Below are 45,484 nucleotides of genomic sequence, written 5' to 3' on the forward strand. Positions count from 1 at the left end.
AACCCTGCATGTGGGCCTGTTTAGTGTAACGACGAGATTAGACAGGGACGTCTACGAGATTTTGCGGCGGCATTGTGAAAATCGAGGCCGTAAAATGGGTTGGCAGGGGTTAGGTCACCGATTCAGGAGAATGAGAAATATCCCGCCGCACAATGAACAGTGACCTGTGCTTCGTTTATCCTTCAATCACGATATTGGCAGCGGCGACGCCAAGCCGATAACCCCGGCCGCGCACGGTGACGATCAGTGCCTTGCTCTCGGCATCGGTGAGTCCGGCAGCTTTGAACGCGTCGCGCAACTCGCGGATCAGATCCTTGGCCTCGCGCGCTGTCGTACCCTCGATCTGGAATTGGGAGGCGACCTGATCGCGCGACATCGCCTTTTCCAGCAGGCGCTCGAACACGGGAAATATCTGGCGCGACAGAATGACGGAGCGACCATCCCATTGAAACTCGGCCGTTGCCCTTCGCACGCGAAGCACGGGCGCCAGCGGGACCGGCACCAGTGCGGCATCATCAATTGCAGCGCCGAGGGCATTCGAGGCAGGCTTCATCACCTCGAGGGTTTTGATCAGATAAACGCCCGCATCGTAGTGTCGTCGCGCAGCCTCCGCTGGCAAATTCGGTGCGAGGATCGTGATGTACGAGCCCTGCGCCGCCTGGCGCAACGATGCGCCAATGCCGTTGACGGTCAAGGCTGCAGTCTCCAGCGCAAGAAACACTGCGCGCCCCGATGGCGTATCGCCGAGCCGCCAGATCTTCTCCGCCGCCAGCTTTGGGGAAACGCCAAATCCCGCAGCGGCGCCAATCAGGGATGCCAGCGCGTCGGCGCCGATGCGAAACACGCGCATATCGTCCTTCGTGAGATCAATGTCCTGTCGGCGGTCGAGCGGGCATTCAGCCCGAAATCCATCGCCCTCTTTCCGGATCGGCCGAAAGGGCAAACCGCATTCGCAGGCATCGCAGACCTCCCAATCGGTGAGTGGCGCCTGCTCGACGAGGACACGTTTCGCCAGCAGCCGGTCAAAGACCGGGCCAAAGAAGGGTGCAGCGAGCTCACCCGGAAAGATTGCGTCGTCGCCAGCCTCACTCAGCCGCGTCAATAACTGCAAAATCGTCTCGGTCATTCGTCAGCCCGTTCCGTTCGATCAAGGTCATCACCCGCGCCTCGTGCTGGGTCCGGCGGAACTGCACCACGCCCGGAGGCCTGATCTTGACCGTCACCTGCGGCTGACGCTTGCCCTCGCCCTTGAACAGGATCCGGAACACGAGCTCGCCCAACCGCCATGCACCGCTGAACGACGCCGGCGTGCTGCCGAAATGCCGGAGCGCGTCACCGCCGAGATCCCGCGAGCGCAGCGTGCGCACCACGCGTGGATATCCGTTCTTGCCGGGCGCCATCAGATCGGCCGCCGCCTCGATGATCAGCACTTTCTCGATCAGCGGATCATAGGCAGCGTCGAAAGCGAAACCCGGACCGACCTGTTCGACCGGCCGCAGGGTATAGAGATCCTGCGCGTCGTCGCCGCCGAAGAAGCCGGGCCGTTCCAGAATGATCGATGCGAAAAGTTCCGCGATCTCGGCCTGATGCGCCTTCCGGATCCGGGCCAGCCGCAGCATGCCGGTGTTCTCGGAATAACGAAGCACCGCATGGGAAATCTGCCGTACGCTGATGACCCGCTCCTGCTGGCCCTCGACGACCGGCATTGTCGAGACCATGGAGCCGTGACTGACCACGAAGTTGATCTCGTCACCGTCTTCGTAGTCCCCCACCCGGCAGTAATCGCCCAGAAACGCGTCACGGTACAGCGCGGCGACGGCCGCCCGGAACGCCTCGACCTTTTCCGCCTTCAGATCGATCGCGACGCCGCGTTCCCGCCCGGCATACTCATGCAGGCGATCGGCGGTGAGCATCGCCATGTGGTCGGCGGCCGCGTCGAAAAGGTCGGGATGCTCAAGAAACACCCGGACGGCGATATGCTTTGGCTCGTGCCCCTTGTTGGGCGCGTCCTCGTCGCCGGTCTTCATGTCCGGGAACAAATCGATGCCCTGACGCTTCGCTTGCGTCTGGATGATTTCAAGGCCACGTGCGTCACCCAGCTCCGCGATGCGGTGCAGATCGCCGCGCAGTCCTTCGGGATAGCTTTCCTCTGCACCGGTCAACAGCGTCTGCAGATCCTCGCGCGCGGCACCTTCCTCCTGGTCCAGCAGGTCGACGGAAAAGCTTTTGTACTTGCCTTCGTGTCGCGCCAGTAACGGCTTCATCAGAGCGAGATCGATGGTCTTGATGAACCGGGGGTTCACGAACTTCTTCAAATTGCCAGCCATGACGAATCCCCTTTCTTTCTTGGCCGGTGTTCTTGCTATGTTCTGGCGCGCGATTCTTCAACCTTTGCGGGATCGGCCGGGACAGTTTTCGATGCGGGTGAGTAGAGGTCATAGGAGACCACTGACCCAAGGCCCATGTCATGAAACGCCCCAACGCGCTCCCGCCCGACCAGATGACCGCCGCCGAACGCCGCGCCGAACTGTGCGGCCTGCTGGCGCTCGGGCTGGTTCGATTGCTTGTGCCGGGTGGGCACGAACTATCTGACGATACTGGAGAAAGTTGCCTACACTATCCCGACGACCAACGCCGTCATGCAACTCCAACTCACCGGAGAAACGCATGAACAAGCCCGACCCCATCCCCGCGCGCCTGGCCTCACTGAAATCCATGTCCGTCACCCAGTTGAAGTCGGAGTGGCAGACGATCTTCGACACAGCGGCACCGAACAACAGCCGAGCGTTCCTCGAGACCCGGTTGGCCTACCGCATTCAGGAGCTGACGTATGGCGGCCCCGATCATCAAACCCGGCGCATGCTGGACCTTCTGGCCGACGAGGTCGGCGGCACCCTGACGCGCAAGAGCCAGATCGCCGATCCTCGAAATCCCGTGGTCGGCACGAGGCTGATCCGCGAATGGAACGGGGTCGAGCACACGATCACGGTCTTGCGGGACGGGTTCGAGTGGCAGGGGCGACCCTACAAATCCTTGTCTGCGATTGCGCGGGCGATCACCGGGACGCGCTGGAATGGCTACCGCTTCTTCGGGTTACGCGAACGAAAGCGGGGGAATGATTGATGGATCAACGCGCAACTCCAATTCGCCGCCAGCGCTGCGCTATCTACACGCGCAAATCCTCCGAGGAAGGGCTGGAGCAGGAATTCAACAGCCTGCACGCCCAGCGAGACGCCTGCGAGGCCTACATCGCCAGCCAGCGCTCCGAGGGCTGGGTGCTGGTCCGCGATCAGTATGACGACGGCGGCATCTCGGGCGGGACGCTCGAACGGCCCGGCCTCAAGCAGCTTCTGGCCGACATCGAGGACGGCCTGATCGATGTGGTGGTCGTCTACAAGATCGACCGCCTGTCGCGGTCACTGATGGACTTCTCGAAGCTGGTCGAGGTGTTCGACCGGAACGGCGTGACCTTCGTGTCGGTGACGCAGTCCTTCAACACGACGACGTCCATGGGGCGGCTGACGCTGAACATCCTGCTCAGCTTCGCCCAGTTCGAGCGTGAGGTCACAGCCGAGCGCATCCGCGACAAGGTCTGCGCCTCCCGCATGAAGGGCATGTGGATGGGCGGCTATGTCCCGCTCGGGTACGATGTGAAGGACCGCAAACTCGTGGTGAACGAAGAAGAGGCCGCCGCCGTGCGGGGCATCTTCGAACGGTTCGTCGAGGTCGGCTCAGCGACCGTGCTAGCCCGCGAACTGCGCCGCAAAGGGTTCCGCAACAAGCAGGGAACCTTGGTCGACAAGGGATATCTCTACAGGGTGCTGATGAACCGCGTCTATCGCGGCGACGCGGTCCATAAGGGCACGGCCTATCCCGGCGAGCATCAGGCCATCATCAATGAGCGGCTGTGGGATCAGGTCCATGCCATCTTTCGGGAAAGCCCGCGAAAGCGGGCCAACAACAGTCGCGCGCAAGCGCCTGCGTTGCTCAAGGGGCTGATCTTCACGGCCACGGGCGCCGCCATGACTCCGAGCAGCACGAAGAAGGGGGTGCGGCGATACCGGTACTATGTCTCGATGGACGTCATCAAGAATCGGGAACCCAGCGATGAGGGCATCCCGCGACGGCTTCCTGCAGACCTCGTGGAAGCGGCAGTGGTGACCGAGTTGCGGCGGGTGATGCGCGCGCCCTCGATCACGGCACAGGTCATTGCCCATTTGGCGCGCGAGGGTCACGCCTTCGCCGAGGCCGACGTGATTTCCGCGCTGCAGACGTTCGATGACGTCTGGGGCCAGCTGTTCCCTGCAGAGCAGACCCGGATCGTGCAGTTGCTGGTGCGCCGGGTCACCGTGACGTCCGAGGGGCTGGTGATCGATGTCCGGACCGACGGCGTCTCGGGCGTCATGCGCGACATGATGGCCCCACGAAAGAAGGTGGCGGCGGAATGATAAAACACGACGAGTCCATCCAGATCTTCGTGCCGCTCAAGGTTCGCAAGCAGAACGGGCGGCCGAAGATCATGCCGCCCGCCACCTATCTGCCCAGCGAAGACCGGACGCAGGATCCGCATATCCTGCGCGCCATCGGCCGGGCGTGGGGCTGGCGGCGACGCATGGAGGCTGGCGAGTTCAACACGGTCACCGATCTGGCGAAAGCCGTGGGGCTGGCCGAACGCCATGTCAGCCGACAACTGCGGCTCGCCTATCTCGCGCCGGGGGTCGTCAAGCGCTTGGTTTACAAGCGCGAGGTGCCCGCCGTGACCCTGTTGAAACTGACCGATGTCGCGGCCTTGCCGTGGCACGAACAGCCGGAGCGGGTGTTCGAATAGTATTTCGAGCATTCTTAGCCACGCGATCACCGTTATTGACCACTCGAACTCGGCAAGCTACCGTGCCCCCTGATACGCACGTCGGACTCGTTCGTGGCTGGAGAACAAGAAGAGAGAAATCAGTAAATCAAAATGACTAAACAGCTCAAACTCAACTTTGAAACAGTACAAGGGCTGTGCGAATTTATCCTGCTCTCTGTCGCCAATGACCCACTTTCCTGGAAGACGGTTGCTGCAGACTTTCTGCAAGAAAGCGGATTTGAAAACTGTGATGAGTTCAGGTGGCTATTCTCTCGCTGTATTTTTCAAATGATCGCCGAGAATTGGTTAGCCAAGGAAAATAATGATCCCTTTTATAAGATGGGCCTAACATTCAAGGGCGCCACTGTTCTTCGGCATAAAGACGAAATTCGCGCATTCTATGATCGGCACTTTGCATCAATCATTAAAAAGACTGAACAGGCCAAAGCAGAAGCGCAGGCGAAGCGCGAAAAGCAACTGAAGGCCACTGAAAAGGCGAGGCACAAAGCTGAACGGAAGGCGGAGAAGCAGAACAAGAAAAAGCGAACCGAAAGGAAGGTCAAGGCTCCCAATCCTTCCAATAGAGCCACAAAGATTGACTTATTTGGTAGTGGCCAGAAGATCCGCGAATCGATACCATCGAAGGATAACGACCAGCTGCTCAAGCTGTGGAAGTCAAATACACTTGGCGCAGCTGGCTCTTCCGGCGCGAAGCGTGATCAACACCTTCTAATCGTCCTCGCCATTGAGAGGGAATGGAAGCGTCGGATACAGGAATTTCCAGAAATAGAGGCCTTTAAATGGCCTTCCACTGATGTCGGATCTGGATCTGGCGGCGGGAATTTTGAACGCCAGGAAATCAGTTATCTAAAGATCCTCGGGTACACGGTGGGCAAAACTGACGGCCTGCCCGAGTCGTCTAGATGGATGATATTGGATCGATGTTTCTCAGGGCAACTGCCGCCATACCAGAGCGTCGCCGAGCTAAGGAAATGGGGCGAACCAAAGAGCTCACTAAGATTGAAAAAAATGGCCTATCACATCGCCTCACTGGCGAAGAACTTTAAGAAAATGCCATCGCGTGGGTATGACGACGCAATCGCGGACTGGGAGGATGACCTGAAGTACCTATACGATCAGTACTATGTCCGATACTTCCGCTTCGCTTGGCCATCCCATTGATCACGTTAATCTACATATGGTTGGTCGAGGATGGACATCTCCGCAGTACGTCACCGAGGAGTTGGTCCTTCATCTTGGGCACAGCACGACAAGCATCTACGACCTGTGCCTCGTCGCGTCTCTGATGTCGGAGTAGCAGTCGATGCGGGTGTTCGACTGAGCCTCAGTGAAAGCTCGCCTGAAACGTCGTCGCGGTCAGCGAAACATGCGCGTCCAGCGGCGGATGCAGTTCGAACGCCTTCGGCTCGCGGGAGAAATTCCACAGCCGGAACAGACGCCATTCCGACCGCCGCTCCTCGGCCACGGCCAGCTCGTTGCGGCTGATGTGGAAGGGCGTGCGCTCCCATCCATTCGTCGTTTTGACCTCGATCAGCCGGGGCAGACCGCCCGCAGGCCTGTCTCGATCCCAAGGCGCAGCCGTCCGGCGATCTGCTCCGGCGTCCAGCCCTCGGCCAATCGGTCCGTGACATAGGCGGCGAGCTTCGCATCCGTCTCCAGAACCGCCGCGCGCTGCCGCCGCAGCATGTACGCCCCGTCGGCGACGTGCGGTCGGTACGCGCCGCTGTCGAGCGCGTTGCGCCCGATCTCGCGCGAGAGGGTCGAAGCCGCCCGACCGAGCGCCCGGCCGATGGCCCGAAGGGACCGGCCGTCGGCCATCAGAGCCGCAAGCCGATCTCTCTCCTCGGCCGTGAGGTGGTTGTATCCTGACATGGCAACACCGTTCTCCGTTTCCAGACAGACGGATACATCATCCGCCCGTGGTGTTGCGCTTCACGATGGAACTCACCGACCGCAGCGCCGACCGCTCACGCGCCAGGACGCGCTCCTCGCCCGCGCGGCCGAGGGCCCGGTTGCGCTCGTCCCGGCCCGCCACGTCGAACTTGCGGGCGATGTGCAGCATCTGGTCCAGCTCTTGCGGCGGCGGCTGGTTCGACAGCGTCGGTGGCGGGCCGATCCAGATCTGCGCCGCCTCGCGTAGGCCAGCGGCGGGTCGAAGCCCCGGTTGGCGCCCGAGCCAGGCCGGGTTCAGCGCCAGCCAGCGAGCAACCGCATCGACCAGCGCCATCTGGAAATTGAAGGCCGGCTTGTAGCCGGGAATCCAGTCCTCGCCGAGCCCTTTCAGAACCGCGCTGATGTTCTGGTGCTTGAACTCGACGGACCCCTCGGACCGGTCGTTCAGAAGCGGCAGGAGCGCGCGGCGGTGTTCGGCCTTGCTGTAGCGGCGCGCGGAGATGTCATCGGCGAGCATCGCGAAGTAATCCGCGACGATCAGGTCGTTCTCTTCATCCGTCCAAGGCCCGTTCGACATTGCGCCAGGCTATGGGCACGAAGTCTGTTTGTCATCAGAGACTTCCGGCAGCGTCCTGGCTCGCTTCGAACGTTGCCGCCTGACTTCGGGATCGGCCGCCACGGAGCCGTCCTTCTGACCGCCCTGGGCCTTCGTGTCGGTCTCCGCCACCGGATTATTTCGCGAACGGGGCGAACCTATGAACACGGCAACCCATTGAAAATGCGAGGATGTTTTACGCCGTCCTGTGGCCGTCGAGGGGCGCTCGAAGAGAGACGCAGGCCATTCGGAGACCCATTCCGCGTCAAGCGTACAGTCTCCGAAGGGCGGATGGCCCTGCCAACGCCCTTTGAACCAAAAAGAAAAAAGGCCCGCGTGAGGGCCTCGTTTCGGGTTCGCGATGTGCAAGTGGCGGAGCGGACGCGACCTCCGTCGAACCTTATCCGGCCCGTAAGATATTGATGTTATTTTATTATCTATTTCGGCGCCGAATATTGCCGTCTCTTCCTCATCAAGCTCGGCAATGATGCAGTTTGCGGTGGAGCCCCCTCCATCAACATGGACATCGACACCATCAGCTTGGCACAGGTAGTGGCCGTTAAAGGAGAATTTGCATCGACCTCATCTCTATCGCCCAACATGTCTCCTCCAGCCAATCGATTTGACTTGCTGCGCCCTTGGAGATAAGAATCTTTTATCCGTTGGGGTGCCGTAAAGGCTGAGAGGCGAAAGCCGACCCATCGAACCTGATCCGGGTCATGCCGGCGTAGGGAACGGAGCAAAGCTGTGGCAATCGCAGCTTTTCATATACCGTATCCCCACGCTTTTGGCCCTTGTTTTGAATGGGGGCTTGTGTGGCTTTTCAGGCGTTGACGATTGCAGGATCCGACAGTGGCGGGGGCGCCGGGATTCAGGCCGACCTCAAGACCTTCAGTGCTTTGGGCGTCTATGGCGCCAGCGTCCTGACCGCGATCACTGCGCAGAACACCCGAGCTGTCACTGCGGTGGCGGCGGTGGCTCCGGCGATGATCCGGGCCCAGATGGACGCGGTCTTTGACGATCTGGTGATCGGAGCAATCAAGGTCGGAATGCTGGGCGAGCCGGATGCGATTGACGCCGTCGCCGATGGTCTGGCCGGGTACGCGGCACCGGTCGTTCTTGATCCTGTGATGGTGGCGAAATCTGGCGACCCCCTCTTGTCCGATGATGCGGTCTCAGTACTGCGCGCACGTATGCTGCCGCTCGCCGACCTGCTGACCCCGAACCTGCCCGAGGCGGCGCGATTGCTCGACACGCCCGAGGCTGTGAACGAACCCTCCATGCTGGAACAGGGCCGTGCGCTCCTGGCACTGGGCCCGCGGGCGGTGCTAATGAAAGGGGGCCATGGCGACGGGGCGCATTGTGTCGATCTGCTGGTCACGCCCGAGGCCGTGTTACGGCTGTCGGCGCAACGGCACGCCACGCGCAACACTCATGGCACCGGCTGCACCCTGTCGGCGGCTATCGCGGCCGGGCTGGCGCGCGGTGCGCCCCTGCCTGAGGCGGTGCGCGACGCCCATGCCTATCTGCAAGGCGCCATAGCCGCGGCAGACCGATTGAACATTGGTGGTGGACATGGCCCGGTCCACCATTTCCATGCGGTCTGGCCCGATGAGTGATGTTACCATTATCGGCGCGGGGGTCGCTGGCCTTTGGGCGGCGCGGTCCTGTCTGGCACGCGGCCTGACCCCCCGGCTGATCGACCGGGCCGGGCCGCCGGGGCCGCACGGCTGTTCGTGGTGGGCTGGCGGGATGCTGGCCCCCGATTGCGAAGGTGCCACGGCCGAGCTGCCGGTGGTTGTCCACGGGCGTGAAGCGGCCGATCTCTGGGCAGACGTGACCCGCGTGACCAGAAATGGCACACTTGTCCTCGCGCCAGAGCGGGACAGGCGCGAGCTGGACCGATTTGCCGCGCGGACCGACGGCAAAACCGCCTGCGATGCGGCTGCGATTGCGGCGCTTGAACCCGATCTTTCGGGACAGCACCGGCGCGGGCTGTTCTTTGCCGCAGAGGCGCATCTGGATCCCCGACTGGCACTGTCTGATCTGGCGCGAACACTTTTGGATGCCGGTGTCGTTGTCGAAATCGGCGAGGCCGAGCCTGCAACCCTGAGCGGCCCGGTGATCGATTGCCGTGGCTTGGCAGCAGCGGATGATTTGCCGGGGCTACGCGGCGTGCGGGGCGAAATGATCGTGTTGCACTCGGACGAAATTGCCTTGTCGCGGCCCATTCGCCTGCTGCATCCACGCCATCCGCTATATGTGGTGCCGCGCGCGGATGGATTGTTCATGCTGGGTGCAACGCAGATCGAAAGTTCTGCGCGAGGCAGGGTGACGGCGCGCTCGGCGCTGGAGCTATTGTCAGCCGCCTATGCGTTGGACCCGCGCTTTGCCGAGGCCGAAATCGTCGAAATGGGTGCTGATCTGCGCCCTGCCTTTGCCGACCATGTGCCGCGCGTGCTCCGCAGGGGGCGTATTTTGCACCTGAACGGGTTGTTCCGGCACGGCTTTCTGATGGCACCGGCGCTGGCGGAACAAGCCGCCGAATACCTTTTAACTGGCAAGACCGGGGATCTGTTTGATGAAGATTGAAGTGAATGGCGAACAGCGCGATGTCGCCGCGACGAATGTGGGCGAGGCGCTTGCTGAACTGGGTTTGGGAGAGGCGCGGGTCGCAACGGCACTGAACGGCACCTTCGTATCTGCGGCAGCGCGCGACGGCACCGCCCTGTCGCCCGCTGATCGGCTTGAGGTTTTGACAGCGATGCAGGGGGGCTGAGCCATGCGCGATTTCTATGGCGAAACCCTGAAAACGCCAATGATGCTGGGCACGGCGCGCTTTCCTTCGCCAGCGGTGATGGAGGCTGCATTCCGCGAAAGCGGCGCATCGGTCGCAACGGTATCGCTGCGGCGCGAACGCGGTGCGGGTCAAGCGTTCTGGGACATGGTGCGCGGCCTTGGTGTGCATCTGCTTCCGAACACTGCCGGCTGCCATTCTGCGCGCGAGGCGATCACCACCGCCCAGATGGCGCGCGAATATTTCCAGACCGACTGGATCAAGCTCGAGGTGATCGGCAATGCCGACACGCTGCAACCCGATCCTTTCGGCCTTCTGGAGGCCGCCGAGGTCTTGTGCGCCGATGGGTTCAAGGTGTTCCCCTATACCACCGAAGACCAGGTGTTGGCCGCAAGGCTGGTTGATGCGGGCTGCCGGGTGCTGATGCCCTGGGGCGCGCCCATTGGATCGGGGATGGGGCTGAACAACATTCACGGGTTGCGCACCCTGCGCGCGGCCTTTCCCGATGTGGCCATGGTGATCGACGCGGGTCTTGGCCTGCCCAGCCATGCGGCGCAGGCGATGGAGCTGGGGTATGACGCGATCCTGCTGAACACCGCCGTGGCCGAGGCGGATGATCCGGCCGCCATGGCGCGCGCCTTTGCCATGGCCGTGCAGGCGGGCGCGCTGGCGGCCACATCCGGGCCGATGGGCATGCGCGACATGGCCGTACCTTCAACCCCCCTCATTGGAAAGGCATGGCTATGACACTGCCCCGCTTTTACCCCGTTTTCGACAGCGCCGATTGGGTGGTGCGGGCCGTTCCCCTTGGGGTGCGGCTTGTGCAGTTGCGCATCAAGGGGCAGCCCGATGAGATCCTGCGCGCCGAAATTTCCACAGCACTGGCCTGTTGCCGTCACTATGGCGCGGCGCTGGTAATCAACGATCACTGGCAACTGGCGATTGAGCTGGACGCCGACTGGCTGCACTTGGGACAAGAGGATCTGGACACCGCCGATATCGCTGCAATTCGCCACGCAGGCCTGAAGCTTGGGGTTTCGACCCATGACCATGCGGAACTGGACCGCGCTGTGACACTGGCCCCTGAGTATATCGCCTTGGGCCCGGTCTATCCGACCATTCTGAAGCAGATGAAATGGACCGAACAGGGCCTTGATCGGCTGACCGAATGGAAATCCCTAGTTGGAGATATCCCGCTGTGCGCCATCGGTGGCATGTCGGTGGAACGCGCGCCGGGTGCCTTTGCCGCAGGGGCCGATACGGTGGCGGCGGTGACGGATATCACCCTGAACGCCGACCCTGATGCCCGGATACAGGCCTGGCTGAAGGCAACAGCATGAACCGCTATGCCAGACAGATTGCCCTGCCGGAGGTGGGCGCAAAAGGCCAAGCGCGCTTGCGCACAGCCCATGTTCTGGTGGCCGGAGCGGGTGGCCTTGGCGTGCCGGTGTTGCAATATCTCGCAGGCGCCGGGGTTGGCACGATCACCCTGATTGACGGCGACGAGGTGACTGAGAGCAACCTGCACCGTCAGCCGCTATATCGGATGCAGGACATCGGCCGTCCCAAGGCACAGGCTGCCGCCGCAGCGCTGGCCGCGCTCAACCCCGATGTCGCCATGCGCCCGCTGGTCGAATGGCTGACCCCCGCCAATGCGCCCGCTCTGGTCGACCAGGTCGATGTGGTTCTGGATTGCGCCGACACATTTGCCGCCAGCTTTACGCTATCGGACGCCGCTTTTGTTGCTGACAAACCCTTGATTTCCGCCTCGGCCCTTGGTCTTTCGGGCTATGTGGGGGGCTTTTGTGCCACGGCGCCATCGTTGCGCGCCATTTTCCCCGATCTGCCGCGCAGTGCCGCAACATGTGCAACCGCCGGGGTGCTGGGGCCCGTGGTGGCCATGATCGGAGCCATGCAGGCTCAAATGGCATTGGCGATTTTGCTGGATATGGTGCCTTCGCCCCTGGGCCAGATGATGATATTGGACGCCGCAAGCTGGCGCATGTCAGGCTTTCGCTTTGACAGCGCGCCGGAGCCTGACACCCCCGCAGCCTTCATCGCCACCAGCCAGATCACGCCCGAGGATCTGGTAATCGACCTGCGCAGCGAGGTTCCCGCCCCCTTCCGCGCAACCGCCCTCCATATCCCGCCCGAAGGTTTGCCCGATCTGGCCTTGCCTCCCCACGGCACACGGATCGTCCTGGCCTGCCGCACCGGCCTGCGCGCCCATCACGCCTGTACCGCTCTGCGCAGCCGTTGGGCAGGTGATATCGCGCTGCTGGCGCTGCCCGATCCTTGATCCCAAACCCTGAACCGGAGACACCAATGAAACACCTTCTTGCCACGGCCGCCCTTTCCCTGATGGTCACCCCCGCTTTTGCCCAAGACAAAATGACCGTGATGCTGGATTGGTTCATCAACCCCGATCACGGACCGATTATCCTGGCTGAAGAACTGGGGTACTTCGCAGAAGCGGGGCTTGAGGTGGAGCTGGTCACCCCCGCCGATCCCAACGATCCCCCGCGCATGGTTGCGGCGGGGCGGGTTGATCTTGCGGTGTCCTATCAACCCGAACTGCATCTGAACCGGCGCGAAGGGCTGGACCTGGTGCGCGTCGGCACGCTGATCGAAACGCCGCTGACCTGTCTTGTGGTGCGCGCCGACGGACCGGTGCAATCGGTTGCCGATCTGGCAGGACGCAAAGTGGGCTTTGCCGTGGCCGGTGTGCAGGAAATGCTGTTGTCGGCCATGTTGGCCCATAACGGCGTGTCCGGCGATGATGTCGAACAGATCAACATCGGCTGGTCGATCTCGCCTGCTTTGATGTCGGGTCAAGTGGATGGCGTCATAGGCGCGTTTCGCAATTTCGAACTGAACCAGATGGACATTGAAGGCGTTGAAGGGCGCTGTTTCTACCCCGAGGCCGAAGGCGTGCCATCTTATGATGAGTTGATCTATGTCGCCCGGGCCGAGGATTTGAACCGCGATATGATTGCCCGGTTCCTGCTCGCTACCGAACGCGCCACGGCCGACATCCTGAACGATCCCGAAGGTGCCGGTGAGATATTCTTCGCTACCAGCGCCGAGTTGCGCAACGAACTGAACACACGAGCCTGGGGCGATACCTGGCCGCGCTTTGCCACCCGCCCCGCTGCCGTGGACCATGGCCGTTACACGCGGTTCGAAGCTTTTCTGGTCGCCCAGGGTGCTGTCGATGCAGCTATTGCCGCCGCTGATCTGGTGGTCGACGTGACAGCCGAGCCCGCGCAATGACAGCACCGGACTATGGCCGCGCTTTCACGCTTTGGCGTGCGGGCGCGGGGCAGGATTGGGACCGCTATACGCATCACGCCTTTGTCGAAGGCTTGCGCGACGGATCGCTGCCGCAAGACAGCTATCTGCATTATCTGCGGCAGGATTATGTTTTCCTGATTCATTTTGCGCGCGCATGGGCGCTGGCGGCTGCCAAAGCCGATACGCTGGATGAAATGGCAGCGGCCAGCGCCACGGTGCACGCGTTGGTACATGTGGAAATGCCGCTGCACGTGGAAACCTGCGCCGCCCACGGCATTGACCGCGCCACGCTGGAGACAACGCCCGAAGCGGCGGCGAACCTTGCTTATACACGCTATGTGCTCGAGGCGGGATATTCCGGCGACTTTCTGGACCTGATGGCGGCGCTGGCCCCTTGCGTGCTGGGTTACGGCGAAATTGGCGCGCGGTTGAAAGACGTTACCGGACCCTACGGCGATTGGTGCGCCACCTATGGCGGGCCGGAGTATCAGGCCCTGTGCCGGGATGTTGGCGCGCTGATCGACGGAGCGATTTTGCGACGCCTTGGGCCGGGCTGGGCCGATCTGCCGCGCGCGGTGACTTTACAGGCGCGGTTTGCCACTGCCACAAGGCTTGAGATCGGGTTCTGGGACATGGCCCGCGACCCGTCAGCGATGTGAGCGCACCATCCATCCATATGGCCGGATCGCTTAAGGCGGGGGATACCCTCTTGATCGACAGCCTCGATCTGACCTTGCCCGCCGGTCGGTGGAGCGCGCTTTTGGGGCCGTCCGGCGTGGGCAAGACATCCTTGCTGCGGTTGATCGCGGGGTTGCCTTGCGCGGCACACCTGAAAGGGCGGCTCAAGGCCGGGGACGGTGCGCCCATCGCTCCGCGCGTGGCGATGATGGCGCAGGATGACCAGCTTCTGCCATGGGCCTGTGCGCTGGACAATGTTACCATCTGTGCGCGCCTGCGTGGCGAACCTGCACAGACGGAGCGCGCGGCAGCTTTGCTGGCGCGGGTAGGCCTTGGTGGTCTGGAGAGGCGCAAACCCGCAAACCTTTCGGCCGGTCAACGCCAGCGCGTCGCCCTTGCGCGCACTCTTTACGAAGATCGCGCGGTTGTCCTGCTGGACGAGCCATTCTCGGCGCTGGACGCGATGACGCGCCACACAGTGCAGGATTTGGCGGCTGGGCTTTTGGCTGGGCGCACCGTGGTGCTTATCACCCATGATCCGGCCGAGGCGATCCGGCTGGCCGATGTTGCATGGATCCTCACGCGGGCGGGCATCGCGCCCTGCATTCTGCCGCCCACCATGCCCCCCCGTGCGCCCGAGGCCGCAGCCACCATCTCTGCGCAGGCCGCGTTGTTGAAGCGGATGCGCCTGCTTGCCGCACAGGGGGCAGGATGATGCTGCATGCAATGTCTGGCCTGTGGCGCGGCTGCCTTGTTTTGTTGGTGGCGCTGGCAATCTGGCAGGCGGTCGTGAGCCTGACGGGCGTGCCGCGCTTTATCCTGCCGGGGCCTACACTGGTGGCGCAGGCCCTGTGGGACAACGCAGCATTGATCTGGGAGAACGCCCTGTGGTCAGCCGGCAACCTGAGCCTTGGTCTCGCCGTCGGCATATTTCTGGGGGTCGAGACCGCACTGCTGCTGGCCCTGTCGCGGCGCGCGCGGTGGCTGCTGCGCCCCATGCTGGTGGTGGCCCAAGCGGTGCCTGTATTTGCTCTGGCGCCCGTGATCACGCTGTGGCTTGGCTATGGCATGCCGTCCAAGATCGTGACGATCGCGCTTGTCACCTATTTTCCGATTGCCTCGGCGCTGTTTGACCGGCTGATGGCGCTGCCTCCAGGCCTGGCCGATCTGTCGCGCCTGTCGGGCGCCGGTCGCTGGCGCGAGACACTGCTGCTGCGCCTTCCCTATGCGGTACCAGGGCTGCTTTCGGGGCTGCGGTTGGCGGTGGTCTATGGCCCGCTGGCGGTGCTCATCGGGGAATGGGTTGGGTCGTCTCAGGGGCTTGGCCATCTGATGTTGATGGCGAACGGTCGGGGCCAGACCGCCCTTATGTTTGCAGCTCTGATCGTGCTCGCTTGCCTTTCACTGTGCCTCTGGGTCACGGTCGAAGTACTTTCCCGGTGGTCGTCAAAGCGGCTTTCGTATGCCTGACGCGTGCCTATGAAACGGTAGCAATCCCATCAAGAAAAGCTGCGATCCTGTCTGCACCCGCTTCCAGCCATCAATTCGCGCATAGGCCGTCACAGCGATGCCCGCGAGCGCTGGTTCAATGATCCGGCGGCCACCCACGCCGCTTTGGTGGCATCCAGCAGGGCAGATGTTTGACGGCTGGTCTTAATCCCGTCGACGTCACAGGAAACTCTCCGGCACCAGATCGCGCTTGCGCATTATCTCGCGTAGCCGTTCGAAACCGCGTTCGCGCAACTGGCGCACGCGTTCCTTCGAGATACCATAGACCGACCCCAGAGCATCCAGCGTCGCAGGTGGGTCGTTTAGCTGAGTGGCCACGACTATGTTGCGCTCTCGATCAGGCAAATCGGTAAGCGCCTCGACAAGCGTGCGACGCAATACCTCCGTGTCCAGACGGTGCAGGGATGCCGGATCGTCAAGACTTTCCGGATCGACCAGCAGCGCCAGGCGATCTTCTCCCTGGTCATCGAGGACCGGGACATTCAGGGAGTAATCCCTGCCAGTGATCTGAGCGCGCAGATCAGCCAAACGGTCGATAGTGACACCGTTTTCAACGGCAATTCTTGCGTCTGCCTCGGCCCGGTCGATCTGCGGATCAGCCTTCATCGCGACGTCAAGGCGTGCGATCTGCGCGGCCGCCGAACGCGACTGAGCGGAATTCGGACGCCGGACAATCGACAAGGTGGTGCGCTTGTATTCCTGAATTTCGGCGCGGATCCACCAGACAGCATAGGTCGCAAAGCGAAACCCCCGGTCTGGATCAAAGCGGTCGGCCGCCTTCAGAAGTCCGATATTGGCCTGCTGCACCAGATCGGGGTCTGCCTCCTGGGAGGCTGGCGAAAACCTTTTGGCCTTTGCCGCGGCCATGGGGGCGAAGGCGCGCATCAACGTGTCGCGCGCGTGCGCGTCGCCATGGTCTTGCCAAGCGCGCACCAGATCGCGCTCTTCCTTTGCCGACAGCATGTTCGCGCTGCGCGCGTGGCGGCTATGGGTTCCCCAATTCGGAGCATGTTTGTTCATCACGACGACTCATTTAAATTCGAATCGAAACTAGTCTCTCACCACCACTCTTGTCAAAGTGGTTTCGCTTCGCTACCAAATAGACATGATCAACCAATATCAAACGCCAAACCGCATCGCCGAACTGCTCGTCCATGTCGGCCGCGCGGCGCGTAGCGAGGCCCGCAACGAAAATCCGCGATCCAGCCTGACAGCAGCGCAATGGACCTGCCTGCGGTTCTTCGCACGGGCCAATGGCAGTACCCGCACGCCCTCGGGCTTCGCAAGTTTTCAGGCGACTACGCGCGGCACCGCATCACAGATCGTTAAGACCCTCGAACGCCGCGGCCTGATCACCGGTCAACGCTCCGACCGGGATCGGCGCAGCGTTCGCTTTGACCTTACGGCAATGGGCCTCGAGACGCTGGTGCATGACCCGCTCAGCGATCTGATCGGTGTGATCGGCCAGCTTCAGGAGGACGAGCGCGACCGCTTCCTGCAAACGCTGTCGCGCATGACGTCTGCGCTTGCAGGGCTGAGGGATGTGCCAGCCTTCGGCACATGCCAGGACTGCAGCCATTTTACGCCCGCGAATGACAGCGGCTATTGCGCCTGCATGGCGGCCGAGCTGGCCGCGGAGGAGATCGACCAGCTATGCGCAAGCTACCAGGGTCCCGCGCGCGGGATACAGACCGAGGGAGAACGCGATGACCGCGCCTGACACACGTGCCGCGCCCCGCATGATCGCGATCAGCAGCGGCAAGGGCGGAGTGGGAAAATCCACTGTCACAGCCAACATTGCCGTGGCCATGGCCCAGGCTGGGCTCGCTGTGGGCATCGTCGATGCCGATATCTACGGCCCCTCCATCCCCGGAATGCTGGGGATCGCAGGTGACAAGCCCGCCATGACGCCCGAAGGCAAGGTGATCCCGGCCGAGGCGCACGGCGTCAAGGTCATCTCCATGGCGATGCTGAGCGACGACGACAAGCCCGCGATCCTGCGCGGGCCGATGGTGACGAAATACCTGCAGATGTTCGTCCGGCAGGTGGACTGGGGCGCGCTGGACGTGCTGCTTCTCGACCTGCCGCCGGGCACAGGCGACATTCAGTTGACGCTGGCTCAGGCCTTCCCGCTGGCAGGCGCCGTGGTCGTGAGCACGCCGCAAGACGTCAGCCTCAAGATCGCGAGGCGCGGCCTGCGCATGATGGAGCAGGTCAACGTGCCGATCCTTGGCATCGTCGAGAACATGAGCGGCTTCACCTGCCCGTCATGCGGAACCCTCACGCATATCTTTCATGAGGGCGGCGGCGAGGCGATCGCGCAGGAACTGGCGGTGCCCTTTCTCGGCAAGGTGCCGCTTGACCCTGCCGTGGTCGATTGCGGTGATGACGGCATCCCGCTCGTCACGGCCGCACCGGGCAGCCCAGCCGCCATGGCCTACGCCCAGATCGCGGCGACGCTGGCGCGCGCGGGAGGCGACATGGGCGGTATCGCCACCCCCTTCGCCTGGACGCTGGCCGACGGCACCGGAAAGCCCGCACCGGCTCTGGCACCGCCTACGCCGGACGGGCCGACCGACCGTCTGCGGGCGCTTGATGACGATGCGGCGGGGCTCGCGTTGTGCTGGGCCGACGGGTATGAGCAGCATCTTTCGCCGCGCGATCTGCGCCTTGCCTGCGCTTGCGCGCAATGTCGCGAAGAGATGACAGGTGCACAGCTCTTGATCCCTGACAGAGTGCCTCTCGACATCCGGATCACGCGGATCTGGAGTGTCGGAAACTATGCCCTCGGCATGGCTTTCAGCGATGGCCATGACACCGGCATTTATACGTTCAAATCTCTGCGCACGATGCGTAGCACGGAGTTGGAAGATGTCTGAACAAACCCACCGCCGCATCCGCGCGCAGGCCTCGGCGCGCGATGCCGATGTCATGTCTTTCGTTCTGGACAGCCCAGTGCAGGAAGGACGTTCCGGACGATTGGAAAAGACGCATGACGCCCCGTTGGCGCGCGTGCTTTTTGCCGTCGCGGGTGTAAGACGGGTCGAGGTGGCCGAGGCCACGATCCTGGTGCAAAAGGACGCGCAAACCGATTGGGCGCTGCTGAAGCCAACCATCGCCGCGGCGATCCGGCAGGTGCTTGACGCCACGGACGCGCCGCTTGGCTCCAACACCGCCCCTGATGCCGCCCTTCTGCGTGCGGTCGAGGAGTTGCTGGAACGACAGGTCAATCCGTCCATCGCGTCCCATGGCGGTCATATCTCAGTCGAACGCGTTGCGGGCGGCTCGGTCTATCTGCGCATGTCCGGCGGCTGTCAGGGCTGTGCCGCGTCCTCCGCCACCTTGCGACAGGGTGTGGAACAAATGCTGCGCGCAGCACTTCCGCAGATCCGCGAGATCGTGGACGTGACCGATCATGCAGCGGGCAGCAATCCGTTCTACGCACGGGACGACGGGGGGTCCTACGCGCAGAACGACGGTCCGTCGCCCGTTCTGAACCGTCCGCTGCCACCAGGTGTGATCGGTTGGGACGATGGAGAGATTCTCGTCGATCCCGCCTACCTGGCGCCACGGCTTGGGCTGACGCCGCAGACGCTGCGCGAGGGGCTGCAAACCGGCGACGTCGTCGGTGTGACAGAAACTGGCGAGGGTGCCGACGCGGGCAAGACCCGGATCATTCTGCGCAGCACGGCGCGGGCCTGGGCCGCCGAAGTGATGACCGATGGATCGGCGCGGGAAATTCCGCCCCCCCGCGAGATCGGGGCGGCCGCTGACCGCGCGCAAAACCTTGCAGACCGCGTGCGCGCGCATCTTGCGGCGCTTTCCACCGATGACGCGCCTGTCACTTATGGCGCGCTTGCGCGGGCACTTGGGCTTTGGACGCCCGGTTCGGTGGGCCGTGTCACTCGCGCGCTGGAGGCAACAATGCGCGAAGACGCCGCTGCCGGTCGCCCCTTCATCGCGGCCCGCGCTGTCAGTCGTGGCCGCGAGGATCTTCCGGGCAAAGGGTTCTTCGATCTGGCCGGCGCCCTGTCTCGCGGGCCTCAGGACGGCGAAAGCGAGAGCGACTACCACCTCCGTGAAATCAGCCGTCTCGACCATCCGCATTCAGAGCACACAGATGTCGTGCAACGCGACAAGACCCAACGCGCATGAAATAGCCGCGTAAGTTTCGAACAAACAAGCCTTTCGGAAAGCCGGATTGGTTAAGCCTCCTTCGACGCTGTTTCCAAACGTGAAGCGGCAGCTTGTATAGCGGGATAGCGTTTCCGCCATCTGTTCTGGGTTCGCCACAGGCTCTAACGGGGGTTTGGCACCCCATGTGAGCAGTAGTCCCATCTCAACGGCACGCGGCTGCCTGCTCCCGCATGACCCCATAATCGCCCATCATCTCGATGACGGCTAATCCGTCTGGCATTAGCGCCAATTCCTCAGCCGTGCGCACTTGGAACTCCTGACTGTATTCTACGGTCGGTGGGCATGCCGCTGCACTGCCATTTTCAAAACCCACCCCCACGCAACCGGTCAACCAGATCGTCGCGATTACGAGGACGACGAGCCGCCGCTTCCAGCATCCGGCGTTGTACGTCATTGGCTTTCTCCGTGGTTGCGAGACGTTCCGCGAGCCGCCCGACGCGCTCTCCGGCGCGGCGGATCGACAGCAGGAACAGCAGGATGGCAAGGGCAACAGCGCCGTACCGCAGGGCCGCTCGCCCAAATGGACTGGCCGATATGCCGCCCAGCAAGGCGGTAATCATCGCTGCGCCCTGCGCCAGTCATCGAGCCGCGCATAGATCGTAACGGCGATGCCCCCAAGCGCCACGGCGATGAACACCCAGCGGAGCGTATCGAGGTATGGCACCAGCGGCAGAACCGCGGGTTGGGTCACGGCTAGTACGTTCTGCGCCACCTCGACCCCGGCTGCGCCCAGCGTCGCTACTCCGGCCGCACCGCCGCCTTTCATGGTGCGACTTTGCGCCAGCACCTCGCGCGCGAGCTGCATGTCCTCGGCGAAGGCAATGGCCCGAACCGGAAAACGATGCCCCCACTGCCGTGCCGGGCCGAGATCGACATGGATGAAGCCCGAGCGCCGGTAGAAACCAAACCCGAGGAAGCCGACCGAGCGTGCCGCTGCCTCGAACGCGACCGGGTCGTGGTTCGACATAGCGATGTCGAAAGCTTCGCCATCCATGTGCTTGGAACGCGTCGCGCCGCCGACGGCGCAGTTGTGTTCCGGGCTGCGATAGGCAGAACGAACGATCAGAGGTTTGCCGAGCCAGTCGCGGAGCGCCTGGAGCTTGTCGAGCGCCGGGGCATTGATCAGCAGCTTACCGGTCCCGCGGCAGGCGATTTCGGCGGGCGAAAAGTTGGGCCAGCGCCGAGCGCTTTCCGGCACATCGCGCCAATGGTCGTAAAAGTTCGTGGTCATGTTGTCCTCCAGAAACGGAAGAACCCGCCATCAGGGCGGGTTCGGGTGAGCGGGTGGCTTGTTGAGGCGTGTGGCTACGCCCCGCCGCCGAAGATCTTCAGCTTGATCGCGATCCCGGCCAGTAGAGCCAGCATCACGCCGGTTGTGATCATGCGGACGGCGGTTTGCATGGCGGTGCGGCGCACCAGCCGAATGCCATCCAATAGAGAGACCGAAGATCCCGGATATCGAGCGCGGCTTCTTCGCCATCGAGACCCACGTCGGCCAGCGCCCGTTTCGCGCCTTTCTCGGCCGCACGTGCCAGGATCGCCTCGAACTCGGCATCCGGCATGCGCACGAAGCCCTCGTATTGGGGTGGTGTCATCGGATCATCCTCCCACCGCTCAGCCGACCTTGCAGCCCCAGAAGGACGTGTGATCGGCGGCGAAGTAGCCGTCGGCGACCCGGAAATACCCTTGCAGTTCCACGGTATCGCCCGCCGTCAGCGGCACCATGGCCTGCAGCCAGATGGCCGTGGCAAGCGAGACATGGGTGGCGGAGATTTCGCCGAAGGAGCCACGGATTTCTTTAGTCCCGTTCAGCACGAGCCGCCCACGCATGCGGGCAGTGGCGCTGGCGTTGATCTTGTAGAGCAGCGTTGCGCCGAAGAGGTATGTCCCATCGACGGGCGCGGTGAAGAGGCTGGTCCCGGCATCGAAATCCCCCTGATCGTTATAGTCGGTGGTGTTGAGGTCGATCTTGGTCCAGGTGCCGACGCCGACATAATTGTCGTAGTCGGTGTACGCCTTGAATCGCGGCAGCTGTGGCTGGTCGACGATGCCGTTGGCGTTGTCGACGGTCATGCCGTCGAAGAAGGTGCTGCCATCGGTGGAGACCGCGAGACGAAACCGGTCCGACCCGAACAGGCCGACCAGCGCCTTTGTCACGAAGTTGGTCTGCAGCGTCAGACCGAGATCGTCGCCCGCAGCCTCCTTGTTCATCGTGTAGAACAGATCGCCGTTCCCGCCTTCGGCGACGGTTTTCGCGGTCCAAAGTGCCGCGTTCAGCTTGGCCGAAAACGGGTTGGCAGCGTCGGCAGCCGTGCCAAGCCCGAGCAGCGCCATGTTCTGCGATACGTCGGGGATCGTGCTGATCCAGGCGGAGCCGTCGTAAACCAGCAGCAACCCTTCGTTCTCAACCCATGCACGCCAGCCCGCCCGGGGCGGCAGACGCAGCCAGGTCCCATCCGTGAACAGCGCCACGTTCAGGTCCCACCCCGTCCAGTCACCGGTCCCGCCGTTCGCCACGATGTAGCGGTCGCCATCGGCCGGGCTACCGGGCGGCGCGGTCAGATCACGGTCGAGAACGGAAAGCTGGATCAGCCCATCAAGGATGCGCAGCGCCTCGTTATGGGTGACGTGCTTCTGGGCCTGCGCCGCCAGGATGTAGGGCAGCAGCAGGTTGGTAGTCGTATCAGACATGGGATGGCCTTCAGAATGTGAGCGTGACGGTTTTGGCCGCTCCCCGCCCGATCAAGGCGGAGATCTGGAAGATGCGGATGTCGAGCGTGTCGCCGGGACCGAGCGGCCCGCCCCAATCGGTGGTTTGCTGGGCGGCCGTGTAGATCGCGCTGGTCGTGGTCGCGTTCAGCACCCGCTTGACCGTTGCACCATCGAGGATCTCGACCTCATAGGCTTCGACCTCCTCGATGAGCGGCACCTCAACCGCACCCCAACTGTCAGCCGCGAGGGCTCGGGACCGACGTGCCCAGCGGATCGTCAGATCGCCCGGTATGCGCGGCTTGCGCCATGGCTGCTCGACATGGGCCACTGAGAACGGCCGCAGACCCACGCCCACCGGCGTGAAGTTGGCAGCGACATAGGTCTCACCGCTGACTGCGCGGCTTGCGGGACCGATGCGCCAGTTCCACGGAAGCCCGAGGTCAGCCTCGGCGATGGGTAGTGATGCCAGGGCCTCGTCGAGAACTACGACCCGTGCGCCTGTAGAAGCCGGATTGGCCATAGCCGCTTCCGTGCCGCGCTGTCCTCGCAAGAGCCGCGTCAGTTGATAGCGGCCCGGCGCGATCAGGTCTGCTGTGCCCGCCTGGACGATTTCCCAGAAACCTGACGCGGTCTCGATGGCGAGCGCATTTGCCCCGCCGAACAGCGTCAGGTCCGTGACACTTTCCAGCGTACCAGAGAGCAGATCGACCACCAGCGCATTGCCGAGATCGAACCGCGATGTGGGACCAGCATAGAAATCCGAGACCAGCGTTCCGATCCGGGCACGGCCACCAAATGTCGTCAGCAGTTCAAACCCGTCCGTCGATGGGCTGCGGAACACTGCCATCTCGCCCGGCCAGGGAACGGCGTGCGCTGCGATGAGCGGCCGATGCGCGGGCTGATCCTCGGTCAGTTGCGGCAGGTCCAGCAGCACCACCTCGGGCGCGCCGAACACCACGGCTTTTGACAGGGACGACGGTCGTGGCGATCCGGGTGGCAGATCGTGTGCCTCGCGGTCCTGACGGACGGCTTCGATCCCGCGTGCCTCCGCATCTGCGATGGAAACAAGCCGCAGCGGGATGTGCCGACCGTCATGTGCCAGCGTGACAACGTCCGCCGGATCCAGCGCCAGCCGCGAGGGTGGCAGGCGAAACGCTGCTGTTTCCCGCCCGGTCCAGGCTTCCATCAGCGCGCGACGGCAGCGGCGTTCAGCTTCTTCTGGCGGGACTGCCATGGGAAAGCTCTCCGAGGCGATCCGCGTTGTGTCGACAGTGATGCGGCGCGCCTCAACGAGGGCGGCATCATAATCCTCGTCGGCCCGCGCTACCTGCCATTTGAGCGCCTGCGGCAGTTCCGTCTCCTGCGCGCGGGTCAGTTCGAGAACGTCGCCCTCGCTGGCCGCGACAAGATCGTCGTGCATCACGTTTGCCACGGCGGCCCGGCCCCGCATCACGAAACGGATCATGCCCTCGGTCTCCACCGCGTCAAAGCCGAAATGCCGCGACAGCGTTGTGATGGACGCTCGCGGGGATTCCAGTGCGCCAATCGCATAACCTTCGAGCGCACCCCAGAGACCGGTGACGTCGATCCGAGCCTCGGGCATTCCCGCACGCACGCAAAGATGGCGCACCAACGCGGCCAGCGACACCGCTCCAAGCCGCCCGGTCAGCCAGTGTCCCAGCCGCCAGTTTGCCCCGTCGGTCCAGACATCGGTGAGCGCCGGGAAGAACGGATAGGGCCGCGCGTCCCAGGTCCAGGCGGCGCATTCGGGGACATGCACCATTCGGCCGCCGTAGACCGATGACACTGGGTTGTTCGCCGGGGTGCCCCACCAGAGATACGTCGCCTCGAGATAGGCGCGCTGGATCGCGTCGTCGCGCCAGCCCCGCGAGAAATGCGGCGTGAAGCTCTCGGAAGACTTCGGATCGAAGAAGACGTTAGGCTGGTTGGTGCCCCGGTCAATCGCCGGGCAGCCGAGCTCGGTGAACCAGATCGGTTTCGACTGCGGGGTCCATGCCGTCAGCGTTCCGCTCTCCACCCCACCGGGGCGGTTGTAATGCGCATTCGACCACCAGGCGCGCAGATCCTTGTAGCGGAAGACCCATGGCTTTGCCGCAGCCCCATCCGAAATCGGTGTGCGCACCTGCGCTGAGCGGTCTGCGGCGCTGGCATAGAACCAGTCGAAGCCTTCGCCGCCCGCGATGTTCCCCTGCAGATAGCTGCGGTCGTAGATCGCGGGCCAGCCCTCGGCCGCATCGGCGTGCTCGAAGCCGTCCCGCCAGTCCGAAAGCGGCATGTAATTGTCGATCCCGACGAAATCGATCTCCGGATCGGCCCAGAGCGGATCGAGGTGGAAGAACACGTCGCCCGAGCCGTCGCCCGGCTGGTGTCCGAAATACTCCGACCAGTCGGCCGCATAGCCGATCCTGGTGCCGGGCCCGAGGATCGAGCGGACATCCGCGAGCAGATCCCGATACGCCTGCACAGCCGGATAGGTGCTGGCCCCTGAGCGGATCGTCGTCAGCCCCGGCATCTCGGTGCCGATGAGGAACGCATCGACCCCGCCCGCCGCTGCGCAGAGATGGGCGTAGTGCAGCACCATGCGGCGCAGCCCCCAATCGCCGGGCGTGCCTGTCCACGAAACCGACTGAACCGAGACGCTGAAGTTGGCGGGCGTGGCCGCTCCGAACAGCGCCGCGACCTGCGTGGTGGCCGTTGCCGTCTTGTCCACGGTCCCGGCATAACCCGTAGCCGGAGAACAGGTGATCCGTCCTCGCCAGGGGAACGCGGGCTGCCCCGTTTCGGCGGCATTGTCAGAATACGGATTCGGCAGGCTGTTGCCGGGCGGCACATCCATCAGGATGAACGGATAGAACGTGACGCGCAGCCCCCGTGCTTTCATCTCCTGGATTGCCTGCAACACCGCGAAATCGGCGGGCGTGCCGCCATAGACAGGGCGATCCTGATCGTCGCGGCTGACCAGAAAGGCATTGGTGCGGCTGACACCATTCACGGACCAGGTCGACGGCGTGGTGGTCTTGGCGGTGACCTCGACGCCCGGTCGCACCTGGCAATTGCCTGCCCGCAGATCATCGCCGAACCAGGCCACCACTAGCGACACGCTCTCGACTTTCGGTGCCATGGCCTGCAGCCGGTCCAGCGCCACCACTATGTCGGCGGTATCGGTCAGCGCGTTAAGGTTCTCGGGCTCGGACGACCCGCCGCTGCCCTTTCGGATGCCCTGCGTGGCATAGGCGAACTCGCCTGAGGCCGGGATCATGGTGACGGCCCTCACGTGCCCCTCCGCCGTGTCCGGATCAGCCAGCGGGCGGAATACCTCGAAACTCAGCTGCGGAATGCGGTTTCCGTAGTTCCCCAGTGGCAGGTCCTCGAAGACCACATAGGCCGTGCCGCGATAGGCGGGCGTGTTGGCCGCGCCCATCTTCGCTGAAATGAACGGATCGGCCGCCTGGCTCTCGTCGCCCGGATACCAGCGCCATGTGATCCCGCCGGTATCCAGCAGCTTGCCGTCGGCCCAGATGCGGCCAATGCCAGTGATCGGCCCCTCGCAGAGAGCCACGGCGAAGCTCGCATAGTAGAAATACTCGGTGGTCTTGACCTTGCCGCCACCCCCGCCGCCCTTGCCGCCACCCTGCGTAGTGGTCTTGGTTTCCTCGCGGAAATCGGTCGCCCAGACGATGTTGCCACCCATCCGCATGCGGCCATAGAGGCGTGGGATCACCGCACCTTCAGTGGCCGAGGTGATGCGCAGATTGTCCAGCCGCGCGCCTTCGATCCGCTGGGTGGGTGCCAGTGACGAGATGATCCAGCTGTCCACGACCGAGCCGATGGTGGAACCGATGAAGCCACCGATGGTCGCGGCGCTGACGCCGAGGATCGCGCCGCCAATGCTGCCGCCAATGGCAGCACCTGCGGCACCGAGAACGAGGGTGGCCATGTGGGGATCTCAGCGTTGTGGGAACAGGAAGGCGAAGGCGATGCGCCGCCGCCAAGGCGGGGTGATCTGTTCCTCGATCACGCCGAGGCGCTCATAGGCGTGGAGGAATTGGTCCGGTCCAGTGAGGATCCCGACATGCTTCGCGATGGCGCGGGGCTGCATGCGAAAGAGGACCAGCGCGCCCGAAACAACATCAGAAGTGGCGATCTCCGGCATCATGCGCCGAGCCCCATCCGCAAGAACCTCGCGCGGGCCGGTCTCGCCCCAGTCGCGGCTGTAGGGCGGGATCGGGAACGGTTCAGGGCCGACGACCTCACGCCAGACGCCCCGGGCGAGCCCAAGGCAATCGCATCCGACGCCCTTGAGACTGGCTTGGTCGTGATACGGCGTGCCGAGCCAGGACCGCGCGATGGTTACGACGTATTGAGGATCTACGGCCTTCAAAGCACCGCCCCCTCATGTCCACCATCCTTGGTGGCGTAGCGGAGAACTGCGTCCTGGCCGGGGATGTCCGGGAAGCCGCGAAAGTTGACGGTGTTGGCAAACTTCGCCCCACAGGTCTCCATGCGCTTGTCGCAGCCCGCGCGGACAATGAAAACGTCGCCTCCGGCAATAGACCGCACGGACGCTTCGAGCAGTGTCAGCACCGCGATGCCGTCTGTCACGTCATGCGCGATGATCTCGGCGCGCCGCCCGGCATTGGTCCCGCTGGTCCATTCGACGGTACCGAAGGTGAACCAGCCGGAGGAGAAGCCGCCGATGCCCGAGGCGGTGAACGCCCGATCCCGCAGAAGGTCGAGCACGGTGCCCGAACCTTTGAATGCCGGGCTCTCCAGATCGACGCCGCAGCGCGTATCCCCGAGCCCGGCGTCGCAGGTCGCCTGAAAAGTTCGCCCGACCGTTTGGCCCAGCACATGCGCGAGGCTGCGGACCTCGGCAACAAAGGCCAGCCTTCCGCGCCGGATTTGGCCGATGGCACCCCGGCGCATCAGCACGCGCTGGCCGGTGTCCGCCCAGTTCACCCGCCAGACCTCGACCTCGGCATTATCCCAGCGGCCGTCGAGAATGTCGGTTTCGGTGATCCGGTCGGAGGTCAGCACACCTTCGGCGTCCTGCGCATCGACCGACAGGTCAGACCCCGATCGCACCTCGGAGGCCGTCAGCCCGCTTTCCGGCTCGAAATCGGTGCCGTCGAAGCTGAGCGTCCGGTCGTGGTCGGTGAAGCCGAAGGTCACGCTATCCGCGCGGGCAATCCGCCAGCACCAGGACAGCGTCGTCGTGCCCTCGTCCAGATGCGTTTGCAGATCGGGGTTGATGCTTTTCATCGGCGGAGTTCCAGAAGTGGAATGGATGTGATCGAACCCAGCCGCTCGAGATCAAGCGTCACGTCGAGCGCATCGGTGTCGAAGCGGACGGGTACGTCGAACTCGAAACCTGCGGCGACGGAGACGCCCACCCCTGGTGCGGTATTGAAGGTGACGAGGCCCATCGTGGTATCGGCCGACCAGCCTGACGGCTGCTCGACTCCGCTAAGCGCAATGCGCACGGTGCCCGCCACTGGCTTGACGATTGTGCGGGTCCAGGATTGCGCTCCGGAGGCGTAGCGCTTCACCAGTTGGAAGGCGGTCGTCGTGCCGTCGCCGGCACCAATCGCCTGATCGCTCGGCGATGGCGTCCCCGAGGGCAGGCAGGACTTGTAGTCGCCCCAGTCCTTGAAACGGAAGCCATACAGCCGCCCGTTTCGTGCTTCAAAGAAGGCAACGACCGCCGCAAGGTCGTCCGCGCGGCGGATACCGTAGGCGACGTCGTAACGGCGTCGGGAATTGGCCCAGCTGGCGTTGCGCTCCTCATCGCCGGAGGCCAGCTCGACGATCTGTGTGCGACGTTCCGGCCCGCCGCGAGCGCCCCGGCTGATATTGTCGGGAAACCGGACTTCATGAAACGCCATCACATGCCCCTCCGACCCAACGACACGGCGCGGGCGATGTCAGCCGCGACCTGCGTGCGCGACTGCCGGAAGCTTTCAGCGTCGCGGGCCATGATGGTGACATTGATTCCACCGCCGCCGTAGCTCTGTGCTTCACGGCGCGACAGCACCCGTTCGCCCCGCTGCAGGATCGCTGGGACTTCATCGTGGCGCAGACCGGCAACGCCGCCGGAATGCATCCGGGGCGCTGCCGCGAACGCCATGGCTGGAACCATTCGGCCTGGCGAAGAGGCGCCGACCATGCCGCCCGCATGCAGGATGTTCGCGAAGATACCACCCGCGCCGCCAAGCGCGCCGGAAAGCGCATTGGCGATCGGTCCCAGGATGAACCGCCGCGCCGCCAGCTTCGCAAGGTCGGCCAGCAGCGAGGTGACCAGATCGCGAAAATCCAGCTTGCCGGTCTTCACGAAGTCTCCAACCGCGTTCTCTGCCGACTGAAACGCGCCAACCAGCGCCTGGCCGATATCGCCGCCGATATCCCGGGCCTTGCTGGCATAGTCGCTGAGCGCTGCGGTGACCGCCTGCCAGCCGGTGACGGCGGCCTCGCTATTGGGTTCGGCGGCAGTGGCAGCAGCCCCGGCCGCAGCACCGGCACCCGTAGCCGCACGTCCAGCATCGCCAAGGGCTGTCTCCAAACGCTCAGCCGCGCCAGTCGCCTCGGTCAGCGCGTCTGCGCCAACCTCATTGCTGCCCTGCACGGCGTCACGCAGGGCCTGCCAGCTGGCGAGCGGCGCACGCGCGCCCTCGGCCAGGTCGCGTGCAGCCCCGCGATAGGTGTTGGCTGTTGCAAGTGCGGTGTTGGCCGCCTCGGTGAGCCCGAGGTCGGGGGCTGTGAGCGGGTTGTTCTCGAAAGCCCGGTCAAAAGCAGTCTGCGCAGCCGTGGTCGCAGCCGTCGCGGCACCCTCGAATCGGTTCTCGATCTGAGCCAGCTCAAGATCGGGGATGATCGAGATGCGCCGCTCCGACCCGAGCGCTTCCAGCCCCTGGTTGATACCGCCAATGAAGCCGTTGATGCGCGAGACGACGCCGTTCAGCATTGCCTCGACACCATCGATCAGGCTGTTGGCCGCCTGAAACGCCAGGTCGCCAATGGCGGCTGGCAGCATGCCCCAGATTGCCTTGATCGCCTCATAGGCCCCCTCAAAAGTGTTCGCCGCCGTGTTGCCAAAGGCCACGACGCTCTCGATAGCGCTCTGCATGCCGGAGGCGGCATCGGCCTTCAGATCGAAGAACATCGCCGTGGCCGCAGCGCCCGCCGCCGCAGCCCCCATCTTGATGCGATCCCAGACCTCGACGGCGAGGTCCTTCAGGAGCGACATTGCCTCGCCAAATCCACCCGCGCCCGACACGAGGCGGGTGAACTGGTAGACGAGATCACCTGCACCGACGATCAATGCCCCGATGCCGGTGCGGATCAGCGCGCCGCGCAACAGGACCAGCGCAGTGGCGAGACCGCGCACCGACAAGGCCGCCACGGCCATCCCAGCGACCCAACGCCCCGCAAGAAAACCCACAAACGTGGCGGCATAAGTGGTCAATCGGCCGATGTTGTCGAATAGGCCCCGGATCGCGATGCCGAGTGGCCCGGTGCGGCTGGCCACGGCCGCCATCGCGTTCGCGACCGCTTCCAGCGCGGGTGCTGCTGCGACAGCCAGTTGGTTCGACAGGCCACGCCAGATCAGCCCGAGCCGGGAGATCGCATCATTGGTGCGTTCGATCTGGTCGGCGTCTTGCTCGGAGACAACGACACCGAAGGCGAGGACGTCCTCGGTCGCTTGGCGCAGCGTCGCGGTGTCGATGCGCGACATAGCGATGGAGCCTTCCTCGCCAAAGAGCTGACCGGCGACAGCGGCACGCTCGGCGACCGGCACGAACTCCTCAATGGCGGCGTTGATCGCCCCCACCCGCTGATCCAGCGGCAGGGCGATCAGCTCGGTGGCCGAGAGCCCGAGCCGATCCAGCGCGTCGGCAGCAGGTCCCGTCCCGGCGGCCGCCTGGCTGAGCCGTCGAGTCAGATCCTTGGTCGCCTGCTCAATCCCGGAGATGGAGACACCCGCCAACTCACCCGCCCGCTCCAACGTCTGGATCGAGGCGACCGTGGTCCCGAGAGACTGAGCCAGTTTGGCCTGCGCGTCGACGGTCTGCAGCCCGGATCGGACCATCGCCACGCCAGCAGCAGCAGCAGCGGCCACGGCGGCAGCGGCGGCCACTGTGACACGGCGGGAAAACGCCGCGAGCCGTGTATTGGCCGCTTCCATCTCCCGGCTAAGGCGGCCGAAGCCGCGCGCCCCGGCTTCGCCCACGCCTTCCAGCTCGGCACGCACCTGTCGGCCGCCGACTGCGGCAAGTCGGACAGAAACGCGCTTTTCAGCCATGGGAATGATCCATCTGTTCGTTGAGTTTGGCGACCATCACCGCTTCGATGACGGGCAGCAGTTCAGCCATGGCCAGAGGCGGGATGCCGAGGGCTTCACCGAGTGCCAGTGCCGCCGACATGTCCCATCCGATCACCGCGCCCGGCAGCACGCGGAGCTGGCCGCCGAGACGACCGACCAGGTCCCAGACCTGCCAGCCTTCAAAGGTGGTGGGTCGGTTCAGCCGCGCGGGGCAGTCTTGGCAGGCTTGCGTGCATGCGTCGCAGTATCGCTCGCCCCCGCCGAAGGACCATTCGGCAAGGGCGCGGAGACGTTTTTTTCCTGGTCCAGCAGCAGGCCTTTGGAGACGAAGGTCAGCTGGAAGGCTTCGAAGATCGGCCAGACATCGAGCAACGCGTCGATGGCGTCCGGGCTGGGGACAATCACGTTGCCATCGGCATCACCGATGCCCTCCCAGGACAGGACTGCCCGCCGCGCCAGCGCCTTGGCGAAGGCAACGGCGCGTTCCTCGTCGGAAGCGTCTACCGGGACCGCCTCGACAGCCGCATCGCTGCGCGTTGCAACCATCAGCGCCGTGGTCAGCGGGCGCAGCTGCAGCCGGACGCCCGGCGCGAGATCATACCAGCGGGGTGCATTCGTCAGATCGAGCGTCAGCATCAGTAAATCTCCACATCATTCACAAGGGTTGCGGTGCACATCCGGCCGACCGTGCTGTCGCGTGCGGCCTGCCAGTCGAAGGTCGCCTGCACGCCCTGCGGACCGGAAATTTCGATCCGGGGGCGCGGTAGGTAGACGGCGTGCACGGTGAAGGTGAAGCTTTCGCCAGACGGCAGCACATAGGCGAACTCCAACTCGCAGGGATCGCCGTTGATCGCCTGCGTTACCAGCGTCTGGTCGGCGAAACGGACCTCGATAGAGCCGGTCAGCGCAGCGATTGACGGGTCGGCCCCATCAATGCGGCCGTCTGAGCGGATGGTCTCGATCCGGTCGAGGTTGTTGGCATATGTGATGTCGGCTGAAACCACGTTGCCGAGGGCGGTGCCGTTTCGCGTGATCGCCCCATTGAAATGGCCGAAGCGCTGCAATTCGAGAGCGGCTGGCGTGCCTGCGCTGGTGGTCGTAGCGGTGGTCTCGCCCTGCGCCACAAGCCGGGCCGTTGCCGTCAGCAGGCCAGATCGCTGCATTTGCCAGTTGATCTGGTCGAGCACGCATCCGGAATACATCGCAAAACGCGGGACCTCAGGCATGCCGGTCTCGATGGACATGCTGGGCAGCGTCCAGCTTCCTGACTGGAACTCGTGCGTCCAGGGACCGGTGCCGGTCGTGGTCGGGTCGCCAAAGGCCGCCTTCAGCCAGAACCCGAAGGCCTCGGCGTCGAGCGGGACCACGACGTCGCCGTCCGCCGTCACCGCATCCTTGATCGGGGCGAGCGGGTCTCGGCCGTAGCCCAGCAGTTCCGAGTTCAGCAGCGGCTGCTCCGCGCCGAGCGACGTGCTGGCGAAGGGCATTTTCGTGAAGCCACCCACCGGTGGCGTTCCATAATTCGTCTCGAACGCAAGCGCCATCTGCGCCCGCGCCCCTTGGGCTCGTGCCATCGTGTTCTCCTCAGGTTGTGGGGATCAGGCCAGCGGATCGGCCGTTGAATAGTGCAGCACCACCGGAATGACGGCCGCCTTCAGGCTGGCCGCCCCCTCTACGGGCAAATCAACTGGCCGTGGCGCTTCGGCTTCGATCCAGTCACAGAGCCCGCTCAGCGTGCGGTCAGCGGCAATTGCTGCCCCAATAATAGCGGTCAGCGTATCGAAGGAGGCGTCACGGTCGGTGCCTCGAACGACAGCTTCGATCTCAGCGCGGTGCTGGTAATGATAGCGCAGCGGCGAGAGCGTGACTTCGGGCTCCCCCGGCTCGCCATCGCGCAGGATAAGCAGGCCAACGGCAGGCACGCGTTCGGGCAGCACCTCACCACGCAGGGCCGTGGCGGGCAGCGCCGAAAGCCGCGCGTGCAGCGCGGTGAGGATGGTTTCGCGAGGGGTGGGCATTGTCGGTGGCCTCGAATCCTCGCCCGCGTTATCAAGACGCAGGCGTTATTACTGATCGTGCAGGGGGACTTGTGCTGGATCAGTCATCTTCATGGTTTCTCATGGTAGGTGATCACACACAGGAGAACCTACATGCAGTTTCAATTTAACACCGATGCCAATATCCAAGGCGATGACCGCCTGGCCGAAGTTGCTGAAACGGTTGTCACATCGGCGCTAGGGCATCTGACTGATCGTCTATCGCGCATCGAGGTGCACTTGGTCGATGTGAACGGCGCCAAGGGCGGGGCTGACGACATTCACTGCACCATCGAAGCACGTCCCGAGGGAATGCAGCCGCAGACCGTCACCCACAGTGATGCGAATGTAGACGCAGCCCTGCGCGGCGCATCGAAAAAAATCCGCGCGTTGCTGGACAGCGAATTCGGCAAGCTCGGACGCCGATAGGGCTCACCGATGACGTGGGCAATCGTAAAGCGCTGAGAACTCTCAGCATCGTTGTCACCAATCATCGCCGACCCTCGACCCAGTTCGCCACGATCAGCCCCGGTACGGCATCGAGCGCCCGCTCTGCATCCCGGTCGAGGTTCAGCCGCTTCGGCAGCTTGACCTGCGGCACAAGCAGGAAGATCGGCGCGGTGACCTTGCCGCGCCCAGTTTTCGAGCGCGACACCACGGCCTGACCTTTCGTGTTCAGCCGACCCTCCGCGACCAGAAGGCTCGGACCCGTCCGGCGGTAGACAAACCGCAGGCGCAACCCGCGTCGCCGTTCCCATTCACCGGGGGTGATCCGGCCGCCGCGTGTCGATTTGCCTGCGGCGGCCAGCGGGATCGCCAGCCAGAACCCGTCCTTCGAGCGGATCAGCGGGCCGGTGTCGTGCGCGCCCACGATCACCGGGGCCTTGGACCAGACCAGCGCCGCCGCATCCAGGCTTTCGCCCGACCTCGGGAAGTTCTGGTTGCGGATCGAGTTCGCAAGCCGCCGTCCAAGCCCCGCGCCAGTGATCTGCGTGCGCCAGGCAGACTTGAGCCCGGTCCCGGCCTCGCGCATGGCGGCTGTCACCGCGCGCTCGCCCGCCGCGACCTCTGCCGCCATCATGGCGACGATGCCGGGATCGATGTCTAGCTTGAGCTTCACGCGGGCCTCAGGTCCACGGTCCAAACCAGCCGTTCGCGATCCCGCACCGGCTCCCCCTGAATGAGGAAGGCCTCGCCATCGATCTCGATGCGATCACCGGGACGCGGGGCCGGAACCTCAGCCACGCGCAGGTCGATCCGTGTCGTTTCCGACCAAAGCCGGGCATCGCCGAAGTCGGAAATGGCATCGGCCTGCCGGGAGACGACGCGCACCAGCATCGGTGCGCCCCCATCGGAGGTGTAGATCGCCTCTCGCCCGATATTCGGATCGGCAAACAGCGCATCCACGACGGCGGCGAAAGCGGACATCAGAATGTGCCGTTCAGGCGCACCCGGCCGATCACGTCACCCGCGCCGCCAGCGACGGCCTCGATGGCCACGCCGATCAGCGTATTCGCCGTCGCGGTTTTGGTGGCTTCCTTGTTGGTGTTGTCCCAATAGACCTTGTCGCCTGCCGACCAAGCCTGACTCGCGACTTTCTTCAGGTCGAAGATGCCGACGAGCGCGGTCTCGACCGTCTCGGCATTGGCGGCATCCCCGGCGGCCACGCCGAAGATGGAGCCGACAAGCACGCCGTCACCGGAGGTCACGGCATAGGGCGCGGTCAGGGTGATGGTGTTGCCGGGCTGGACGTAGTTTTTCATTGCGGGATCCTTTGCAAACAGGAACGGGCGGCCCGATTGGACCGCCCGTCAGAGGTGAGATTTCAGAGGTGGCCCGGTCACGCGCCCGGGTTCTTGTAGAGGCCGCGCCAGTCAATGGCCTTGGCCCCGAAGTCGAGGCGGCACTTGATCTCGACGCCATCGACGTCGAAGCCGTTGCGGGTCTCGATGTACGCGCCCTGCTGGCCCTCGAGATACGCGTATTCGATGGTGTCGATCTGGTTCGGGCTGGCCGCCAGATACCAGGCGGTTTCGCTGACCGCATCGAGCCGGGGCTCGCTGATCGGAGCGAGCGTCCGGATCGATTGTGGCACCACGTTGGAGGTTGCGGCGGGCACAAGGTTCTGGGCCACCATCTGCTCGGCCTTCAGCTCCAGCGACGCAGGCACAATCAGGAAGGCGGGCCGGACGTTGAGCACCGTCTTCTTGTCGAGGCCCGTCTGCTTGGCCATGGCGGCGCGGGCCGAACCGACCGCCTCGACGGCCAGCGCCGCGCCGGTGCCCGCGAGGTTCTTGTGGGTGGTGTGGAACAGCGCGTTGCCATCCGCCATCGCCGGGTTGGCGGTGATGACCCCCCAGACCACGTCCGACTCCAACTGCGCGATGGAGTTGCCGTACATTGCCGGGATCCGGGTGAAGGCGTCGAGATCGTCGTTGATCAGCGTCTGGCGGGTGATCGCGACCACCCGGCCATAGGTCTTGACCTTGTAGCTCTCCTTGCTCTCGCCCAGCGTGCCGCGTTTGAACTCGCCGCTTTCGCCCACCTCCAGCAGTTGCGGGGCTTCGCCGAGCTGCACCCGGTGCATCGCCTTGAAGTCGGTGGCGAGCACCTGGCGGCAGAACAGCATGAAAGTGCGGGGATAGGCCTCGTAAGCCTGCCGCAGGGTCTTGTTGGTGACGGCCGACAGGATCTCGGGAAAGTCGGATGTCGAATGCAGGGCCCGGGTCGCCACCTCGTCGCGCGACAGGCCGCGGGTGTTCACGCCCACATTTCCGAGGCTTTCGCGGGCCAGTTCCAGCAGCGTCATGCCGCGATACTGGCGGGCGGCGTCTTCCAACTGGAAGAGAGTCGGGCTGTAGCGGTGCAACAGTGCATTCGCGACGGCGTCGCGGCGAGTGATCGCCTCATTGCGGCCGCCCAGAGGGATCGACACCTGGCTGAAGGTGCGGGTTTCCTCGGATTTTGCAGCTACCTGATCGAGGATCAGACGCCGGGCCTCACCAACGTCGGTGCCGCGTTTAACCAGATCCTCGGCAAAGCTGCGCTCGAGGTTCAGACGGCCCGCCAGATCGTAGATCGTGGACACGCGATCCCGCTCGCCCTCGCGTGCGCGGGTCGCGACAGCTTCGGTATCAGGTGCAACGGGCATGTTCGGATTCTCGGGCTTCGGCTGCGCGCGGGTTTCGCTGGAGACAACCTTCGGCTCGGCCACAGGCGTCTTCGGTTCAGTCATGGTGGTGTCCTCGGTCGCGACAGTGTCGCTGGGTTGGTCTGTGGCCTCTGCGGCCGGGGCGTTGGGTTTGTCCGTCATCGGGATGGCTCCTGTGTTTGTGGGTGGGACGTCCCGGCGGTGAAGGACGCAAGTTGCAAGGTCGGATTGGGCGCGGAAGCCTGCGGCGGGGTCGGCGCCAACGGGCACGGCGGACACCTCGAAGGGAGTCCAGTCCACCGCGCGCCAAAGCTCGCGGGCAGCATCGGGTTTGGAGACCTCGAAGCGGTGAACCTGGTAGCCGATGGAGACCGCACGGATGTGTCCCGCCTGAATGTCGCGCCAGATCGGTTCGACATCGGCGCGCTCAGAAATCCGAACCTGCGCAACGCCCCGGCCGTTTTCGATGCGCGCCGAACCAGGCACGACCGAGCCAATCACAGCGTCGAGCGTGTCGATCTCATGCACCTTCAGGAACGGCGCGCCCGCATTAAGCCGATCCAGCCGCACATGGGTCGGATCGAGGCTGAGCTCTTCGTCATAAGGCTCGCCGAACAGGGTCGACCGGCGAACGCGCGCCCCCGCTGACCAGATCACCTCGACGGTGCGGGCGTCGGTATCGGCTGAGTTCGGCGCAAGCTCCGCCGACCGGCGCAGGGCCGGTAGTTCGATCATCGTGTCCATTTGTGTCAGTCCTGTTGGTCGGGGTCAGGCTGCGCCACACCCGTTTCGGAGACGTCGGCCGGATCGCTCGCCGGGTCATTGGCTGGGTCGTCGTCGACGAGATCGTTCGCCTGATCGCTTGTTTGGGCGCTGCCGGTCTTGGTGACTCGTCGCGGATCGCTGTCGAGCACCAGCCCGAGCGCATCGAGTTTGGCGTTTGTAGCTGCGATTTCGGCCAGCACGGCGTCCGGATTGCGGCCCTGTTTCGCGATCACCTCGGCCAGCGTCATGGTGCCTGAGCGGATCGACAGCAGGTTCGCCATCGCGTCCTTCTGCGGATCGACGGCCTCGAACTTCGGTGGAGACCATTCGACCGGTACATCCGGCGTCGGGATCTGGCCCGCCGCCCATGCGGCCTCGGTGAACCAGCGCCAGACTGGTGCACAGAACATCGGGATGAATAGCTGCCACTGCACGGCGTCGATCTGGCGGCGGAACTCGACGAGCCCGGCGCGGATCGAGGAATAGTTCACCTGGGACAAATCGCCCGTCAGCAATTCATAGGGCACCCGGAACCCTGCCGAGATCGTGTGCAGGCTCGCCCGCTTGTATTCGCCATAGCCGCCGGTGGCCGACGGCTGGTTGAAACGGATGTCTTTGCCTCCGCGCGCATAGGCGATGAGGCCCGGTTCGAACTGCTCAACCCGGTTGCCGTCGGCATCGACCACCGAAGGCGCGATGCCCTGCTGGGCCTCGTCGTCACCGAAGACGATTGCGGTGACGCAGGCCTCGGTCTTCTTGCGGACCAATTCGGCTACTTCGTAATCGTCGAGATCACGCAAACTGCGGATCACTGGCGCGCCCCAGGGAACGCCCCGGGCCTGCGTGCGCTGCTTTTCATAGATGTGGGCAATCTCGGTTGCCGGGACAGGGCGGCTCTGCAATCCATTCTGCATCGCACCATAGGCATCGCCGGGGTGTTCGGCGTGCAGCCAATAGGCCCGGCGTTTCCCGACCGGATCGAACTCGATCCCCTGCACCAGCCGACCCGCGCCGTTGGCACCGGATTTCGTGGCGTCTAGGAAGTCGGCTTCCAGCACCTGCAATTGCAACGGGACGGGCAAGCCATCCGCTGCGCGGCGCAGCCTGCGGCGTACCAGCACCTCGCCAGCCTCGACCATTTCCCGGCAGATCAGGGTCTGGAGCCCGTAGAAGTCGAGCTGGCCGTCGGCGTCGGCGGCGTCCGACCACCGGGCGAAGAGTGCATCGACCTTGCGGTCCAGCTTGTCATTGCCGCTCGCCGCCCGAGGCATGATGCCTGCACCGACAATGTTGTTTACCAGCACCGCCACGGCCTTCGCGGCATGTGGATTGTTACGAACCAGATCGCGCATCCGGTCCCGCAAAAGCGCCCCGGCGATGCCCACCTCGGTGTCAGCCGAGGTACCCGGCGCGCGCCATCCATCAGTGCGCCGGCCCTTGGCCGCCCCGTCATAGCCCCGCGACAGGGTGTCGAAAGCCTGCCGGGCCAGCACGCGCCGGGTCGCGGCGCGCGGCGCCACCGTGGCGATGGCGCGGTCCACCCATGAGAGCGCCATTACCTGTCCCCGCGCGCGGATCCTGCGAAACTCGTAATGGGGCGACCAGCGATGTCGGTTGGATCACCGTTCAGCCTCTTTGCGATCATCCTTGTGTAGCCGGAATGCATCATGCATGATGGCTACAGGCGCGATTCAAAAGAGAACCCTCGATGGCGACTATTGCATGCCCGTCCTGCGGCAAAGACGTTTCCGACAAGGCATTTGACTGCCCACACTGCGCACATCCAATTCGAAAGCCAAAGCGTGGCTTCTTTGGAAAGCTATTCAAGTGGAGTTTCATCTTATTCAATATTCTGATGATCTGGTGGCTTTTTGCCGGGACCAACGCCGCGATGGAAGGGCAAGATCAGTTAATCGGTGCAGAGTTGGCCGGAGCGCAGATCGGAACGGGCATTGGAATTATGATGATTCTAGCAATCTGGGCGATTGGGGATATCATTCTCGGCTTGCTTGTACTTTTTACTCGACCAAGCAAATAAGGAAATCGCCGTGCTGAAGAAACTTGCAATCGTAGTTTTGAGCGTCGCGCCCGCGAGTGCTGAGGCGCAATCAATGGACAGCATGAAGATGGCGACCGAACTTGGAACGATCTTAGCGTCCGAGGAATTTTGTGGCTTGGCCTACAGTCAAGACGCAATCGGTCAATGGATCGATCAAAACACGGACCCTTCTGATATGGGCTTCTCCGGAACTTTGCAGATGATGACAGAAGGCACGCGCTACAATCTTGGCAGTATGTCGGAGAGTAGTAAGACGGCTCACTGTAGATCGATTGAACGGACAGCGCACCATTTCGGATTCATAGAATAGCCGAGTTTTGGTCCGCTTAAATCCTTCGACGCCCTTCACCGGCGCCACCTGCGCGTAGCCCTGCGCCCGCGACCATGTGTAAACGGCGGGCGCCTCATACCCGGTATCGATGGCCAGCCGCGCGATAGTCAGGTGTGCGCCGCGCGCGTGCGGCCAGGATCGGCCGAGAAGCGCCGTCAGCTCGCCCCACGCGTCGTGCCGGTCCGGCCCGCCCTCAATGACGACATGATCGACGAGCCAGCTTTCCAGACCACGGCCCCAGGCCCAGACATCGACCTCGATGCGGTCCTTCTGCACGTCGGCGCCCGCGGTCAGGAACAGGCCGCCCGCCGGCACTGTGCCCGGCTTCCAGTGCTCGCGGCGGTCATGCAGCCGCTGCCACTCCGGCGCCTCGCCGCTCTCGACCCATGTCTCGCCGAGGATCGTGTTGCGGAACGCCTTGATCGCCTCGTCCGAGCCTCGGGCCGCCTCCCAGGCGCGCGCGATCCGGTCCCAGCCGAGCCAGCCCACCGGCGAGTAGAGCGCCGAGAGGTGATAGCCGACGGTGCCGGGGTCCTCCGGCTCGGCGGTCGCGCGCCATTCGCCCGCTTCCAGCATCGCCGTCTTGTGGTGCTCCGCGATGGCCCCGTCGCAGCCCTCGCAGAGATACTCCGCCGTCTCCGGCCGCCCCTTCTCCCAGCGCAGCCGGTCGAACTTCAGCCACTGCATTGCGTCGCAATGCGGGCATGGCACGAAGAAGCGGCGCTGGTCGGACGCCTCGAGCTCCCGCTCGATTCGGGAGAGCCCCCGGATCGTCGGCGTCGAGACGAGGAACACCTTGCGCCGGTGGGCAAAGGTCAGCGAGCGCGCCTCGGCCAGCGTCACCGGATCGCCTTCCTCGTCGGCCGAGGCCGGATAGGCATCGACCTCATCGAGGAAGATGTAGCGCGCGGGTGTCGAGCGCAGGCCCACGGCCGAGTTCGCGCCCGTCATGATCAGGATGCCGCCCGCGAACTCCTTCGACAGCATGGTGTTGCCCGCGTCGCGGGAGCGCGCAGGCTTCACCCGCTCCCGCAGTTCCGGACTTTCGTCGATCAGCGGGTCGATCCGCTGCCGCGAGTTGCGCTTGGCCAGTTCGACCGTCGGCTGGACCGCCAGCATCGGCCCCGGCGCCTGATGGATGGCGAAGCCGATCCAGTTGTTGCCGGCCTCGGTTGCGCCGACCTGCGCCGCCTTCATGAACACGATCCGCTGTGTGGGATCGCCGGGCGACAGCCGGTCCATGATTTCGCCCATATAGGGCGTCCGCGCCGTGCGATACCGGCCCGGCTCGGCCGATGCGCGACCGGACAGCATCCGGTGCCGGTCCGCCCATTCCGATACGGTCAAGTCCGGATCCGGCGTGAGGCCTGCGCCCCAGGCACGCAGGATCTCTGTCGCGCCGTCGAAATCAAAGGCATCATCACCGGAGATCGGGCTGGATCTCGGCGAGGTCGTCGAGCTGGGATCGGACATGTTTCTCCAGAGCCTTCTGCATCGCGGCCGGTTCCACGCCCACATCGGCCGCCATCAGTGCGGCCACCCGGGCGGGCCAGTTGACCCAGACATCGCGCTCCTGCCGCGCCAGCCGGAACACCAGCGCCAGCGCGCGGGCGCGGTCGATCAGCTCGCCTTTCAGCTTTTGCAGCCGGAGGCGGCGTTCCTGCGCCTTCAGCACTTCGTTCGCTGTCTTTGCCTGCAGGAACGTGGTGCCGCTGCCGACAGGCGGGGCTGCCATTCCCTGTTCGCGCAGCGTTTCGCCTACGGCGGATACCGCCGCCTCCGGGACGGGTTTGAGCTTTGGCTGCGGCGTTTTGCGGGTCTTCGACGGATCCGTGGCTTGAGCGCGCAGGGCGTCGCTGGCCACCGCGTCGATGCTGCCATCGGCGTGCAGTACCAGCCGCCCCGTCGCCTTGGCCTTCTGGATTGCCCCGCGCGAGAGGCCGACGCGGGCGGCATACTGGCGCTCGCTCAGACCCTCCATTGTGCGCTCCGATTATCATTCAAACTCATGTGCTTATGTAGTTGATAAGCCTCCGAAGCAGAGCGAACGTTGTCTCAAGAAAACGATGCAACTCACCACGGAGCCGCCACGATGACCCGCCTGAACCCGATCACCACACCCCGCCACCAACTGCGCGCCGAGAAGGCTGCGCGGAACAAGGAGGCGGCCTTGAACGCCTTCATCGGCAAGAAAGCCCAAATCGACGAGATGCTCGCCCGCTTGGCAAGCCTCAGCGACGACCACTTCAACGCCCACCCCGACGAGATCAACTGGGGCCATGTCGGCACCCTTGAGCATTACGCCAACCTCCTGAAGCGCATCACCGACAGCGCCTTCAGCGAGGGCGAGCACGCGGAATGAAAGGAGCAAACACCATGGAAGCCAGCACCATCCGCATCGCGACTCAAAGCCTGAACGAGCCTTGGGACACCAGCCGAGTCCCCGTCGTCCTTGACGAGATCGCAGCATCGCTCCGCGAGGAAGCCGACATTCCCGCGCGCCTCACCGCCGACAGCATGACCATCGCCATCGACGTCGCCACCGACCAACTGCCCGCCGCCGCAGCGCTCTTGCACGAACTTGGGCTGATCTGACCTCGGGGATACGCCCGAACTCCGGCCGCGCCGATGCGCGGCTTGGGGTCGTAGAAGACCGCGATGGTCGCGGTCCGAATACGGAGACGACCCCATGACCAAACTTTCCGAAACCCAGACGATCATCCTGTCCCGCGCGGCCCAGAACGAGGACCGCATTGCCCTGCCGCTGCCCGAGAGCCTGCGCGGCGGAGCCGCCGCCAAGGTGGTCGGCGCGATGCTCGCCAAAGGCTTCCTCGAAGAGGTCGACGCCGACATGCGCAGGGGCGAGCCCGTCTGGCGCGAGACCGGCGACGGCCACGGCGTCACGCTGGTCGCCACAGACGCAGGGCTCGCCGCCATCGGCATCGAGTCCGCAGACGCGAACACTGCGCCTGCGGGCGCGGCGGACGCGCCGACCGAGGAGCCCGCGCCCAAGGCGCGCACCCCGCGCGAAGGCACCAAGCAGGCAACGCTGATCGCCATGTTGCGCGCGCCAGACGGCGCGACCATCGAAGAGATCATGGCCGCTACAAACTGGCAGTCGCATACGGTACGAGGCGCGATGTCCGGCGCGCTGAAAAAGAAGCTGAGCCTCGACGTCACCTCCGAAAAGGTCGAGGATCGAGGGCGCGTCTACAAACTGCCCGCCGCCTGAAGCATCCATGCCCGGCAAAATGATGACCGCCGTCCCCCGCCGGGGCGACGGTTTTCCTCTCAGGGGACCGCCTTCCGAAACACGCTGTACTGAAAGCTCTGCCGGTTACCCTTCGGCGTGATGTGCATGTGTCGTCTGGCATCGATGGTCTCGAACTGGCCCGGCAGCAGGCGCGCGAGTTCCCGCGCCAGATCCTCCGGCTCGTAGCGCGCAATCGGCAACCCCGAGCACTTTTCGGGCCCGTCATCGGCGAAGGTTGCGATGATCGCGACCCCACCTGAACAGAGGGCATCGGACATCGCGCGCGCGTAACCGGCGCGATCCTCGGCCCGGATCAGAAAGTGAAACACCGCGCGGTCGTGCCAGACCGCGTAGTCCCGTTCAGGCACCCACGTCGCGATGTCAGCTTCGATCCAGGTCACGTCGCTACCTTGCGGGCCGAGACGTCGCCTGCTGACAGCCAATGCAGCCCCGGAAAGATCAAGCACGGTGAGAGGGCCGAGACCCGCCTCGAGCAGCGCGTCCACGAGCCGCGACGCGCCTGCGCCGATGTCGATGAACGCTTCGCCGGGATGAAGATGGGTTCGGACGAGATCGAGCGAAACTGACGGCGTCGCTTCGAACCATGTCAGTTCATCTTCCGAGCGCGCGCCGTAGACCTCGTCCCAGTGTTCCTGTCCACCTGCCATCTTGGTCGCAACCTCCCGTGAGTCCGAGTTTAATGCATCAAGGTCATTGAGGACACCGAGATTGTAGTCTTGGAAACCTCAAGATCTCCGTGCCCGGATCGTCTCGAACAGCCGCCGCAAGGCGAACGAACGGGTGATTGACACGATGGTGAAGATGGCGCCCATCTTCAGGTTCTGCGCCAGTGTCGTGTGGAGCCCGAAGATCGGGAAGATCAGGATCTGCGTCACGACCGCAACGCCGTAGCCGACGATCACGTTGGCGATGGACTCGACCAAGGACATGGCGCGCGACTGCTTCATGCGGCGGCGTCATCCATCGGCCAGCAGTTCAGCCGCGAGAGTTCGCAGCGCATGCGCCGCAACCAAGGGGACCACGCCGTTGCCACAGAGGCGAAGCCGGTCCACCCGGTGGGCCAGCCCATCAGCGCCTCGACAAACAGCGGGTTCAAGGTCCGGCGCACATCGGAGGTATCGCTCCCAACCATCGGCGTCACCAGGACCTGGCGGCCAAGCAGGCCATTCACCGGCGTGTTCGCCAATGTCGTCGCCCCATCCTTGTGATCCCGCGCCGTCGGCGTCATCCACATTCGGCTGGCATGGGTCAGATCGGCCGTCTTGCGGTTGCCGGAACTCGGCTTGCAGCCGTCGTTGGCCATCGGTGTTGGCCAGTCCCGCGCCATACCGTCCAGACCCTTCTCGTCTTTCCGCGCGCCGCCCCGGCTCCGGAAACTGTCGGTCTGCGGCGTGGGCCACATCGCGGCCGTCGTCGCCAGGTTCATTCCATGCTTGCCCGCTTCCTGCGACGGCGTCGGTTTTGTCTGCCGGTTCTCGTTGGCACTTGCCCTCAACGTCGGCCATAGCCGCAACATCTCGGTCCGGTTCCCCCCACTCGACCGTGTCCCAGAGCAGGCGCGCGGGGTCGGCCAGTTCGCAGCCTTCGCCAACCAAATTTCCTTGACAATCGCCCTCCTTCCGTAGTTGCTCTAGGAAGTATAATTCAGTCAGTGGAGTGGAAAATGAAGGCGGGCGGTATTTTAGGAATAATTGGCGGGGTAATCGCGCTCCTGGTCGGTGCAATTGGTTTCTCGGTGGCAGGCTTGGGATCAAGTATGATGTCTGGGGTTGCTTCAATTGGGATTGATCCGAATTCAGCGCGTGTTAATGCAGAAGTGCAGTCAACGCTCGCCTTCTACAGGACCATGTCACTTATAATGCCGATAGTAGGCTTAGTTGGTGCTGGCATCGCATTCAAAAATGGAAAGCTTGGCGGGGGCCTTATGGGAGTTGCTGCCGCAGGAATTCTTTGGGCTTTCGGCTTTGGAATATTCTCCCTTGTCTGTGCGGTTCTCTTGGGGATCGGGGCATTCCTAGCATTCTCGGATGCCCAGAGCGGAGCGCGCCAACAGACATAGCGCTGCGACATCCTAGCATGGCGATTGTGAGCCAGTGCCCGAGCAGAGGGAGAGGCCGAACAGGCATGCGTCTTCGGTTCCGGAAGCGCGTCCGGAGGGATGTAAAGCCAGGTCATGCATGTCACGCGGCGGATTTGGGTTTGCGGGCGGGTTCTGGGTCGGCTTCGCTGTCGGGCGTATCCGTGTCCATGGGCACGACATCCCCGTCGCCCAGCCGCTCAATCCTTACTTGCGTAAAAGTTCGACCGTCGCCGTCAAGGATCGCGTCGCGACCGGTTTCGGCCTGCCAACGTTCAGCGGCGACGTCGATGTATGCTGGGCTGATTTCCATCGCGAACACCCGCCGCCCGTTGGCTTCGCCCGCCATGATCTGCGAGCCGGAACCACAGAACGGCTCATAGCAAAGGCCGCCCCGTGCCACATGCTGGCGCATCGGGATCCCGAACGCATCGAGCGGTTTCGGCGTCGGGTGGTCGGGCCGCTCATCTTTGGTGAAGCTCGGCAGAGCCCATGTGGACGGCAGGGTTTCCTCGGCCACCTTCGGCGGGCGGTTTGGGCGGCGCCAGCCCATGAAGCAGGGCTCGTGCTTCCAGAGGTAATGCGATCGGGTCAGGACGCCGCGGTCTTTCACCCAGATGATTTGCTGGTGGACGAAGGCCCCGGCTTTTTCCCAGCAAGCCTCCAGCATCGCCTGACGGCGCGAGGCGTGCCAGCAGTACCAGGCAGCGTCCTCGGTGATGGCCTCGGCCACGGCCGCTGCGATGAAGCCGTCGTAGAGCTCGGCCCCCTGCGAACTGTCGTCCCACGTTGTGCCGTAAGACGCCGACCAGTCCTTGTTCCGCGTCGGATGGTTCGAGCCGTCGTAATCCACCAGATACGGAGGGTCGGTCGCGAACAGGATGGCGCGCTCGCCGTTCATCAGG

At 64.0% G+C, this 45,484-nt stretch carries 51 protein-coding genes, 2 pseudogenes and 1 riboswitch; of the genes and pseudogenes, 23 read left to right on the plus strand and 30 right to left on the minus strand.

The features are described from left to right. Window positions 1–175: 175 nt before the first annotated feature. Together ROA7023_RS17925 and ROA7023_RS17930 are read right to left on the minus strand one after the other, a co-directional pair. Window positions 176–1,126: a helix-turn-helix domain-containing protein gene (locus ROA7023_RS17925; protein WP_143535625.1), complete on the minus strand. Its 951-nt coding sequence runs from the start codon at window positions 1,124–1,126 to the stop codon at window positions 176–178. Beyond that, window positions 1,086–2,327 carry a hypothetical protein gene (locus ROA7023_RS17930; protein ID WP_085880412.1) on the minus strand — a complete coding sequence of 414 codons (1,242 nt, stop codon included), beginning with the start codon at window positions 2,325–2,327 and terminating at the stop codon, window positions 1,086–1,088. The genes ROA7023_RS17925 and ROA7023_RS17930 overlap by 41 nt, the downstream gene beginning before the upstream one ends. A gap of 340 nt (window positions 2,328–2,667) precedes the next feature. Between ROA7023_RS17930 and ROA7023_RS17940 the strand changes: the two genes are divergently transcribed. The 4 genes from ROA7023_RS17940 to ROA7023_RS23980 all read left to right on the plus strand — a co-directional run bounded on the left by ROA7023_RS17940 (window position 2,668) and on the right by ROA7023_RS23980 (window position 6,031). Continuing rightward, window positions 2,668–3,123 carry a DUF2924 domain-containing protein gene (locus ROA7023_RS17940; protein WP_085880414.1) on the plus strand — a complete coding sequence of 152 codons (456 nt, stop codon included), beginning with the start codon at window positions 2,668–2,670 and terminating at the stop codon, window positions 3,121–3,123. Further along, on the plus strand, window positions 3,123–4,448 hold the full coding sequence (locus tag ROA7023_RS17945; RefSeq protein ID WP_085880415.1) for a recombinase family protein: 1,326 nt from the start codon (window positions 3,123–3,125) through the stop codon (window positions 4,446–4,448). The genes ROA7023_RS17940 and ROA7023_RS17945 overlap by 1 nt, the downstream gene beginning before the upstream one ends. Beyond that, entirely contained in the window at window positions 4,445–4,828 is a 384-nt protein-coding gene (locus ROA7023_RS17950; protein ID WP_085880416.1) for a ParB/RepB/Spo0J family partition protein, read from the plus strand. The genes ROA7023_RS17945 and ROA7023_RS17950 overlap by 4 nt, the downstream gene beginning before the upstream one ends. A gap of 132 nt (window positions 4,829–4,960) precedes the next feature. Continuing rightward, complete coding sequence (locus tag ROA7023_RS23980; RefSeq protein ID WP_143535626.1) at window positions 4,961–6,031, plus strand: hypothetical protein; 1,071 nt, start codon at window positions 4,961–4,963, stop codon at window positions 6,029–6,031. Between the two features lie 163 nt (window positions 6,032–6,194). Here ROA7023_RS23980 and ROA7023_RS17955 read toward each other — a convergent pair. From ROA7023_RS17955 to ROA7023_RS17965, 3 genes and pseudogenes are all read right to left on the minus strand, one after another. Then, window positions 6,195–6,416, minus strand: a pseudogene (locus tag ROA7023_RS17955) (protein NO VEIN domain-containing protein); the annotation flags it as partial. Beyond that, the gene (locus ROA7023_RS17960) at window positions 6,401–6,742 is read right to left on the minus strand and encodes a helix-turn-helix domain-containing protein (protein ID WP_085880417.1); all 342 of its coding nucleotides are present in this window, start codon (window positions 6,740–6,742) and stop codon (window positions 6,401–6,403) included. The pseudogene ROA7023_RS17955 and the gene ROA7023_RS17960, both read right to left, overlap by 16 nt. Window positions 6,743–6,818: 76 nt before the next feature. Then, a pseudogene (locus ROA7023_RS17965) lies at window positions 6,819–7,340 on the minus strand (protein NO VEIN domain-containing protein); the annotation flags it as partial. Window positions 7,341–8,011: 671 nt separating this feature from the next. Beyond that, window positions 8,012–8,109: riboswitch (TPP riboswitch) on the plus strand. 52 nt (window positions 8,110–8,161) lie between these two features. On the opposite strand from ROA7023_RS17965, the gene thiD reads away from it, so the two are divergent. The 10 genes from thiD to ROA7023_RS18015 are packed head-to-tail and all read left to right on the plus strand — an operon-like array spanning window position 8,162 to window position 15,597. After that, entirely contained in the window at window positions 8,162–8,977 is an 816-nt protein-coding gene (gene thiD, locus ROA7023_RS17970; protein WP_085880418.1) for a bifunctional hydroxymethylpyrimidine kinase/phosphomethylpyrimidine kinase, read from the plus strand. Then, window positions 8,970–9,950 carry an FAD-dependent oxidoreductase gene (locus ROA7023_RS17975; RefSeq protein ID WP_085880419.1) on the plus strand — a complete coding sequence of 327 codons (981 nt, stop codon included), beginning with the start codon at window positions 8,970–8,972 and terminating at the stop codon, window positions 9,948–9,950. The genes thiD and ROA7023_RS17975 overlap by 8 nt, the downstream gene beginning before the upstream one ends. Beyond that, entirely contained in the window at window positions 9,940–10,137 is a 198-nt protein-coding gene (gene thiS / locus ROA7023_RS17980; protein ID WP_085880420.1) for a sulfur carrier protein ThiS, read from the plus strand. The genes ROA7023_RS17975 and thiS overlap by 11 nt, the downstream gene beginning before the upstream one ends. A gap of 3 nt (window positions 10,138–10,140) precedes the next feature. Beyond that, complete coding sequence (locus tag ROA7023_RS17985; RefSeq protein ID WP_085880421.1) at window positions 10,141–10,902, plus strand: thiazole synthase; 762 nt, start codon at window positions 10,141–10,143, stop codon at window positions 10,900–10,902. After that, window positions 10,899–11,495, plus strand: coding sequence for a thiamine phosphate synthase (locus ROA7023_RS17990; RefSeq protein ID WP_085880422.1), 597 nt, complete (start codon window positions 10,899–10,901; stop codon window positions 11,493–11,495). Before ROA7023_RS17985 ends, ROA7023_RS17990 begins: the two co-directional genes overlap by 4 nt. After that, window positions 11,492–12,454, plus strand: coding sequence for a HesA/MoeB/ThiF family protein (locus ROA7023_RS17995; protein ID WP_085880423.1), 963 nt, complete (start codon window positions 11,492–11,494; stop codon window positions 12,452–12,454). The genes ROA7023_RS17990 and ROA7023_RS17995 overlap by 4 nt, the downstream gene beginning before the upstream one ends. A 26-nt stretch (window positions 12,455–12,480) precedes the next feature. Further along, window positions 12,481–13,428: an ABC transporter substrate-binding protein gene (locus ROA7023_RS18000; protein WP_085880424.1), complete on the plus strand. Its 948-nt coding sequence runs from the start codon at window positions 12,481–12,483 to the stop codon at window positions 13,426–13,428. Continuing rightward, window positions 13,425–14,108 (plus strand): TenA family protein, encoded by a 684-nt coding sequence (locus ROA7023_RS18005; protein ID WP_085880425.1) that lies wholly within the window; start codon window positions 13,425–13,427, stop codon window positions 14,106–14,108. The genes ROA7023_RS18000 and ROA7023_RS18005 overlap by 4 nt, the downstream gene beginning before the upstream one ends. 50 nt (window positions 14,109–14,158) lie before the next feature. Then, window positions 14,159–14,842, plus strand: a complete 684-nt coding sequence (locus ROA7023_RS18010; RefSeq protein WP_234992299.1) for an ABC transporter ATP-binding protein — start codon at window positions 14,159–14,161, stop codon at window positions 14,840–14,842. Further along, window positions 14,839–15,597: an ABC transporter permease gene (locus ROA7023_RS18015; RefSeq protein WP_085880427.1), complete on the plus strand. Its 759-nt coding sequence runs from the start codon at window positions 14,839–14,841 to the stop codon at window positions 15,595–15,597. Before ROA7023_RS18010 ends, ROA7023_RS18015 begins: the two co-directional genes overlap by 4 nt. A 198-nt stretch (window positions 15,598–15,795) precedes the next feature. Here ROA7023_RS18015 and ROA7023_RS18020 read toward each other — a convergent pair whose 3' ends face one another. After that, entirely contained in the window at window positions 15,796–16,656 is an 861-nt protein-coding gene (locus ROA7023_RS18020; RefSeq protein WP_085880428.1) for a sigma-70 family RNA polymerase sigma factor, read from the minus strand. A gap of 85 nt (window positions 16,657–16,741) precedes the next feature. On the opposite strand from ROA7023_RS18020, the gene ROA7023_RS18025 reads away from it, so the two are divergent. The 3 genes from ROA7023_RS18025 to ROA7023_RS18035 are packed head-to-tail and all read left to right on the plus strand — an operon-like array spanning window position 16,742 to window position 19,791. Then, window positions 16,742–17,356: a MarR family winged helix-turn-helix transcriptional regulator gene (locus ROA7023_RS18025; RefSeq protein WP_085880429.1), complete on the plus strand. Its 615-nt coding sequence runs from the start codon at window positions 16,742–16,744 to the stop codon at window positions 17,354–17,356. Continuing rightward, on the plus strand, window positions 17,343–18,515 hold the full coding sequence (locus ROA7023_RS25585; RefSeq protein ID WP_085880430.1) for an MRP-like and DUF971 domain-containing protein: 1,173 nt from the start codon (window positions 17,343–17,345) through the stop codon (window positions 18,513–18,515). Before ROA7023_RS18025 ends, ROA7023_RS25585 begins: the two co-directional genes overlap by 14 nt. Then, on the plus strand, window positions 18,442–19,791 hold the full coding sequence (locus ROA7023_RS18035; RefSeq protein WP_234992300.1) for a DUF6522 family protein: 1,350 nt from the start codon (window positions 18,442–18,444) through the stop codon (window positions 19,789–19,791). The genes ROA7023_RS25585 and ROA7023_RS18035 overlap by 74 nt, the downstream gene beginning before the upstream one ends. Before the next feature lie 344 nt (window positions 19,792–20,135). Here the strand turns inward: ROA7023_RS18035 and ROA7023_RS18045 are convergent, their stop codons facing one another. From ROA7023_RS18045 to ROA7023_RS18100, 13 genes are all read right to left on the minus strand, one after another. After that, the gene (locus tag ROA7023_RS18045) at window positions 20,136–20,393 is read right to left on the minus strand and encodes a hypothetical protein (protein ID WP_085880433.1); all 258 of its coding nucleotides are present in this window, start codon (window positions 20,391–20,393) and stop codon (window positions 20,136–20,138) included. After that, entirely contained in the window at window positions 20,390–21,064 is a 675-nt protein-coding gene (locus ROA7023_RS18050) for a YcbK family protein (protein ID WP_085880434.1), read from the minus strand. Before ROA7023_RS18050 ends, ROA7023_RS18045 begins: the two co-directional genes overlap by 4 nt. A 148-nt stretch (window positions 21,065–21,212) precedes the next feature. After that, a complete protein-coding gene (locus ROA7023_RS18055) occupies window positions 21,213–21,428 on the minus strand; it encodes a DUF6127 family protein (protein ID WP_234992301.1) in 216 nt (71 codons plus the stop codon). A gap of 19 nt (window positions 21,429–21,447) precedes the next feature. Further along, a complete protein-coding gene (locus ROA7023_RS18060; protein WP_085880435.1) occupies window positions 21,448–22,524 on the minus strand; it encodes a DUF2793 domain-containing protein in 1,077 nt (358 codons plus the stop codon). A gap of 10 nt (window positions 22,525–22,534) precedes the next feature. Beyond that, window positions 22,535–26,503 (minus strand): baseplate multidomain protein megatron, encoded by a 3,969-nt coding sequence (locus ROA7023_RS18065; RefSeq protein ID WP_085880436.1) that lies wholly within the window; start codon window positions 26,501–26,503, stop codon window positions 22,535–22,537. Window positions 26,504–26,512: 9 nt separating this feature from the next. Beyond that, complete coding sequence (locus ROA7023_RS18070; protein WP_085880437.1) at window positions 26,513–26,947, minus strand: NlpC/P60 family protein; 435 nt, start codon at window positions 26,945–26,947, stop codon at window positions 26,513–26,515. Continuing rightward, window positions 26,944–27,828 carry a phage/gene transfer agent baseplate hub protein gene (locus tag ROA7023_RS18075; protein WP_085880438.1) on the minus strand — a complete coding sequence of 295 codons (885 nt, stop codon included), beginning with the start codon at window positions 27,826–27,828 and terminating at the stop codon, window positions 26,944–26,946. Before ROA7023_RS18075 ends, ROA7023_RS18070 begins: the two co-directional genes overlap by 4 nt. Continuing rightward, window positions 27,825–28,451 (minus strand): DUF2460 domain-containing protein, encoded by a 627-nt coding sequence (locus ROA7023_RS18080; RefSeq protein ID WP_085880439.1) that lies wholly within the window; start codon window positions 28,449–28,451, stop codon window positions 27,825–27,827. Before ROA7023_RS18080 ends, ROA7023_RS18075 begins: the two co-directional genes overlap by 4 nt. Next, window positions 28,451–30,865 (minus strand): phage tail tape measure C-terminal domain-containing protein, encoded by a 2,415-nt coding sequence (locus tag ROA7023_RS18085; RefSeq protein ID WP_085880440.1) that lies wholly within the window; start codon window positions 30,863–30,865, stop codon window positions 28,451–28,453. The genes ROA7023_RS18080 and ROA7023_RS18085 overlap by 1 nt, the downstream gene beginning before the upstream one ends. Then, entirely contained in the window at window positions 30,858–30,986 is a 129-nt protein-coding gene (locus ROA7023_RS25500) for a DUF7697 family protein (RefSeq protein ID WP_268808013.1), read from the minus strand. Before ROA7023_RS25500 ends, ROA7023_RS18085 begins: the two co-directional genes overlap by 8 nt. 98 nt (window positions 30,987–31,084) lie before the next feature. After that, entirely contained in the window at window positions 31,085–31,522 is a 438-nt protein-coding gene (locus ROA7023_RS18090; protein WP_085880441.1) for a hypothetical protein, read from the minus strand. After that, window positions 31,522–32,460, minus strand: a complete 939-nt coding sequence (locus ROA7023_RS18095; protein ID WP_085880442.1) for a phage tail tube protein — start codon at window positions 32,458–32,460, stop codon at window positions 31,522–31,524. Before ROA7023_RS18095 ends, ROA7023_RS18090 begins: the two co-directional genes overlap by 1 nt. Window positions 32,461–32,484: 24 nt before the next feature. After that, a complete protein-coding gene (locus ROA7023_RS18100; RefSeq protein ID WP_085880443.1) occupies window positions 32,485–32,904 on the minus strand; it encodes an acyl-CoA transferase in 420 nt (139 codons plus the stop codon). Window positions 32,905–33,036: 132 nt separating this feature from the next. Between ROA7023_RS18100 and ROA7023_RS18105 the strand changes: the two genes are divergently transcribed. Then, window positions 33,037–33,351 (plus strand): hypothetical protein, encoded by a 315-nt coding sequence (locus tag ROA7023_RS18105; protein ID WP_085880444.1) that lies wholly within the window; start codon window positions 33,037–33,039, stop codon window positions 33,349–33,351. Between the two features lie 61 nt (window positions 33,352–33,412). Here ROA7023_RS18105 and ROA7023_RS18110 read toward each other — a convergent pair whose 3' ends face one another. The 5 genes from ROA7023_RS18110 to ROA7023_RS18130 form a co-directional block, all read right to left on the minus strand. Further along, a complete protein-coding gene (locus tag ROA7023_RS18110; protein WP_085880445.1) occupies window positions 33,413–34,042 on the minus strand; it encodes a DUF6441 family protein in 630 nt (209 codons plus the stop codon). After that, window positions 34,039–34,350, minus strand: a complete 312-nt coding sequence (locus ROA7023_RS18115; protein WP_085880446.1) for a head-tail joining protein — start codon at window positions 34,348–34,350, stop codon at window positions 34,039–34,041. Before ROA7023_RS18115 ends, ROA7023_RS18110 begins: the two co-directional genes overlap by 4 nt. Continuing rightward, the gene (locus tag ROA7023_RS18120; RefSeq protein WP_085880447.1) at window positions 34,350–34,685 is read right to left on the minus strand and encodes a DUF2190 family protein; all 336 of its coding nucleotides are present in this window, start codon (window positions 34,683–34,685) and stop codon (window positions 34,350–34,352) included. Before ROA7023_RS18120 ends, ROA7023_RS18115 begins: the two co-directional genes overlap by 1 nt. A gap of 77 nt (window positions 34,686–34,762) precedes the next feature. Beyond that, the gene (locus tag ROA7023_RS18125) at window positions 34,763–36,817 is read right to left on the minus strand and encodes a prohead protease/major capsid protein fusion protein (protein ID WP_085880448.1); all 2,055 of its coding nucleotides are present in this window, start codon (window positions 36,815–36,817) and stop codon (window positions 34,763–34,765) included. Window positions 36,818–36,822: 5 nt separating this feature from the next. Continuing rightward, on the minus strand, window positions 36,823–38,394 hold the full coding sequence (locus tag ROA7023_RS18130; protein WP_085880449.1) for a phage portal protein: 1,572 nt from the start codon (window positions 38,392–38,394) through the stop codon (window positions 36,823–36,825). Between the two features lie 152 nt (window positions 38,395–38,546). On the opposite strand from ROA7023_RS18130, the gene ROA7023_RS18135 reads away from it, so the two are divergent. Next, window positions 38,547–38,876 (plus strand): TFIIB-type zinc ribbon-containing protein, encoded by a 330-nt coding sequence (locus tag ROA7023_RS18135; protein WP_085880450.1) that lies wholly within the window; start codon window positions 38,547–38,549, stop codon window positions 38,874–38,876. A gap of 112 nt (window positions 38,877–38,988) precedes the next feature. Here ROA7023_RS18135 and ROA7023_RS18140 read toward each other — a convergent pair whose 3' ends face one another. Both ROA7023_RS18140 and ROA7023_RS18145 read right to left on the minus strand, forming a co-directional pair. Then, entirely contained in the window at window positions 38,989–40,701 is a 1,713-nt protein-coding gene (locus ROA7023_RS18140) for a phage terminase large subunit family protein (RefSeq protein WP_234992302.1), read from the minus strand. Then, entirely contained in the window at window positions 40,649–41,209 is a 561-nt protein-coding gene (locus ROA7023_RS18145; protein WP_085880451.1) for a hypothetical protein, read from the minus strand. The genes ROA7023_RS18140 and ROA7023_RS18145 overlap by 53 nt, the downstream gene beginning before the upstream one ends. 111 nt (window positions 41,210–41,320) lie before the next feature. Here ROA7023_RS18145 and ROA7023_RS18150 point away from each other — a divergent pair, with 111 nt between their 5' ends. The 3 genes from ROA7023_RS18150 (at window position 41,321) to ROA7023_RS18160 (ending at window position 42,460) form a co-directional block, all read left to right on the plus strand. Then, entirely contained in the window at window positions 41,321–41,590 is a 270-nt protein-coding gene (locus ROA7023_RS18150) for a hypothetical protein (protein WP_085880452.1), read from the plus strand. Window positions 41,591–41,604: 14 nt separating this feature from the next. Next, window positions 41,605–41,823: a hypothetical protein gene (locus ROA7023_RS18155; protein WP_085880453.1), complete on the plus strand. Its 219-nt coding sequence runs from the start codon at window positions 41,605–41,607 to the stop codon at window positions 41,821–41,823. A gap of 94 nt (window positions 41,824–41,917) precedes the next feature. Beyond that, the gene (locus tag ROA7023_RS18160; protein WP_085880454.1) at window positions 41,918–42,460 is read left to right on the plus strand and encodes a DUF3489 domain-containing protein; all 543 of its coding nucleotides are present in this window, start codon (window positions 41,918–41,920) and stop codon (window positions 42,458–42,460) included. A 59-nt stretch (window positions 42,461–42,519) separates the two neighbouring features. On the opposite strand, the gene ROA7023_RS18165 is transcribed toward ROA7023_RS18160, so the two are convergent. The 3 genes from ROA7023_RS18165 to ROA7023_RS18175 all read right to left on the minus strand — a co-directional run bounded on the left by ROA7023_RS18165 (window position 42,520) and on the right by ROA7023_RS18175 (window position 44,093). After that, window positions 42,520–43,149 carry a class I SAM-dependent methyltransferase gene (locus tag ROA7023_RS18165; protein WP_085880455.1) on the minus strand — a complete coding sequence of 210 codons (630 nt, stop codon included), beginning with the start codon at window positions 43,147–43,149 and terminating at the stop codon, window positions 42,520–42,522. Between the two features lie 78 nt (window positions 43,150–43,227). Continuing rightward, the gene (locus ROA7023_RS18170; protein WP_085880456.1) at window positions 43,228–43,449 is read right to left on the minus strand and encodes a DUF7220 family protein; all 222 of its coding nucleotides are present in this window, start codon (window positions 43,447–43,449) and stop codon (window positions 43,228–43,230) included. Beyond that, complete coding sequence (locus ROA7023_RS18175; protein ID WP_200812548.1) at window positions 43,446–44,093, minus strand: hypothetical protein; 648 nt, start codon at window positions 44,091–44,093, stop codon at window positions 43,446–43,448. Before ROA7023_RS18175 ends, ROA7023_RS18170 begins: the two co-directional genes overlap by 4 nt. Window positions 44,094–44,165: 72 nt before the next feature. On the opposite strand from ROA7023_RS18175, the gene ROA7023_RS23985 reads away from it, so the two are divergent. Next, complete coding sequence (locus ROA7023_RS23985) at window positions 44,166–44,561, plus strand: DUF4064 domain-containing protein (RefSeq protein WP_121096495.1); 396 nt, start codon at window positions 44,166–44,168, stop codon at window positions 44,559–44,561. A 121-nt stretch (window positions 44,562–44,682) separates the two neighbouring features. Here the strand turns inward: ROA7023_RS23985 and ROA7023_RS18180 are convergent. Continuing rightward, window positions 44,683–45,484, minus strand: an 802-nt coding sequence (locus tag ROA7023_RS18180) for a DNA-methyltransferase (RefSeq protein ID WP_143535628.1), incomplete at its 5' end; no start/stop codon positions are given.

This window comes from Roseisalinus antarcticus (assembly GCF_900172355.1).
GTDB classification, from domain to species: Bacteria; Pseudomonadota; Alphaproteobacteria; order Rhodobacterales; family Rhodobacteraceae; genus Oceanicola; species Oceanicola antarcticus_A.

Bases quoted from the DNA above. Each gene is read 5' to 3' on its own strand.
- ROA7023_RS17925 (WP_143535625.1), bottom strand. From the start codon at position 1,126: ATGACCGAGACGATTTTGCAGTTATTGACGCGGCTGAGTGAGGCTGGC.
- ROA7023_RS17930 (WP_085880412.1), bottom strand. From the start codon at position 2,327: ATGGCTGGCAATTTGAAGAAGTTCGTGAACCCCCGGTTCATCAAGACC.
- ROA7023_RS17940 (WP_085880414.1), top strand. From the start codon at position 2,668: ATGAACAAGCCCGACCCCATCCCCGCGCGCCTGGCCTCACTGAAATCC.
- ROA7023_RS17945 (WP_085880415.1), top strand. From the start codon at position 3,123: ATGGATCAACGCGCAACTCCAATTCGCCGCCAGCGCTGCGCTATCTAC.
- ROA7023_RS17950 (WP_085880416.1), top strand. From the start codon at position 4,445: ATGATAAAACACGACGAGTCCATCCAGATCTTCGTGCCGCTCAAGGTT.
- ROA7023_RS23980 (WP_143535626.1), top strand. From the start codon at position 4,961: ATGACTAAACAGCTCAAACTCAACTTTGAAACAGTACAAGGGCTGTGC.
- ROA7023_RS17960 (WP_085880417.1), bottom strand. From the start codon at position 6,742: ATGTCAGGATACAACCACCTCACGGCCGAGGAGAGAGATCGGCTTGCG.
- thiD (WP_085880418.1), top strand. From the start codon at position 8,162: ATGGGGGCTTGTGTGGCTTTTCAGGCGTTGACGATTGCAGGATCCGAC.
- ROA7023_RS17975 (WP_085880419.1), top strand. From the start codon at position 8,970: ATGAGTGATGTTACCATTATCGGCGCGGGGGTCGCTGGCCTTTGGGCG.
- thiS (WP_085880420.1), top strand. From the start codon at position 9,940: ATGAAGATTGAAGTGAATGGCGAACAGCGCGATGTCGCCGCGACGAAT.
- ROA7023_RS17985 (WP_085880421.1), top strand. From the start codon at position 10,141: ATGCGCGATTTCTATGGCGAAACCCTGAAAACGCCAATGATGCTGGGC.
- ROA7023_RS17990 (WP_085880422.1), top strand. From the start codon at position 10,899: ATGACACTGCCCCGCTTTTACCCCGTTTTCGACAGCGCCGATTGGGTG.
- ROA7023_RS17995 (WP_085880423.1), top strand. From the start codon at position 11,492: ATGAACCGCTATGCCAGACAGATTGCCCTGCCGGAGGTGGGCGCAAAA.
- ROA7023_RS18000 (WP_085880424.1), top strand. From the start codon at position 12,481: ATGAAACACCTTCTTGCCACGGCCGCCCTTTCCCTGATGGTCACCCCC.
- ROA7023_RS18005 (WP_085880425.1), top strand. From the start codon at position 13,425: ATGACAGCACCGGACTATGGCCGCGCTTTCACGCTTTGGCGTGCGGGC.
- ROA7023_RS18015 (WP_085880427.1), top strand. From the start codon at position 14,839: ATGATGCTGCATGCAATGTCTGGCCTGTGGCGCGGCTGCCTTGTTTTG.
- ROA7023_RS18020 (WP_085880428.1), bottom strand. From the start codon at position 16,656: ATGAACAAACATGCTCCGAATTGGGGAACCCATAGCCGCCACGCGCGC.
- ROA7023_RS18025 (WP_085880429.1), top strand. From the start codon at position 16,742: ATGATCAACCAATATCAAACGCCAAACCGCATCGCCGAACTGCTCGTC.
- ROA7023_RS25585 (WP_085880430.1), top strand. From the start codon at position 17,343: ATGACCGCGCCTGACACACGTGCCGCGCCCCGCATGATCGCGATCAGC.
- ROA7023_RS18035 (WP_234992300.1), top strand. From the start codon at position 18,442: ATGGCCATGACACCGGCATTTATACGTTCAAATCTCTGCGCACGATGC.
- ROA7023_RS18045 (WP_085880433.1), bottom strand. From the start codon at position 20,393: ATGATTACCGCCTTGCTGGGCGGCATATCGGCCAGTCCATTTGGGCGA.
- ROA7023_RS18050 (WP_085880434.1), bottom strand. From the start codon at position 21,064: ATGACCACGAACTTTTACGACCATTGGCGCGATGTGCCGGAAAGCGCT.
- ROA7023_RS18055 (WP_234992301.1), bottom strand. From the start codon at position 21,428: ATGACACCACCCCAATACGAGGGCTTCGTGCGCATGCCGGATGCCGAG.
- ROA7023_RS18060 (WP_085880435.1), bottom strand. From the start codon at position 22,524: ATGTCTGATACGACTACCAACCTGCTGCTGCCCTACATCCTGGCGGCG.
- ROA7023_RS18065 (WP_085880436.1), bottom strand. From the start codon at position 26,503: ATGGCCACCCTCGTTCTCGGTGCCGCAGGTGCTGCCATTGGCGGCAGC.
- ROA7023_RS18075 (WP_085880438.1), bottom strand. From the start codon at position 27,828: ATGAAAAGCATCAACCCCGATCTGCAAACGCATCTGGACGAGGGCACG.
- ROA7023_RS18080 (WP_085880439.1), bottom strand. From the start codon at position 28,451: ATGGCGTTTCATGAAGTCCGGTTTCCCGACAATATCAGCCGGGGCGCT.
- ROA7023_RS18085 (WP_085880440.1), bottom strand. From the start codon at position 30,865: ATGGCTGAAAAGCGCGTTTCTGTCCGACTTGCCGCAGTCGGCGGCCGA.
- ROA7023_RS25500 (WP_268808013.1), bottom strand. From the start codon at position 30,986: ATGTCGGCGGCACTGGCACTCGGTGAAGCCCTCGGCATCCCGCCTCTG.
- ROA7023_RS18090 (WP_085880441.1), bottom strand. From the start codon at position 31,522: ATGCTGACGCTCGATCTGACGAATGCACCCCGCTGGTATGATCTCGCG.
- ROA7023_RS18095 (WP_085880442.1), bottom strand. From the start codon at position 32,460: ATGGCACGAGCCCAAGGGGCGCGGGCGCAGATGGCGCTTGCGTTCGAG.
- ROA7023_RS18100 (WP_085880443.1), bottom strand. From the start codon at position 32,904: ATGCCCACCCCTCGCGAAACCATCCTCACCGCGCTGCACGCGCGGCTT.
- ROA7023_RS18105 (WP_085880444.1), top strand. From the start codon at position 33,037: ATGCAGTTTCAATTTAACACCGATGCCAATATCCAAGGCGATGACCGC.
- ROA7023_RS18115 (WP_085880446.1), bottom strand. From the start codon at position 34,350: ATGTCCGCTTTCGCCGCCGTCGTGGATGCGCTGTTTGCCGATCCGAAT.
- ROA7023_RS18120 (WP_085880447.1), bottom strand. From the start codon at position 34,685: ATGAAAAACTACGTCCAGCCCGGCAACACCATCACCCTGACCGCGCCC.
- ROA7023_RS18125 (WP_085880448.1), bottom strand. From the start codon at position 36,817: ATGGACACGATGATCGAACTACCGGCCCTGCGCCGGTCGGCGGAGCTT.
- ROA7023_RS18130 (WP_085880449.1), bottom strand. From the start codon at position 38,394: ATGGCGCTCTCATGGGTGGACCGCGCCATCGCCACGGTGGCGCCGCGC.
- ROA7023_RS18135 (WP_085880450.1), top strand. From the start codon at position 38,547: ATGGCGACTATTGCATGCCCGTCCTGCGGCAAAGACGTTTCCGACAAG.
- ROA7023_RS18140 (WP_234992302.1), bottom strand. From the start codon at position 40,701: ATGTCCGATCCCAGCTCGACGACCTCGCCGAGATCCAGCCCGATCTCC.
- ROA7023_RS18145 (WP_085880451.1), bottom strand. From the start codon at position 41,209: ATGGAGGGTCTGAGCGAGCGCCAGTATGCCGCCCGCGTCGGCCTCTCG.
- ROA7023_RS18150 (WP_085880452.1), top strand. From the start codon at position 41,321: ATGACCCGCCTGAACCCGATCACCACACCCCGCCACCAACTGCGCGCC.
- ROA7023_RS18155 (WP_085880453.1), top strand. From the start codon at position 41,605: ATGGAAGCCAGCACCATCCGCATCGCGACTCAAAGCCTGAACGAGCCT.
- ROA7023_RS18160 (WP_085880454.1), top strand. From the start codon at position 41,918: ATGACCAAACTTTCCGAAACCCAGACGATCATCCTGTCCCGCGCGGCC.
- ROA7023_RS18165 (WP_085880455.1), bottom strand. From the start codon at position 43,149: ATGGCAGGTGGACAGGAACACTGGGACGAGGTCTACGGCGCGCGCTCG.
- ROA7023_RS18170 (WP_085880456.1), bottom strand. From the start codon at position 43,449: ATGAAGCAGTCGCGCGCCATGTCCTTGGTCGAGTCCATCGCCAACGTG.
- ROA7023_RS23985 (WP_121096495.1), top strand. From the start codon at position 44,166: ATGAAGGCGGGCGGTATTTTAGGAATAATTGGCGGGGTAATCGCGCTC.